The organism is Bradyrhizobium sp. CCH5-F6, from assembly GCF_001556045.1.
Taxonomy (GTDB): Bacteria; Pseudomonadota; Alphaproteobacteria; order Rhizobiales; family Xanthobacteraceae; genus Bradyrhizobium.
This window is the reverse complement of the sequence record NZ_LSIC01000059.1, coordinates 1-56145: the sequence shown is the minus strand read 5'-3', so window position 1 is coordinate 56145 and position 56145 is coordinate 1. Positions and strand designations below refer to the sequence as shown.

At 65.3% G+C, this 56145-nt stretch carries 52 protein-coding genes and 1 pseudogene (1 of these 53 only partly in view); 26 read left to right on the top strand and 27 right to left on the bottom strand.

Translation table 11 applies throughout. The features are described from left to right. The 5 genes from AX729_RS10735 to AX729_RS10715 form a co-directional block, all read left to right on the top strand. Window positions 1–163 carry the 3' portion of a response regulator transcription factor gene (locus tag AX729_RS10735; protein ID WP_061022750.1) on the top strand. Its footprint begins 482 nt before the window's first position, so 163 of the gene's 645 nt are visible here — the last part of the coding sequence; its start codon lies beyond the left edge, outside the window; its stop codon occupies window positions 161–163. Between the two features lie 541 nt (window positions 164–704). Further along, window positions 705–2123 (top strand): threonine synthase, encoded by a 1419-nt coding sequence (gene thrC, locus AX729_RS10730; RefSeq protein ID WP_061022748.1) that lies wholly within the window; start codon window positions 705–707, stop codon window positions 2121–2123. Further along, window positions 2120–3409 (top strand): M16 family metallopeptidase, encoded by a 1290-nt coding sequence (locus AX729_RS10725; protein ID WP_061022746.1) that lies wholly within the window; start codon window positions 2120–2122, stop codon window positions 3407–3409. Before thrC ends, AX729_RS10725 begins: the two co-directional genes overlap by 4 nt. A 37-nt stretch (window positions 3410–3446) precedes the next feature. After that, window positions 3447–4034 (top strand): GNAT family N-acetyltransferase, encoded by a 588-nt coding sequence (locus tag AX729_RS10720; RefSeq protein ID WP_061022744.1) that lies wholly within the window; start codon window positions 3447–3449, stop codon window positions 4032–4034. A gap of 146 nt (window positions 4035–4180) precedes the next feature. Next, entirely contained in the window at window positions 4181–4831 is a 651-nt protein-coding gene (locus AX729_RS10715) for a hypothetical protein (RefSeq protein ID WP_061022742.1), read from the top strand. A 207-nt stretch (window positions 4832–5038) separates the two neighbouring features. On the opposite strand, the gene AX729_RS10710 is transcribed toward AX729_RS10715, so the two are convergent. The 5 genes from AX729_RS10710 to AX729_RS10690 all read right to left on the bottom strand — a co-directional run bounded on the left by AX729_RS10710 (window position 5039) and on the right by AX729_RS10690 (window position 7662). Then, on the bottom strand, window positions 5039–5524 hold the full coding sequence (locus AX729_RS10710; RefSeq protein WP_061022740.1) for a F0F1 ATP synthase subunit B family protein: 486 nt from the start codon (window positions 5522–5524) through the stop codon (window positions 5039–5041). A gap of 5 nt (window positions 5525–5529) precedes the next feature. Next, on the bottom strand, window positions 5530–6090 hold the full coding sequence (locus AX729_RS10705) for a F0F1 ATP synthase subunit B family protein (RefSeq protein WP_061022737.1): 561 nt from the start codon (window positions 6088–6090) through the stop codon (window positions 5530–5532). A 60-nt stretch (window positions 6091–6150) separates the two neighbouring features. Beyond that, window positions 6151–6381: a F0F1 ATP synthase subunit C gene (locus AX729_RS10700; protein ID WP_008541273.1), complete on the bottom strand. Its 231-nt coding sequence runs from the start codon at window positions 6379–6381 to the stop codon at window positions 6151–6153. Between the two features lie 52 nt (window positions 6382–6433). Next, window positions 6434–7183 (bottom strand): F0F1 ATP synthase subunit A, encoded by a 750-nt coding sequence (locus AX729_RS10695; protein WP_061022735.1) that lies wholly within the window; start codon window positions 7181–7183, stop codon window positions 6434–6436. Window positions 7184–7287: 104 nt separating this feature from the next. Then, window positions 7288–7662 carry an AtpZ/AtpI family protein gene (locus AX729_RS10690; RefSeq protein ID WP_061022733.1) on the bottom strand — a complete coding sequence of 125 codons (375 nt, stop codon included), beginning with the start codon at window positions 7660–7662 and terminating at the stop codon, window positions 7288–7290. A gap of 75 nt (window positions 7663–7737) precedes the next feature. On the opposite strand from AX729_RS10690, the gene AX729_RS40435 reads away from it, so the two are divergent. Genes AX729_RS40435 through AX729_RS10680 form a run of 3 tightly spaced genes read left to right on the top strand, consistent with a single transcriptional unit; the run spans window position 7738 to window position 9020 of the window. Further along, window positions 7738–7980 carry a hypothetical protein gene (locus AX729_RS40435; protein WP_197433574.1) on the top strand — a complete coding sequence of 81 codons (243 nt, stop codon included), beginning with the start codon at window positions 7738–7740 and terminating at the stop codon, window positions 7978–7980. Between the two features lie 42 nt (window positions 7981–8022). Next, window positions 8023–8538 carry a hypothetical protein gene (locus AX729_RS10685; protein ID WP_061022731.1) on the top strand — a complete coding sequence of 172 codons (516 nt, stop codon included), beginning with the start codon at window positions 8023–8025 and terminating at the stop codon, window positions 8536–8538. Between the two features lie 8 nt (window positions 8539–8546). Beyond that, window positions 8547–9020 (top strand): secondary thiamine-phosphate synthase enzyme YjbQ, encoded by a 474-nt coding sequence (locus AX729_RS10680; protein ID WP_061022729.1) that lies wholly within the window; start codon window positions 8547–8549, stop codon window positions 9018–9020. Between the two features lie 64 nt (window positions 9021–9084). Here AX729_RS10680 and AX729_RS10675 read toward each other — a convergent pair whose 3' ends face one another. After that, the gene (locus tag AX729_RS10675; protein ID WP_197433573.1) at window positions 9085–10710 is read right to left on the bottom strand and encodes an MFS transporter; all 1626 of its coding nucleotides are present in this window, start codon (window positions 10708–10710) and stop codon (window positions 9085–9087) included. A 333-nt stretch (window positions 10711–11043) separates the two neighbouring features. Here AX729_RS10675 and AX729_RS10670 point away from each other — a divergent pair, with 333 nt between their 5' ends. Then, the gene (locus tag AX729_RS10670) at window positions 11044–11715 is read left to right on the top strand and encodes a response regulator transcription factor (RefSeq protein WP_061022882.1); all 672 of its coding nucleotides are present in this window, start codon (window positions 11044–11046) and stop codon (window positions 11713–11715) included. A 69-nt stretch (window positions 11716–11784) separates the two neighbouring features. Here AX729_RS10670 and AX729_RS10665 read toward each other — a convergent pair whose 3' ends face one another. Next, window positions 11785–14640 (bottom strand): ATP-binding protein, encoded by a 2856-nt coding sequence (locus tag AX729_RS10665; protein WP_061022725.1) that lies wholly within the window; start codon window positions 14638–14640, stop codon window positions 11785–11787. A gap of 198 nt (window positions 14641–14838) precedes the next feature. Between AX729_RS10665 and AX729_RS10660 the strand changes: the two genes are divergently transcribed. The 4 genes from AX729_RS10660 to AX729_RS10645 all read left to right on the top strand — a co-directional run bounded on the left by AX729_RS10660 (window position 14839) and on the right by AX729_RS10645 (window position 17797). After that, on the top strand, window positions 14839–15258 hold the full coding sequence (locus AX729_RS10660; RefSeq protein WP_061022723.1) for an organic hydroperoxide resistance protein: 420 nt from the start codon (window positions 14839–14841) through the stop codon (window positions 15256–15258). A 34-nt stretch (window positions 15259–15292) separates the two neighbouring features. Next, a complete protein-coding gene (locus tag AX729_RS10655; RefSeq protein WP_061022721.1) occupies window positions 15293–16321 on the top strand; it encodes an alpha/beta fold hydrolase in 1029 nt (342 codons plus the stop codon). A 72-nt stretch (window positions 16322–16393) separates the two neighbouring features. Further along, a complete protein-coding gene (locus tag AX729_RS10650) occupies window positions 16394–16957 on the top strand; it encodes a cytochrome P460 family protein (protein WP_156456861.1) in 564 nt (187 codons plus the stop codon). An 18-nt stretch (window positions 16958–16975) separates the two neighbouring features. Then, complete coding sequence (locus AX729_RS10645; RefSeq protein WP_061022719.1) at window positions 16976–17797, top strand: SDR family NAD(P)-dependent oxidoreductase; 822 nt, start codon at window positions 16976–16978, stop codon at window positions 17795–17797. Between the two features lie 7 nt (window positions 17798–17804). On the opposite strand, the gene AX729_RS10640 is transcribed toward AX729_RS10645, so the two are convergent. Together AX729_RS10640 and hemA are read right to left on the bottom strand one after the other, a co-directional pair. Continuing rightward, window positions 17805–21314: a PAS domain-containing hybrid sensor histidine kinase/response regulator gene (locus tag AX729_RS10640; protein ID WP_061022717.1), complete on the bottom strand. Its 3510-nt coding sequence runs from the start codon at window positions 21312–21314 to the stop codon at window positions 17805–17807. 184 nt (window positions 21315–21498) lie between these two features. Beyond that, window positions 21499–22728: a 5-aminolevulinate synthase gene (gene hemA, locus AX729_RS10635; RefSeq protein WP_061022715.1), complete on the bottom strand. Its 1230-nt coding sequence runs from the start codon at window positions 22726–22728 to the stop codon at window positions 21499–21501. A gap of 335 nt (window positions 22729–23063) precedes the next feature. Here hemA and aroQ point away from each other — a divergent pair, with 335 nt between their 5' ends. Beyond that, a complete protein-coding gene (aroQ, locus tag AX729_RS10625) occupies window positions 23064–23495 on the top strand; it encodes a type II 3-dehydroquinate dehydratase (protein ID WP_061022711.1) in 432 nt (143 codons plus the stop codon). A 43-nt stretch (window positions 23496–23538) separates the two neighbouring features. On the opposite strand, the gene AX729_RS10620 is transcribed toward aroQ, so the two are convergent. From AX729_RS10620 to AX729_RS10575, 11 genes and pseudogenes are all read right to left on the bottom strand, one after another. Continuing rightward, window positions 23539–24600, bottom strand: a complete 1062-nt coding sequence (locus AX729_RS10620; protein ID WP_061022709.1) for an MBL fold metallo-hydrolase — start codon at window positions 24598–24600, stop codon at window positions 23539–23541. Between the two features lie 216 nt (window positions 24601–24816). After that, window positions 24817–26961, bottom strand: coding sequence for a methyl-accepting chemotaxis protein (locus tag AX729_RS10615; RefSeq protein WP_061022707.1), 2145 nt, complete (start codon window positions 26959–26961; stop codon window positions 24817–24819). 159 nt (window positions 26962–27120) lie between these two features. Beyond that, window positions 27121–27846 (bottom strand): outer membrane protein, encoded by a 726-nt coding sequence (locus tag AX729_RS10610; protein ID WP_061022878.1) that lies wholly within the window; start codon window positions 27844–27846, stop codon window positions 27121–27123. A 225-nt stretch (window positions 27847–28071) separates the two neighbouring features. Next, on the bottom strand, window positions 28072–28392 hold the full coding sequence (locus tag AX729_RS10605) for a helix-turn-helix domain-containing protein (protein WP_061022705.1): 321 nt from the start codon (window positions 28390–28392) through the stop codon (window positions 28072–28074). A gap of 133 nt (window positions 28393–28525) precedes the next feature. After that, window positions 28526–29461: an AEC family transporter gene (locus AX729_RS10600; RefSeq protein WP_061022703.1), complete on the bottom strand. Its 936-nt coding sequence runs from the start codon at window positions 29459–29461 to the stop codon at window positions 28526–28528. Between the two features lie 104 nt (window positions 29462–29565). Next, a pseudogene (locus AX729_RS41645) lies at window positions 29566–29776 on the bottom strand (hypothetical protein). After that, window positions 29773–29946, bottom strand: coding sequence for a hypothetical protein (locus AX729_RS40430; RefSeq protein ID WP_197433572.1), 174 nt, complete (start codon window positions 29944–29946; stop codon window positions 29773–29775). Before AX729_RS40430 ends, AX729_RS41645 begins: the two are co-directional and overlap by 4 nt. A 156-nt stretch (window positions 29947–30102) precedes the next feature. Next, on the bottom strand, window positions 30103–31722 hold the full coding sequence (locus tag AX729_RS10590; protein WP_061022701.1) for an ABC transporter ATP-binding protein: 1620 nt from the start codon (window positions 31720–31722) through the stop codon (window positions 30103–30105). Between the two features lies 1 nt (window position 31723). Then, on the bottom strand, window positions 31724–32563 hold the full coding sequence (locus AX729_RS10585) for an ABC transporter permease (RefSeq protein WP_061022700.1): 840 nt from the start codon (window positions 32561–32563) through the stop codon (window positions 31724–31726). Continuing rightward, a complete protein-coding gene (locus AX729_RS10580) occupies window positions 32560–33531 on the bottom strand; it encodes an ABC transporter permease (protein ID WP_061022698.1) in 972 nt (323 codons plus the stop codon). The genes AX729_RS10585 and AX729_RS10580 overlap by 4 nt, the downstream gene beginning before the upstream one ends. Before the next feature lie 206 nt (window positions 33532–33737). Beyond that, the gene (locus tag AX729_RS10575; protein ID WP_061022696.1) at window positions 33738–35288 is read right to left on the bottom strand and encodes an ABC transporter substrate-binding protein; all 1551 of its coding nucleotides are present in this window, start codon (window positions 35286–35288) and stop codon (window positions 33738–33740) included. Between the two features lie 215 nt (window positions 35289–35503). Here AX729_RS10575 and AX729_RS10570 point away from each other — a divergent pair, with 215 nt between their 5' ends. The 3 genes from AX729_RS10570 to AX729_RS10560 all read left to right on the top strand — a co-directional run bounded on the left by AX729_RS10570 (window position 35504) and on the right by AX729_RS10560 (window position 37680). Continuing rightward, window positions 35504–36160: a TetR/AcrR family transcriptional regulator gene (locus tag AX729_RS10570; protein WP_061022694.1), complete on the top strand. Its 657-nt coding sequence runs from the start codon at window positions 35504–35506 to the stop codon at window positions 36158–36160. A 253-nt stretch (window positions 36161–36413) separates the two neighbouring features. Continuing rightward, window positions 36414–37076, top strand: coding sequence for a DUF3313 domain-containing protein (locus AX729_RS10565; RefSeq protein ID WP_061022692.1), 663 nt, complete (start codon window positions 36414–36416; stop codon window positions 37074–37076). A gap of 31 nt (window positions 37077–37107) precedes the next feature. Further along, on the top strand, window positions 37108–37680 hold the full coding sequence (locus AX729_RS10560) for a DUF2147 domain-containing protein (RefSeq protein WP_061022876.1): 573 nt from the start codon (window positions 37108–37110) through the stop codon (window positions 37678–37680). 3 nt (window positions 37681–37683) lie between these two features. Here the strand turns inward: AX729_RS10560 and AX729_RS10555 are convergent, their stop codons facing one another. Continuing rightward, window positions 37684–37995, bottom strand: coding sequence for a hypothetical protein (locus AX729_RS10555; protein WP_061022690.1), 312 nt, complete (start codon window positions 37993–37995; stop codon window positions 37684–37686). A 162-nt stretch (window positions 37996–38157) separates the two neighbouring features. On the opposite strand from AX729_RS10555, the gene irr reads away from it, so the two are divergent. Then, the gene (gene irr / locus AX729_RS10550) at window positions 38158–38646 is read left to right on the top strand and encodes a Fur family transcriptional regulator Irr (RefSeq protein ID WP_061022688.1); all 489 of its coding nucleotides are present in this window, start codon (window positions 38158–38160) and stop codon (window positions 38644–38646) included. Between the two features lie 17 nt (window positions 38647–38663). Here the strand turns inward: irr and AX729_RS10545 are convergent, their stop codons facing one another. Continuing rightward, window positions 38664–40211, bottom strand: coding sequence for a winged helix-turn-helix domain-containing tetratricopeptide repeat protein (locus AX729_RS10545; protein WP_061022686.1), 1548 nt, complete (start codon window positions 40209–40211; stop codon window positions 38664–38666). A 133-nt stretch (window positions 40212–40344) separates the two neighbouring features. Between AX729_RS10545 and mddA the strand changes: the two genes are divergently transcribed. Together mddA and AX729_RS10535 are read left to right on the top strand one after the other, a co-directional pair. Then, window positions 40345–41133, top strand: a complete 789-nt coding sequence (gene mddA, locus AX729_RS10540) for a methanethiol S-methyltransferase (protein ID WP_061022684.1) — start codon at window positions 40345–40347, stop codon at window positions 41131–41133. A 94-nt stretch (window positions 41134–41227) separates the two neighbouring features. Next, window positions 41228–41650 carry a GFA family protein gene (locus AX729_RS10535; RefSeq protein WP_061022683.1) on the top strand — a complete coding sequence of 141 codons (423 nt, stop codon included), beginning with the start codon at window positions 41228–41230 and terminating at the stop codon, window positions 41648–41650. A gap of 162 nt (window positions 41651–41812) precedes the next feature. Here the strand turns inward: AX729_RS10535 and AX729_RS10530 are convergent, their stop codons facing one another. After that, a complete protein-coding gene (locus AX729_RS10530) occupies window positions 41813–42037 on the bottom strand; it encodes a cysteine rich repeat-containing protein (protein WP_061022681.1) in 225 nt (74 codons plus the stop codon). Window positions 42038–42271: 234 nt separating this feature from the next. Between AX729_RS10530 and AX729_RS10525 the strand changes: the two genes are divergently transcribed. Beyond that, window positions 42272–42565 (top strand): hypothetical protein, encoded by a 294-nt coding sequence (locus tag AX729_RS10525; protein ID WP_061022874.1) that lies wholly within the window; start codon window positions 42272–42274, stop codon window positions 42563–42565. Window positions 42566–42702: 137 nt separating this feature from the next. Here the strand turns inward: AX729_RS10525 and AX729_RS10520 are convergent, their stop codons facing one another. The 3 genes from AX729_RS10520 to AX729_RS10510 all read right to left on the bottom strand — a co-directional run bounded on the left by AX729_RS10520 (window position 42703) and on the right by AX729_RS10510 (window position 48198). Then, window positions 42703–44652 (bottom strand): sensor histidine kinase, encoded by a 1950-nt coding sequence (locus AX729_RS10520; RefSeq protein ID WP_061022679.1) that lies wholly within the window; start codon window positions 44650–44652, stop codon window positions 42703–42705. Then, complete coding sequence (locus AX729_RS10515) at window positions 44649–45332, bottom strand: response regulator transcription factor (RefSeq protein WP_061022873.1); 684 nt, start codon at window positions 45330–45332, stop codon at window positions 44649–44651. Before AX729_RS10515 ends, AX729_RS10520 begins: the two co-directional genes overlap by 4 nt. 127 nt (window positions 45333–45459) lie before the next feature. Next, the gene (locus tag AX729_RS10510; RefSeq protein WP_061022677.1) at window positions 45460–48198 is read right to left on the bottom strand and encodes a T6SS phospholipase effector Tle1-like catalytic domain-containing protein; all 2739 of its coding nucleotides are present in this window, start codon (window positions 48196–48198) and stop codon (window positions 45460–45462) included. A 472-nt stretch (window positions 48199–48670) separates the two neighbouring features. On the opposite strand from AX729_RS10510, the gene AX729_RS10505 reads away from it, so the two are divergent. The 5 genes from AX729_RS10505 (at window position 48671) to AX729_RS10485 (ending at window position 55183) form a co-directional block, all read left to right on the top strand. Continuing rightward, a complete protein-coding gene (locus AX729_RS10505; protein WP_061022675.1) occupies window positions 48671–49552 on the top strand; it encodes a LysR substrate-binding domain-containing protein in 882 nt (293 codons plus the stop codon). Window positions 49553–49764: 212 nt separating this feature from the next. Beyond that, window positions 49765–50082 carry an ATPase inhibitor subunit zeta gene (locus AX729_RS10500; protein WP_061022673.1) on the top strand — a complete coding sequence of 106 codons (318 nt, stop codon included), beginning with the start codon at window positions 49765–49767 and terminating at the stop codon, window positions 50080–50082. 122 nt (window positions 50083–50204) lie between these two features. Beyond that, window positions 50205–50468 (top strand): hypothetical protein, encoded by a 264-nt coding sequence (locus AX729_RS10495; protein ID WP_061022671.1) that lies wholly within the window; start codon window positions 50205–50207, stop codon window positions 50466–50468. A gap of 280 nt (window positions 50469–50748) precedes the next feature. After that, complete coding sequence (locus AX729_RS10490) at window positions 50749–51990, top strand: efflux RND transporter periplasmic adaptor subunit (protein WP_197433571.1); 1242 nt, start codon at window positions 50749–50751, stop codon at window positions 51988–51990. Window positions 51991–51994: 4 nt separating this feature from the next. Beyond that, entirely contained in the window at window positions 51995–55183 is a 3189-nt protein-coding gene (locus AX729_RS10485) for an efflux RND transporter permease subunit (protein ID WP_082770400.1), read from the top strand. A 199-nt stretch (window positions 55184–55382) separates the two neighbouring features. Here AX729_RS10485 and AX729_RS10480 read toward each other — a convergent pair whose 3' ends face one another. Next, window positions 55383–55616, bottom strand: a complete 234-nt coding sequence (locus tag AX729_RS10480) for a hypothetical protein (RefSeq protein WP_061022667.1) — start codon at window positions 55614–55616, stop codon at window positions 55383–55385. Window positions 55617–56145: the final 529 nt, after the last annotated feature.

The window sequence follows — 56145 nt, the reverse complement described above, 5'->3', positions numbered from 1 at the left end:
TCTCCGCCTGCTTGGACGCGGCGACAAGATCGTCGAGGTCGCCGAGGCGCTCGGCATCTCCTACAAGACCGTCGCCAACACCACGTCCCTGCTCAAGCAGAAGCTTGGCGCCAAGAACCACTCCGACCTGATCCGGATCGCGGTGGAAATCGGGATGAACTGACCCAGCGACCGAACCGGCTGCTCCCAGGATACAGCGGTTCGGTCGCAGGATGGCGCCGCCGTTGGCCGGGCAATGCATGGACAACGGGCTGACACCATCCGCAATCACAATGGGCCGGGGCTGCATTCGTTCCCGATGTCAGGTCAACGTTCGGGAAAAAGCGGTATTTGCGGCTAAAGACTCGCCATACAGAATTTGCGAAGGTCCGAAGACGGTCGGGAAAAACAGGAACATTTTTCGGCGCGCGCTGTTTTGGCCCTTGACGATTTCGTGACAGGCGACGAAAGCTTGCGAGAGCAGTTTTGACGGGGGCGGACCCCGACGAGGCAAACCGGTCTGCACACAACGACAGACCTTCCAAGAGAAGGGCTGCGGCAACGCCGCAGCCCTTTTTCATTGGGCGAGAGTGAATCGGAAGCGGTTTCCCGATGCCGCAAAACACTCTATGGTGCCCCAAAGCCTCTGGCTGTTGACAAGTAATTTCGTGAAATCAAAGGCTTAAAGGGACGAGCTGCGGCTCGGCCGGCCTTTGGAGGGCAGTTTGACTCGTTATATCTCGACCCGGGGCGAGGCCCCCGAACTCGGCTTCTGCGACGTGATGCTGACGGGGCTTGCCCGCGACGGTGGCCTCTATGTGCCGGCGACCTGGCCTCAGCTCCCGACCGAGACGATCGCCGGCTTCTTCGGCCGCCCCTATTGGGAGGTCGCGGTCGACGTGATCCGCCCCTTTGCGGGCGGGGAGATCTCGGACGCCGAGCTCGGCCGCATGGCCAACGAGGCCTATGCCACCTTCCGTCATCCCGCGGTGGTGCCGCTGCGCCAGATGTCGCCGCACCAGTTCGTGCTGGAGCTGTTCCACGGTCCGACGCTCGCCTTCAAGGACGTGGCGATGCAGCTGATCTCGCGGCTGATGGACCATGTGCTCGCCAAGCGCGGCCAGCGCACCACCATCGTGGTCGCCACGTCCGGCGATACCGGCGGCGCCGCGGTCGAAGCCTTTGCGGGCCTCGAAAATGTGGACCTCATCGTGCTGTTTCCGCACGGCCGCATCTCCGAGGTGCAGCGGCGGATGATGACGTCGACGGGCGCGGCCAACGTCCATGCGCTCGCGATCGAGGGCACCTTCGACGATTGCCAGGCGCTCGTGAAGGGCATGTTCAACAACCACCGCTTCCGCGATGCGACCGCGCTGTCCGGCGTCAATTCCATCAACTGGGCGCGCATCGTCGCCCAGGTGGTCTACTATTTCACGTCGGCCGTTGCCGTCGGCGCGCCGGCGCGCGCGGTCGATTTCGTCGTGCCGACGGGCAATTTCGGCGACATCTTCGCCGGCTATGTTGCCAAGCGCATGGGGCTGCCGGTGCGGACCCTGCGCATCGCCGCCAACGTCAACGACATCCTGGCGCGCACGCTGAAGACCGGAATCTACGAGGTGCGCGAGGTGCACGCGACGGCGTCGCCGTCGATGGACATCCAGATCTCGTCCAATTTCGAGCGGTTGCTGTTCGAGGCCGGGCGACGCGATGCGGCCGGCGTTCGCCGTCTGATGGAGTCGCTGAAGCAGTCCGGACGTTTCGTGCTGCCCGATGCGACGCTCGCCGCGATCCGCGAGGAATTCGATGCCGGGCGCGCCGACGAGACCGAGACCGCGGCGGCGATCCGCGCCGCCTGGCGCGAAGCAGGCGAGCTGGTCGATCCCCATACGGCAGTGGCGCTCGCGGTCGCGGACCGCGACACCCCCGATACGAGGGTGCCGAGCATCGTGCTTTCCACCGCCCATCCGGCCAAATTCCCCGACGCTGTCGAGGCGGCCTGCGGCCAGCGGCCGCAACTGCCGGCCTGGCTGGACGGCTTGATGACCAAATCCGAACACATGAGGGTGATGAAGAACGAACAGGCCGAGGTCGAGCGGTTCGTGCTGTCGGTCAGCCGCGCCGCAAAGCAAGGAGTTGCCGGATGAGCGTCGAGATGTCCAAGCTTGCCTCCGGCCTCACCGTCGTCACCGACGAGATGCCCCATCTCGAAACCGCGGCGCTCGGCGTCTGGGCCGGCGTCGGCGGACGCGACGAAAAGCCCAACGAGCACGGCATCTCGCATCTGCTCGAGCACATGGCGTTCAAGGGCACAACGAAGCGCTCGTCGCGCGAGATCGTCGAGGAGATCGAGGCGGTCGGCGGCGACCTCAACGCCGGCACCTCGACCGAGACCACGTCCTATTACGCGCGGGTGCTGAGGGCCGACGTGCCGCTCGCGCTCGACGTGCTCGCCGACATCCTGGCCAATCCGGCCTTCGAGCCCGACGAGCTGGAGCGCGAGAAGAACGTCATCGTGCAGGAGATCGGGGCCGCGCAGGATACGCCCGACGACGTCGTGTTCGAGCATCTGAACGAAATCTGCTATCCCGACCAGCCGATGGGCCGTTCCCTGCTCGGCACGGCCAAGACGCTGCGCGCCTTCAACCGCGACATGCTGCGCGGCTATCTGTCGACGCATTATCGCGGGCCCGACATGGTGGTGGCGGCGGCCGGCGCGGTCGACCACAAGCAGGTGGTCGCCGAGGTCGAGAAGCGCTTTGCGAGCTTCGAGGGGACGCCGGGGCCGAAGCCGCAGACCGCTCAGTTCGGCAAGGGCGGCACCAAGGTGGTGCATCGCGAGCTCGAGCAGGCGCATCTGACGCTGGCGCTCGAAGGGGTGCCGCAGACCGACCTGTCCCTGTTCTCGCTCCAGGTCTTCACGAACATCCTCGGGGGCGGAATGTCGTCGCGGCTGTTCCAGGAGGTGCGCGAGAAGCGCGGCCTCTGTTACTCGATCTACACCTTCCACGCGCCCTACACGGACACCGGGTTCTTCGGCCTCTACACCGGCACCGATCCCGCCGATGCGCCGGAGATGATGGAGGTCGTGGTCGACATCATGAATGATTCGGTGGAGACGCTCACCGAGGCGGAGATCGCCAGGGCCAAGGCGCAGATGAAGGCGGGCCTCCTGATGGCGCTGGAGAGCTGCTCCTCCCGCGCCGAGCAGCTGGCCCGGCATGTCCTCGCCTACGGGCGGCCGCAGACGGCGCAGGAACTGGTGGCCCGGATCGATGCGGTCAGCATCGAATCGACCAGGGACGCGGCGCGTGCGCTGCTGTCGCGGAGCAGGCCCGCCGTTGTCGCATTGGGCAGCGGCAGGGGTCTGGACACGGCGGTATCTTTCGCGGAAGGTTTGACCCGGGCGCGCGCCAAGGCGCGGCTGCATTAGGAGCCGCCCAAGGGCGGCCGCCCCCGGAAGCATCACCATGGCTCTCTTTCGCCTGCCATCCAGTGGACCCGCCGCCCTCGCGCCGCGCGGCAACGGGCTGCTGCTGCGCGCGCCGCAAATGTCGGACTTCCTGCAATGGGCCCATCTGCGCGAAACCAGCCGCGACTATCTCACGCCCTGGGAGCCGATCTGGCCGTCCGACGATCTCACCCGGTCCGGCTTTCGCCGTCGCCTGCGCCGCTATTCCGAGGACATTGCCGCGGATCGCTCCTATCCCTTCCTGATCTTCCGTGAGCTCGACGGTGCCCTGGTCGGCGGCATCACGCTGGCCAACGTTCGGCGCGGCATCGTGCAGGCCGGCACCATCGGCTATTGGGTCGGGCAGCCTCATGCCCATCGCGGCTACATGACGGCAGCGCTGCGGGTGCTGCTGCCGACGCTGTTCGGCGAGCTCAATCTGCACCGGGTCGAGGCGGCGTGCATCCCGACCAATGCGCCGTCGATCCGGGTGCTGGAGAAGTGCGGCTTCTCACGCGAGGGGCTGGCGCGCCGATATCTCTGCATCAACGGGGTCTGGCAGGACCATCTGCTGTTCGGCCTGCTGCATGAAGATTTCCGCGGCTGAGCATTTCGCACCTCCAAAGTCTTGATGGTCCCGCCTTGTTTGAGTCCTGTTCGCTTGCCTTGGGTTCGCCGGTTTTGGCGATATAAGGGCGCGAGGCCGGCCGGTGGATCGGCCGGATGTCGTGTCGTGATGGAGTATGGGTGTCGATGGTGAAGGAGCTTCGGTCAACGCGGCATGCGTTGCGGCGAGGAACGGCGGTGGCGCTGGCGCTGTCGGTTGCGCTCGCTTCCGTCTCGCCGGTGGCGGCCCAGTCCTTGAGCGACCGCTTCAAGAGCCTGTTCGGCGGCAAGCCGGACGAGCCGGCCCAGCCAACGCCGGCACCTGCGCCCGGCCAGGCGGCCGATGACGAGGTCGATTGCCCGCAGGTCACGGTGCGCTCCGGCGCCTCCACCTATGCGGTCGGTGCCAACGGCAAGCAGGCCGTCGGTAATGACATCCGCTTTCAGGCCACGATCACCAAGATGGCACGCGAATGCGCCCGGAACGGCGGCGACATCGCCGCCCGCATCGGTATCCAGGGCCGCGTCATCGCCGGCCCCGCCGGTGCGCCTGCTACGGTCGACGTCCCGTTGCGCGTCGCGGTCGTGCAGGGGGGCGTCGGCGAGAAGGTGATCGCCTCGAAGGCCTACCGGACCACGGTCGAGATGTCGGGAAGCGGCAGCGTGCCCTTCACCTTCGTTGCCGAGGATCTGGCCTATCCCGTGCCGTCCGCCGCCGTCGCCGATTCCTACATCTTCTATGTCGGCTTCGATCCGCAGGCGCTCTCGCCCGAGCCGAAGGGACGGAAGAAGAAGTAGGTGAGGTGTTGCGGCAATCTCAGCTGTCATTGCCCGCGAAGGCGGGCAATCCAGTATTCCAGAGGCCGCGGTGCTTGAACCGAGAAGCCTCGGCGTACTGGATCACCCGCCTTCGCGGGCGATGACACCCAGTTTGCGGCTGCAGATCGACCAACAAAAAAGCCGGCGCTCATCGCGCCGGCTTTTTGATTGGTGCAGGCAGAAATCTCAGTTCAGCTTCTGCCTGACTTCGTTGATGCCCTTGGCGAGCAGTTCGTCGGCGACCTGGCCCTTGACCGACCTCGACAGGATCGCAGAGGCGGCCTGGACGGCGGCTTCCGCGGCGGCGGCGCGGACGTCGGCCAGCGCCTGGGCCTCGGCAAGCGCGATCTTGCCTTCCGCGGTCTTGGTGCGGCGGGCGACGAAGTCTTCCATCTTGGCCTTGGCCTCGGCCGCGATGCGCTCGGCTTCGGCGTTCGCGTTGGCGATGATGTCGGCAGCCTCGCGTTCAGCCGATGCACTGCGCGCCTTGTAGTCGGCGAGCACCTTGGCTGCCTCCTGCTTGAGGCGCGCTGCCTCGTCCAGCTCGGCCCGGATGCGAGCGGCCCGATGATCCAGCGCCGACATCGTCGTCTTGAACACCCCGAAATAGCCGAAGATCACCATCAGGATCACGAAGGCGACGGCGACCCAAAACTCAGGTGTGAAGAACATCTCGACTAACCCTTCAAGGACGCGTCAACGGCGGCATTGACCGACGAAGCATCCGGAACGATGCCCGTGAGCTGCTGCACGATGGTGCCGGCCGCATCGGCCGCGATGCCGCGCACGTTGCTCATGGCGGCCGTGCGGGTCGAGGCGATAGTCTTCTCGGCCTCGGCGAGCTTGGCGGCCAGTTGCTCTTCCAGCGCCTTGCGTTCGGCTTCCGCCTGCGCATTCGCCTTCTCGCGGGATTCGTTGCCGATCGCCTGTGCACGCGTGCGCGCCGACGCGAGCTCGCCTTCATAGGCCTTTAGCGCCGCCTCGGACTGATCCTTCAGCTTCTGCGCTTCGGCGAGATCGCCCTCGATCTTGTTCTGACGCGCCTCGATCGCACCGCCGACATGCGGCAGTGCGAACCGGGAGACGATCAGATACAGCGCGACGAAGGCGATCGCGAGCGACACCAGTTGCGAAGCAAAGGTGCTGCTGTCGAACGGCGGAAAGCCACCGCCGTGGTGACCGCCATCGGCCTCCGTGTGAGCGCCGGTACCCTTGGCGCCGCCATGACTTTCAGCCATGGAGTTCTCCTGTTGCTGTCAGACGCGCCGCCTCCCACCAGGAAGCGGCGCGAAACGCGTTCAGAGCGGGACGAACAGCAGCAGCAGAGCGATCAGCAGCGAGAAGATGCCGAGCGCTTCAGTCACGGCGAAGCCGAAAATCAGGTTGCCGAACTGGCCCTGAGCAGCTGCCGGGTTGCGCATGGCTGCAGACAGATAGTTGCCGAAGATGAAGGCCACGCCGATGCCGGCACCGCCCATGCCGATGCACGCGATGCCCGCGCCGAGAAATTTCGCTGCTTGCGGATCCATTTTTGACTCCTTCGAAGAAAGACAGGTGTGGGTGGAAAAGCACCCGGATCACTCAGTGTCCAGGGTGAATGGCGTCGTTGAGGTAGATACAGGTCAAGATCGCAAACACATAGGCTTGCAGGAACGCGACCAGCAGTTCGAGCGCGGTGAGCGCGACGGCAAGCGCCAGCGGCATGACCCCGCCGATCCAGCCGACCACGCCAAGAGAGGCACCGAGCATGGCGACGAAGCCGGCGAACACCTTCAGCGCGATGTGGCCGGCCAGCATGTTCGCAAACAGTCGAACGCTGTGCGAGACCGGTCGCAGGAAGAACGACAGCACCTCGATCGCCATGACCAGCGGCAGGATGTAGCCCGGAACGCCGGAGGGCACGAACACTTTCAGGAACTTCAGGCCGTTCTTGTAGAGGCCGTAGATCAGGACCGTGAAGAACACCAGCAGCGCAAGCGCCGCGGTAACGATGAGGTGGCTCGTAACCGTGAACGTGTAGGGCACGATGCCTACGAGGTTCGAGACGCAGATGAACATGAACAGTGAGAAGATCAGCGGGAAGAACCGCATGCCGTCCGAGCCGGCGGTGCTCCGGATCATGCTGGCCACGAACTCATAGGAGAGTTCGGCCACCGATTGCAGGCGCCCCGGAACGAGCTGCCTGCCGCTCGTGAGCATGAGCAGCGAAATGATCCCGACCGCCACGAACATGTAGAGAGAGGCATTGGTGAAGGCGATCGTGTGATCGCCGATACGGCCGATCGTGAAGAGCGGTTCGACGTTGAACTGGTGGATCGGGTCGATTTTCATCCGCGCGCCATCTCTCGTCTGCCGGACAAGCCGACCAGTCAAGGTCGGTCGGCCGGCCGTGCCGGCGAGGCCGGTACGATCATTCATCTCCTGGCGAATCGGCCTTACGAACCACCGCGCCTGTTTCGACCCGCGCCCGCCGTTCTCACCACGTTCACCACGCCGGCGACGAAGCCCAGCAACAGGAACACGATAAACCCGAAAGGCGACGTCGACAGCAAGCGGTCGAAACCCCAGCCAATCCCCGCTCCGACAGCGACGCCGGCGATCAACTCCGAAGATAACCGGAAACCAAGCGCCATCGCCGAGGCTCTGGCCGCTCCGTCCCCTTCGTCACCTGCGGGTTGCTCGGTCCTGTTCCGACGGTCGCGAAATTCCGACAACCGCTGATCAAGACTTCCGAGCCGCTCGGAAAGCGCGGCTTCCTCGGGCGATCTCTCGCGACCTCCATCCTCGCCGTGTCCCGTGCCCTGTGTCATGCAACGAAGACCCGAAACGCTGCGGCTGAATGGAAATTGCGCCCGTCACCCTCAAAAGCCGCGCGGACCATACTGATGGCCCATAATCAAGTCAAGCCAAGTCACGATTGCGTCGATTTCGTATATCTATCTGATTTAATTGATATTATTGGCGCGTGCGACGGCGCTGCGCACAGCGTGACGCCGCACCGCAGCAGGTCGGCTCACGATCGGCGGATGCAGCTGTGCTTTCGCGGAGCTGCCTGGATCAAAGAAGCCATCGCGTTCGTTGATTTCGCAGGCGGGTTTTTGGCGGCGGATCGCCCGATCGGGGTGTAGAATTGCACGGAAGCCGCTAGCAGCGCCGCGGCGGAGAGGGCGATGAGACCAGCAACGTCATCCACAACATCATGGCTTGCCGCAGCTGCCGCGGTGATGATCGTCAGCGGTGGCCTCGTGGCTGCGCAATCCGCGCCCGACGGCGAAAATGGCCGCTACAGCATGACGCCCATCCCCGAGGGCGTGCTGCGGCTCGACACGCGCACCGGCACGGTATCGACCTGCAACAAGAACGGCGCCGGCTGGGCCTGCTACGCGGTGCCCGACGAGCGGACCGCCCTCGACGCCGAGATCGGCAGGCTCCAGGCCGAGGTCGAGAGGCTGAAGGGACAGCTTGCGGCGGGGCCGACGGTGTCGGGCAAGACCGACGAGGCGCTGCCGAAATCGGACCCGTTGAAGAAAGCGGAGCCCAAGGTCGCCGAAGGCGAGCGCAAGATCGAGATCCCGCTGCCGAGCGACCAGGACGTCGACCGCGTGATGTCGTTCCTGGAAAGGGCCTGGCGGCGGCTGATCGACATGGCCAACCGCGTCCAGAAGGACGTGTCGGGGAAGATCTGAGAGCTCGAATGAGGCCTGAGAAACCACTGACGCGTTCAGCGCCATCGACCGTGCAGGTCCAGGCCATCAGTACCGCCGTGTTGACGGTGCCGACGCCCGGGCGAGACTTCATCGATCTCACCGCGGAAGCGGCGAAGTTCATCAAGGACGTGCACGCGTGCGACGGCGCGTTGACGCTGTTCGTTCGACACACCTCGGCCTCGCTGACGATCCAGGAGAATGCCGATCCTTCCGTGCTCGTCGACCTCGCCACGGCGCTGTGCCGGCTCGCGCCGGAGAACGGCGGGTGGACGCACGACACCGAGGGGCCCGACGACATGCCCGCGCACATCAAGACCATGCTGACGCAGGCTTCGCTTCATGTGCCTGTCCTGAACGGGAAACTTGCGCTCGGCACCTGGCAGGCGATCTATCTGATCGAGCATCGCAGCCGCCCGCACCGGCGCGAGGTGGTGCTGCAATTCGTCGGCAGCAATCAGTAAGCGCACAAAACAAAACCGGCCGCGGAGTCCGCGGCCGGTTCGTGTGGTCGATCGATGCTTTCGATCAGTTTGCCTTGATGTCCACGTCCTTGGTCTCGGGCAGGAAGAAGAAACCGATCACGACGGTGATGGACGCGAAGATGATCGGGTACCAGAGGCCGGCATAGATGTCGCCGGTCGAGGCCACGATGGCGAAGGCGGTCGCGGGCAAGAGACCGCCGAACCAGCCGTTGCCGATGTGGTAGGGCAGCGACATCGAGGTGTAGCGGATGCGGGTCGGGAACAGTTCGACCAGCATCGCGGCGATCGGGCCGTACACCATGGTGACGAACAGCACCAGGATGAACAGCAGACCGATGATTGCTGCCACCTGCGGACGGAAGATGTCGAACGGATGCGCCATCTTCACGATGCCGGCATCGCCCGCCTTGGGATAGCCAGCCGCCTGCACCGCAGCGAGAACCGCCGGGTTGCTGTCCTTGGCGTTGGTGTAGGGCACCTCCTTGCCGTTGATCACGACCTTTACGCCTGACCCGGCGGCGCCGTAGCTCGTCGAGTACTTGACGGACGACTGCGACAGGAAGGCGCGCGCGGTGTCGCAAGGTGCGCTGAACACGCGGGTGCCGACCGGGTTGAACAGGTCGCCGCAGCCCGCGGGATCGGCCACCACCTCGACCTTGGTCTGCTCGATCGCCTTCTCCAGCGCCGGGTTGGCGTTGCTGGTGATCATCTTGAAGATCGGGAAGAAGGTCAGCGCCGCGATCAGGCAGCCACCGAGGATGATCGGCTTGCGGCCGATCTTGTCGGAGAGTGCGCCGAACACGATGAAGAAACCGGTGCCGATCAGCAGCGACCAGGCGATCAGGAGGTTGGCGGTATAGCCGTCGACCTTCAGGATCGATTGCAGGAAGAACAGCGCGTAGAACTGACCGGTGTACCAGACCACGCCCTGGCCCATCACGCCGCCGAGCAGGGCCAGCAGCACGAGCTTGCCGTTCTGCCAGTTGCCGAAGGCTTCCGTCAGCGGCGCCTTCGAACCCTTCCCTTCGTCCTTCATCTTCTGGAAGATCGGCGATTCGTTCAGGCGAAGCCGGATCCAGACCGAGATGCCGAGCAGCAGCACCGAGACCAGGAACGGAATGCGCCAGCCCCAGGCCGCGAAGTCCGCTTCGCCGAGCGCGGATCGGGTGAACAGGATCACCAGCAGCGACAGGAACAGGCCGAGCGTCGCCGTGGTCTGGATGAAGGAAGTGTAGTAGCCGCGCTTGCCGTTCGGCGCATGCTCCGCGACGTAGGTCGCAGCACCGCCGTATTCGCCGCCGAGGGCCAGACCCTGGGCAAGACGCAGGATGATCAGGATGATCGGCGCCGCGATGCCGATGGTCGCCGCGTTGGGCAGCAGACCGACGATGAAGGTCGACAGACCCATGATCAGGATGGTGACGAGGAATGTATATTTGCGGCCGACGATGTCGCCGACGCGGCCGAACACGATCGCGCCAAACGGACGGACCAGGAAGCCGGCGGCGAACGCCAGCAGCGCGAAGATGTCGCGGGTTGCCGGCGGATAGGCCGAGAAGAACTGGGCGCCGATGATGCCGGCGAGCGACCCGTAGAGATAGAAGTCGTACCACTCGAAGACGGTACCGAGCGAGGAGGCGAGAATGACGAACCGTTCGTCCTTCGTCATCCCTCCCGCGCCTGCTTGAGACACAGCCATTGTCGACATGTTGAGTCGCTCCCCGATATAAATTGCGTTTCCTCACGCCCCGGCTGTCCGGACATGCCGGATCAACCTGGGTCTTGCCGACAAGGTAACATCGGCGTGAAACCTGCCCCAATACGACTTTCGGCCTTGCGCACTGGCGCTGCGGTATCGGGTACCGGCGCGCAAACCCCGAGGATCGGGGATTAACCCCTTTGCAGCAAAGAGATAATGTGCACTTGCATGCCACCGCCGGTCGATGAAGAATTGACGCACTCCGGAATCTGCCGGCCCGGCGCGAACGACAGCAAGAGAACGATGAGCGCTCCCTCGACCCATCTCGTCATCGCCGATGACCATCCCCTGTTCCGCGATGCGCTGCGACAGGCGGTGGCGGGCGTTCTGCCGTCGGCCAGGATCGACGAGGCCGGATCCTTCGAGGACCTGACCGGGCTGCTGGAACAGACCTCCGAGGTCGACCTGGTCCTGCTCGACCTCTCGATGCCCGGGATCTCCGGCTTCTCCGGCCTGATCTATCTGCGGGCGCAATATCCGGCGATTCCGGTCGTGATCGTCTCGGCGTCCGACGACAGCGCCACGATCCGCCGCTCGCTCGATTTCGGTGCCTCCGGCTTCATCCCGAAGCGTTTCGGCGTCGAGACGTTGCGTGACGCCATCCTCAAGGTGATGGAAGGCGACGTCTGGGTTCCCGCCGACACCGACCTGTCCGCGGCCGCCGACCCCGACATGACGCGCCTGCGCGACCGCCTGGTGACGCTCACGCCGCAGCAGGTCCGGGTCCTGATGATGCTGTCCGAAGGGCTACTCAACAAGCAGATCGCCTATGAGCTCGGCGTCTCCGAGGCCACCATCAAGGCGCACGTCTCGGCCATCCTGCAAAAGCTCGGCGTCGAGAGCCGCACCCAGGCCGTGATCGCCGCCGCCAAGATCGCCGGCGGCCAGTGGACGCAGGGCACGCCGACGGGATGAGAGCTGGCTCCGGCCGGCGCATCCTTCGAGGCTCCCGTTGCGATGCTTCCGCATCGCGCCACTCGCGCCTCAGGATGACGGAGCTGATAGCATCCGCAGCAGTTCGTTGCCGATCCTGATATCCTCCGTGTCGGAACCTTCTGCGAAGCCCTTCAGAACCGATTGAAGCAATTCATTTGCTTCGTCACGCCGGCCGCGTTCGGCGATGAACCCGGCGAGGTCGACCGCCGCCCGCAGCTCCCAGGCCTTTGCGCCGTTGCGACGGCTCAAATCCAGCGACTTCGTGAGGTGAGCTTCTGCCTGCTCGGCCTTGGGCTCCGGCAACGCCAACAGGACTCTGCCCTTCATCCGCAGCAGCTCGGGCATGTAGAGATGATCGCCGCCTTGTTCGACGAGGCGGATCGCATCGTCGATCAGGCGCGCGCTCTGTTCGATCTGCCCGAGCGCCAACAGGCCCTCGACCAGCGCGATGTTGAACGTCGTGGTGAGCAGCTCATAGCCCGCATCGTGGAGCTCGCGCAGGCAGGCCCTGATCGTCTCGACGCCGCCGGCGGCATCGCCGCGCCGGATCGCCAGCTCGCCTTTGACGCCGCGGCCGACCGCGAGATAGGGCCCCATCGAGCGCGAATTGGCATGCGCGATGAAGCGGTCGATGTTCTCGTCCGCGCCGTCGAGGTCGCCGTTCCAGAGCTCGATCGACACCGCCCAGATCAGCGCAATGCAAAGCGTGATCGGGTGATCCATCTGCGCGGCCTCGGCGACCGTCTGTCGCGCCAGTTGCAGCGCTTCCGAGGGCCGGCCTTGCAGCCAGAGCTCACGAGCCAATGTGATGCCGGCCCGGTTGCGATGATCGAAGCCGTAGACCGTGCTGATCCGTTCCGTGCCCGGTCCCTGCCAGGCGACCTCCAGCATCTCAAGCGCGTCGCGATGCTCGCCGGCCAGATGCAGCGAGACGCCAAGGAGGGAATGGGCGAGGGCGATCGAGGCAGGGTCCCCCAGCGACCTCGCCACCGCAAGGCTCTCTCGCGCATAGCCGAGCGCGGCGTCGAACTCTCCCATCCGCTCGTGAAAGATATGCATCCGGCCTAGCAGCTGGAGCTGGTTGCCCCCATCGCCGCGCGCTTCGGCGATCGCAAGGCTCCGGCTCAAGGCGCCGCGCGCCGCCTCGCTGCCGCCGCGTGTGAACATCAAGGTCAGCCCGAGGGCGGCCTGGATGTGCATTTCTTCGGTGCTGCCGCGCGAGGAGGGATCCATTGCCAGCAGCGCCCGTTCCGACCAGCGCCGGCATTCGATCAGCAAGGACATCGCCAGGAAGATCGGCGCCGCGGCCGCCGCGAGCGCAATGCCGATGCCACGATCGCCGTCCGCGCCGAAGCACCAGTCGAGCGCGGCGCGCACGTTGTGAAGCGCGGAGAAGTGAACCGCGCGTTCGTCGGCGCTCGGCACGGTTGCCCATGTCGTGCCGGCCTGCTCCAGCCATCGCCGGTAGTAAGTCGCATGACGGGCGGCGAGCGCCGCGTCGTCAGGTTCGATCTCGAGCAGATAAGCGCGTGTGGTGTCGAGCAGACGGTAGCGCATCATGGCGCCGACGGGACGCGGCGCGACCATCGATTTGGCAACGAGACTGTCGACGGCGTCGAACAAATGAGCCTGGTCGACGTGCTCGTCCGGCACGACCTCGATCGCTGCGTCGAGGGTGAGATGGCCGGCGAACACCGCAAGTCTGCGCAGCACCAGGCGTTCGCGATCCGACAGCAGTCCGTAACTCCAGTCGAGCGTGGCCTGCAATGTCTTCTGCCGCGGCGGCGCGGTGCGTTGGCCCTGCCAGAGCAGATTGAGACGCTCGTCGAGCAGAGCGGCCGTCTGCTCCAGGCCGTAGGCTTCGACCCGGCCGGCGGCGAGCTCGATTGCCAGCGCCATGCCGTCGAGCTTGCGGCAGATGCCCGCGACGATCGTGGCGTTGGCGTCATCGAGCGTGATCTGCGCGCCGCTGGCCGCGGCACGTTCGAGGAACAATTGCAGCGCAGGATAGGTCCCTGCTGCGGCGGCCGTCAGCGCGGCGCCGTCGGGCGGAACGCCGAGCGGAGCCAATCGATAGACCTGCTCACCCTCGACGCGCAGGGCTTCACGGCTGGTGGCGAGGATATGGACGTGCGGGGCCGCGTGGAAGATGTCTGCGGCCAGCGGCGCGGCGGCCGCGATGACGTGCTCGCAATTGTCGAGGATCAGCAGCATCCGCTTGTCACGGAGATGCGCCAGCAGCGCGGGCAGGGGATCGTCGGTCTCGGCCGGCAGACCGAGCATCAGCAGGATCGAGGTGATCACGAGATCGGGATCGCTCAGCGCGGCAAGGTCGACGAAATGCGCGGCATCGGAGAATGTTTCGAGCAGCTCGTGAGCGATCGCCACGGCGACCGCGGTCTTGCCGACGCCGCCGGGCCCTGCAATCGTGACAAAGCGCGAGGTGAGGAGCTTGTCGGAGACGGCGGCGATCGCATCGTCACGCCCGACCATCCTCTGCAGCCGGTTCGGCAGCTTCACGGGCGCCAATTCCGGTCGCGGCGCGGGGCGCTGGGTCAGCGCGACATTCGTTTGCGAAATCGGCGCCACGAAGCAATAACCGCGGCCGGACAGCGTCGTGATGTAGCGGGCGCCGTCCTTGCCGTCGCCGAGCGCCTTGCGGAGCGCTGCGACATGAAAGCGCAGATTGGCCTCTTCGACCGTGAGGCCGGGCCACACCAGCGCCATCAGGTCCCATTTGCTGACGACCTGGTTCGGCCGCGACATCAGCGCCATCAGCGTGTCGAACGCCTTGGCGCCGAGCGGCACCGCGACGCCGTCGCGTGTCACGAGCCTTTCACGCGGCGCCACGGAGAATGGTCCGAACGATAGAGTTCCCGTTGCGGTGCCGGCCGGCTCGGTCATGGCGAAATCTTGGTCCCTTCGAGAGGCCCGGATAGCCAGATCATCGTGACCCGGCAAGGCCGTCCGTGCATCGGCATCAGACCGCGGATGCAGGCCTTGTGAGGAGCGTAAGGCGAGACCTCACAACTTCTCACAAGTCCAAACGGGCGCCTTGCCGCAGCCGCTGCTAGTCAGTGGCGTGACGGCAAGGAGACCATGATGACGCAGGCGGCAAAGATACTCTACACGGCAAGGACCCACACCAGTGGCGGACGGCACGACGGCATCGCGCGCAGCTCCGACGGTCGCCTCGACGTCAAGCTGTCGCCGCCTGGCGCTGCGGGCACCGGCACCAATCCCGAGCAATTGTTCGCCGCCGGCTGGTCGGCCTGCTTCGAAGGCGCGATGGAGATCGCGGCACGCAAGCGCAAGATCGAGCTACCCAGGAAGAGCGCGATCGATGCGGAGATTGATCTCGTGCTCGACGACGGCGCCTATTCGCTTCGGGCACGCCTCAATGTCAGCCTGCCTGGCCTCGACCCCGAGATCGCGCGCGGCATCGTCGACGATGCGCATCAGACCTGTCCGTATTCCAAGGCGGTTCGCGGCAATATCGACGTCACGGTCGCGCTGATCTGACGAACATCACCAATCATCACAAGGCAGCAACATCATGAAGCCAATCATTGACCAGCAGCGCCGCAACTTCTTTGGCATCGCGGCGGGAACCGTCGCCGTCGGTCTCGGCGTGATCGACCTCGCGCGCGCCGAGACCGGCGCGCGGCAGGCCGCATCGAACGCATCCTTCGGCGCGATCAAGCAGATCGATGCCGGCGTCCTCAATGTCGGCTATGCCGAGGCGGGGCCGTCGAACGGTTCGGTGGCGATCCTGCTGCACGGCTGGCCCTACGACATCCACGCCTTCGTCGACGTCGCGCCGATCCTGGCAAAGGCCGGCTATCGCGTCATCATCCCCTATCTGCGCGGCTACGGCTCGACGCATTTCCTCTCCAGCGAGACGCCGCGCAACGGCGAGCCCGCCGCCATGGCCGCCGACATCATCGCGCTGATGGACAAGCTTGACATCAAGAAGGCCGTCGTCGCCGGCTTCGACTGGGGCGCACGCACCGCCGACATCATCGCCGCGCTGTGGCCGGAGCGCTGCCGCGCGCTGGTGTCGGTCAGCGGCTATCTAATCTCGAGCCAGGCCGCCGGCAATGCGCCGCTGCCGCCATCGACCGAATTGCAATGGTGGTACCAGTTCTATTTCGCGACCGAGCGCGGCCGGGCCGGATACGAGAAGTACACGCGCGATTTCGCAAGACTGATCTGGAAGCTTGCCTCGCCGCAGTGGAAGTTCGACGACGCCACCTTCGCCCGCAGCGCCGCGGCGCTGGACAACAAGGACCATGTCGCGATCACGATCCACAATTATCGCTGGCGGCTCGGGCTCGCCCAGGGCGAGGCGAAATACGAGCAGCTCGAAAAGAAGCTGGCAGCAGCGCCCGTCATCGATGTGCCGACTATCACGATGGAGGGCGACGCCAACGGCGCGCCGCATCCCGACCCCAGCGCCTATGCGAAGAAGTTTTCAGGCCGTTACGAGTTCCGCCTGATCACCGGCGGCATCGGCCACAATCTGCCGCAGGAAGCGCCGCAAGCCTTTGCCAAGGCTGTCATCGACGCCGACGGCGGCGCCTGAGGATGTTGTCCGCCTTCGGTCCAGCCCGGCTGGACCGGAGGATATCCGTCGCTCCGAGCCTGTTGAGAGATCATGACCCCGCCCGAGCCCGAAAAGAAAACCTTCGCATTCTCCACAATAATCGTTCTTGCCGTGGTTCTCGTCGTCATTCTGCTGACCTGCGTGCCGTATCTCGCCACGATCGTCTCGGCGCAGACGCAGGCTGAAAGCACGGCCGCCCACGCCTCGCCGATCTTCGGCGTCACGATCCCCGCCGGCTACAAGCAGTGGGAACTGATCGCGCCGGCCGAGGAGGCTGCGCCGCTCGACGAACTGCGCGCGGTCGTCGGCAACCAGACTGCCATCGATGCCTACCAGGCCGGCAAGCTGCCGTTCCCAGACGGGACCGTGTTGGTCAAGCGCGCTTGGAAGCGGAAGCAATCACCTGAATTTGCATCCGCGACGATCCCCGGTGCTGCTACGACGGTCCAGGTGATGGTCAAGGATTCCAAGAAATATGCCTCCACTGGAGGCTGGGGCTTTGGCCGCTTCATCAACGGCAAGCCGGTTGACGAGGCCCAGCACCGCACCTGCTGGGGCTGTCACGAAGCCCGTGCCAAGAGCCACGATTACGTGTTCACGCGGCTCGCGCCTTAAGTCCTTTCGGAGACTGGCATGAAGACCTGGTTCATCAGCGGCAGTTCGCGCGGGTTGGGGCGCGCCATCACGGAAGCCGCACTCGTTGCGGGCGACCGGGTGGTGGCCACGGCTCGCAAGCTCGACCCGCTCGAACCGCTGTGCGAACGTTTCGGGGAAAGACTGCGGCTGGCAACGCTTGATGTGACCGACGAAGCGGCAGCGCAAGCGGCGATCGACCTCGCGGTGGAAGCCTACGGCGGTCTCGACGTCGTCGTGAACAATGCCGGCTATGGCGATCTCGGCTCGGTCGAGGATACCAGCCTCGCCTCGTTCCGGCAGCAGATCGAGGCCAATCTGATCGGCACCATCATCGTCACCAAGGCGGCGATCCCGGTGCTGCGCAAGCAGCGCCGTGGGCACATCATACAGGTCTCGTCGGTCGGCGGCCGCGTCGGCGCGCCGGCCCGCGCGCCCTATTCGGCGGCGAAATGGGGTATCGAAGGCTTTTCGGAATCGCTGGCGCGCGAGATGGCGCTGATCGGCGTGCATGTGACCATCGTCGAGCCCGGCGGCTTCCGGACCGGCTTTGCCCAGACCTCGCATGAGACCGACGAAGGACGTCCGGAGTACGACGCGGTGGTCGGTGCCGCCGTCAGGATGCAGCGCGACTACGATGGCCGTCAGCCCGGTGATCCCGCCAAGGCGGCCGACGTGGTATTGCAGCTCGCGAACATGGATCACCCGCCCCTGCGCATCGGGCTCGGCAGCGATGCCGTCAACGCTATCGCCGCGACGGACCGGCAGCGTCTCGACGAGCTGGAGAAATGGCGCGCGCTCAGCGTATCGACCGACTACTGACGGCGTCCTATTCCGCGGCGACCATCTGTTGCGTGCGCCATTGACCGAGCAGGGCGCGGAGCGAGGCCGGTTTCACGGGCTTGTTCAGCACGGCGACCTTCTCCTCGCGTGCGGCGACCTGCACGGCGGGGCTGCGGTCGGCGGTGATCAGGATCGCGGGGATGCCGTCGCCGAAGCGGCGGCGGATCTCGCGGATGGCGGCGATGCCGTTGCCGCGGTCGAGATGATAGTCGACCAGCAGGCCGGTGACGCGCCGTCCGGCCGTTTCGATCGCGGCGATCGCGCCTTCGGGATCGGCGACCGCGATCACCTCGGCGTCCCAGGCCTTCAACAGCGTGCGCATGCCGTCGAGAATCGCCGCGTCGTTCTCGATGCAGACGATCAGCGCGCCCGAGATCGGCGTGCGCGCCAGCGGTGTCGCGCTGGTCACCGCCGCGGTGTGGGTGATCGCCTTCGCCGTCGGCACCGTCACGGAGAATACCGAGCCGCCGCTGGCATTGGCGTCGATGGCGATGCCATGGTTGAGCACGCGTGCCAGCCTCTCGACGATCGAGAGGCCGAGCCCCAGGCCGCGCGCGATCCGCGCCCCCTGCTCCAGGCGGTGGAATTCCTTGAAGATCTCACTGCGCTTGACCGCAGGGATGCCGACGCCGGTGTCGTACACGCAGATCTTGAGCGAGGCGCCGCGGCGGCGGCAGCCGACCAGCACGCGGCCGCGCGGGGTGTATTTGATCGCGTTCGAGATCAGGTTCTGGAGCAGCCGCCGTAGCAGCAGGCGGTCCGACTCGACCGGGAGCGAGCAGGGCACGAAGATGAGCTCCAGGCCCTTGGCGCGCGCGATCGGCGCGAACTCGATCTCCAGCGAGCGCATCAGATCGGCCATCTTGAAGCTCGAGATCGAGGTCGTCATCGCGCCGGCATCCAGCCTGGAGATGTCGAGCAGGGCACCGAGGATCTCCTCGATCGCCTGTAGCGATTCGTCGATGTTCTCGACCAGCCGGGTCTCTTCGCCGTTGTGCTGTCGCTCGACGAGGCTCGTGACATAGAGCCGCGCCGCGTTCAGCGGCTGGAGGATGTCGTGGCTGGCCGCGGCGAGGAAGCGCGTCTTGGAGATGCTGGCGTCTTCCGCCGCGCTCTTGGCCAGTGCCAGCTCGGAGTTCAGCCGCGTCAGCTCCTCGGTGCGGTCGCGCACGCGCTTTTCCAGCGTCGCATTGGCGCGCTCCAGCGCTTCCGCGGCTTCGAAGCTGGGCGTGACATCGGTGAAGGTGATGACGAAGCCGCCACCAGGCATGCGGTTGGTGAGCACCTCGATCACCATGTGGCGCTCCGGCAGGCGTTCGAGATAGGGCTCGCTGTCGGTGGTGTAGGCGGCAAGGCGCCGCTCCAGCAGGGCCTCGCTCTCGAGCGGATGGTCCGGATCGCCCACGCCGATGAATTCCAGGATCTCCCGCAAGGGCGTGCCGAACTGGATCAGATGCGGGGGAACGTTGAGGAGATCGCCGAACTGCCGGTTGGAGCAGATCAGCTGCAGGTCGGCATCGAACACGGCGATGCCCTGCCGCACGTGATTGAGCGCGGTCTGGAGGATCTCGCGGTTGAAGTGCAGCGCCGCGTGGGAATCGTCGAGCAGCTTGAGCGCGGCCTTGGCGGAGACCGTGCGCTTGCGCAGCAGCAGCGACATCACGAGGCGGGAGGAGGCCGCTCCGATCGAGGAGGCAATCAGGTGCTCGGCGTGTTGCAGCAGCTCGAAATCAGCCGGTGCTCCGGGCTCCAGCCGCAGGTTCCGCTGCGCGGAGAATGCCTCGAAGGAATGCCGCGCGCGGTCGGGTCCGAGATATTGCGCCACCGTGGTCTGGATGTCCTGCACGGTGACGGTGGTGCGCCAGCGGCGGAAGCTCGGGGAGATCGGTGCGAGCGTGTTGGGCACGAACAGATCGGCCTGCAACAGCTCGATCGAAGACGGCCGGCGCGCCAGCGACAGCAGCACATAGGTCAGGATGTTGAGCGACAGCGACCAGATGACGCCGTGCATCAGGGGAGGCAGGTCGGCGCCGAACAACGCCTGCGGCCGCAGCGCCTCGATGCCGAGCGGGCCGTGCTGGAGCAGCAGGATGCCGCCCGTCGAGGAATCCATGAAGCTCGGAATGAACAGCGTGTAGAGCCACACCGCGAAGCCGACCAGCATGCCGCCGATGGCGCCGCGTGCGGTCGCGCGCCGCCACAGCAGGCCGCCGAAGAAGCTCGGTGCAAGCTGGGCGATGGCGGCAAAGGAGAGCAGGCCGATGGCCGCGAGCTGGGTATTGCCGAGCGCGCGGTAGTAGAAATAGGCCAACACCATGATGGCGAAGATCGCGAGCCGGCGCGAGCGCAGCAGGAAGTCGCTGAAATCGGCGCCGCCGGCGCGCCCATGCGGTCGCCGTTGCAGCACCAGCGGCACCACGAGGTCGTTCGAGACCATGATGGAGAGCGCGACGCATTCGACGATCACCATCGCCGTCGCCGCCGACAATCCGCCGACGAAGACGACGACGCTGAGCAGGTCCGCGCCGCCCTCCATCGGCAGGGCCAGCACGTACATGTCGGGATCGGCAGCGCCGAACGGGAAGGTCACGAGGCCGGCGATCGCGATCGGGATCACGAACAGGTTGATGGCGACGAGGTAGAGCGGGAACAGCCATCGCGCGCGTCCGACCTCGGCATCGGAGGAATTCTCCACCACGCTGACGTGAAACTGGCGCGGCAGCAGCATGATCGCGCACAGCGACAGCAGCGTCATGGTCAGGAAGTTGCCGATCGACGGGGAATAGTTGATGGCGCGCACCGCCTCCGGCGTCTTCATCGCGCGCTCGATCAACTCCTGCGGCGAGAACATCCAGAAAGTGACGAAGATGCCGGCGGCGAGAAAGGCGACCAGCTTGATGATGGACTCGGTCGCGACCGCCAGCATCAGGCCGTGCTGGTGCTCGGTGGCGTCGGTCTGCCGCGTGCCGAACAGCACTGCGAAGGCCGCCATCGCCAGCGTCACCATCAGCGCCACGTCGCCGAGGATCGGGATGTGGGAGAAGGCCTGGTCTTCGCTCAGGATCGTCCCCAGCGAAGAGGCGACCGCCTTGAGCTGGAGCGCGATATAGGGCACCGAGCCGATGATCGCGATCAGCGCCACGGTCGCCGCCACAGCCTGGCTCTTGCCGTAGCGGGCTCCGATGAAGTCGGCGATCGAGGTGATGTTGTGGGCTTTGGCCAGCTGGATCACGCGGCGCAGCACGCCGGCGCCGAGTCCGATCATCAGGATCGGGCCGACATAGATCGCCAGGAAGTCGGTCGAGGTGCGGGTGGCGAAGCCGACCGAGCCGAAGAAGGTCCAGGAGGTGCAGTAGATCGCCAGCGACATCGGATAGATCAGTCCGGAGGCGCGGCCGCGCCCGGCCGGCGAGCGGCGGTCGCCGTGGCTCGCCACCAGGAACAGGAAGCCGATATAGCCGAAAGCGGCGGCGATCACGCCCCAGTCGTGCAGCATGGTGAGCGCACTTCTCCCTGGGCGCTCACGCGCCCGGTCTCATTTTCCTTGTAAATCTAGCGCGTTGGACGGGCGCAGGCGACAGCGAAATGCCGCGCCGGAGGGGAACCGGGGTTGACGTCAAGGCCGCAGGTGCGGAGTCGATATTTACTTTCCCGCAAAGGGGGAGGGGGCGGAGTAAGCCCTACTCCGCCGCCATCGACTTCTCGCGCAACCGCAGGCCCAGGCGTTCCCACACCTGGAGCAGCGCCTCGGCGAGCTGATCGATCAGGCCATCGTCGTGATAGGGCGAGGGCGTGATGCGCAGACGTTCGGTGCCCTTGGCGACGGTCGGATAGTTGATCGGCTGGATGTAGATACCGTGCTCTTCGAGCAGGAGGTCGGAGGCCCGCTTGCACTTCTCGGGATCGCCGACGAACAGCGGCACGATGTGGGTGTCGCTCGACATCACCGGCAGGCCGGCCGCATTGAGGATCGCCTTGACGCGGGCGGCGCGATCCTGGTGGCGCTCGCGCTCCCAGCTCGAGGTCTTCAGGTGCTTGATCGCGGCGGTCGCGGCCGAGCAGACCGCCGGCGGCAGCGCGGTGGTGAAGATGAAGCCCGGCGCGTAAGAGCGCACGGCGTCGATGATCTGGCCATTGGCGGCGATGTAGCCGCCGAGGCAGCCGAACGCCTTGGCCAGCGTGCCTTCCAGAATGTCGATGCGATGCATGACGCCGTCACGCTCGGCGATGCCGCCGCCGCGCGGGCCGTACATGCCGACGGCGTGGACCTCGTCGACATAGGTCATCGCGCCGTACTTCTCGGCGAGATCGCAGATCCTGGCGAGCGGCGCGACGTCGCCGTCCATGGAATAGAGGCTCTCGCAGACGATCAGCTTCGGCCGATTGGGGCCGGCCGCTTTCAACAGCTCCTCCAGATGCGCAACGTCGTTGTGGCGGAACACGACGCGCTCGCAGCCGGACTGGCGGATGCCCTCGATCATCGAATTATGGTTGAGCTCGTCCGACAGGATCAGGCAGTTCGGAATGAGCTTTGCGATGGTCGGGATGCCGGTCTGGTTCGAGACATAGCCCGAGGTGAAGAGAAGCGCGGCTTCCTTGCCGTGGAGATCGGCGAGCTCGGCTTCGAGCTGGACCAGAGGATGGTGCGTGCCGGCGATGTTGCGGGTGCCGCCGGCGCCGGTGCCGACGCGCGTGGCGGTCTCCACCATGGCGCCGACCACCTTCGGGTGCTGGCCCATGCCGAGATAGTCGTTGGAGCACCAGATCACGACGTCGCGCTTGCCCTTGGGCGAGTGCCAGACCGCGTGCGGGAACCGGCCGGCCGTGCGTTCGAGGTCGGCGAAGACGCGATAGCGCCGCTCGGTGTGGAGGCGATCGAGGGCGGAATCGAAGAACTGGGCGTAATCCATCGGCGAAACCTAAGACGGAACTGACCAAGAGGGCCGCATCTTCTTAGAGCTTTTCCAGCTCCAATGTCTATGCGCTATCCCACATTTGGCCGTGAGGAGCATTTGGGCAAAATGCCCTATCGTGCGATTTGAAATTTGATCCCGATCAAGTTTGCGCAACATATGATGCTGCTTTGCAGCATGCGCGGGGTGCGGATTCTGGCCAGCCTCGGTCTTCCTTGGCGGCCCGGCAGGCGCTTCCTTGACGCTGCTGCTGGCCCGATCAATCCGATTCGCAGCGCATGCGCCATTTGCCCGGAGAGCATGCTCAACCAGGTCTTCGAAAGGACCCTTCCATGAAGCGCGTGATGATCCTCAACGGTCCCAACCTCAACATGCTCGGCATCCGCGAGCCGCACATCTACGGCACGACGACGCTCGCGGAGATCAACGCGAGCTGCGAGGACGCCGCCGCCGGGCTCGGCCTCAAGCTCGCCTTCCACCAGTCCAACCATGAAGGCGTGCTCGTCGATCTGATCCAGTCGGCGCGGCAGGACGCCGATGCCATCGTCATCAACCCGGCCGGCCTCTCCTTCACCTCGGTGTCGATCATGGACGCGATCAAGACGTTCGAGGGCCCGGTGCTGGAGGTGCATATCTCCAACATCCACGCCCGCGACGAATATCATCGCCACTCCAAGATCTCGTTCGTGGCGATGGGCGTAATCTGCGGCCTGGGCCCGTTCGGCTACATCGCGGCGCTGCATGCGATCGCGAACATGAAGTGAGGATCAACTGCCTCTCCGCCGAGCGGGAGAGGCGAAGACAAGCTCACGTCGTCCGAAACTGCAGCACGCCGTCCCTGGTCTCCGCCGTCAGCCGGCCCTCGACGATCATGTAGTTAACGTGGGCGACGAGTTCGCCAGCGGCAAAGCCCATCTGGTGCTCGTCCAGCACGTGCTTGTTGAACACGACGGGCACCAATGCGCGCGAGGTCTGCGGCATCTCGCGGCAGGCTTCCGCGATCAGGCGGCAGCGCTCCTCGTGATGGTCGGCGAGCTGCTTGATGCGGGTCTTCAATCCATAGAACGGCACGCCATGGCCGGGCAGCACCAGCAGATCATAGGGCAGGGTGGTGGTGAGGCTTGCGAGCGAAGCCAGGTATTCGCCGAGCGAGTTCTGGTCGGGCTCGACGGCCCAGACGCTGACATTGGGCGAGATCTTGCTCAGAACCTGGTCGGCGGAGAGGAACAACTTGTCGTCGGCGCAATACAGCATGACCTGGTCGAGCGCGTGGCCGCCGCCGGTGATCACCTTGAAGCGGCGCGTGCCGATCACGACCTCGTCGCCGTGCGAGATGCGGCGGTAGGACGGCGGCAGCACCGAGACGCGCTTGAGATAATCCTGGCCGCGCCCGAGCAGCTTCTCGGTCAGCGTCTCGTCCATGCCGTGGCGGCGGAAGAACAGCCGCTGCGCCTCGCGCCGTTCCTCGGTGCCGCGGTTCTGGTGATAGACCGATTGCAGATATTCGACCTGCGACATCACCAGCGGACAGTTGAAGCGCTCGACGATCCACCCGGCGAGGCCGACGTGATCGGGATGCGAGTGGGTGACGATCAGGCGCGTGATGTTGACGCCCTTCAGCGGTCCGTCGAACAGCTTTGTCCAGGCCTCGATCGTCTCCTCGTTGCCGAAGCCCGTGTCGACCATGGCATAGCCGTCGCCGTCGGCGAGCAGGTAGATGTTGACGTGGTTGAGGCGGAACGGCAGCTTCAGCCGCGCCCACAACACGCCGGGCCTGATCTCCACGATCTCTTCCGGGCCGGGGTGCTGTTCCCAGGGATAGCGAAGGGCCTCGGCCGAGGACTGTGCGGTGTCGGTTTTCGAGCTCATGTTTATGGGCTTAAACCCAGTGCGAGCGGGGCGCCAGCCGAAAAAAGATGCCTGGCGGCAACCGCATGGCCGTCATACCGGTGCGGTTTTCCGCCTCCCGGTTGAAGGTCGCAAAAAAGCGCGGTCATTCCGGGACGCGCGTGAACGAGCCCGGAAATCCCGAGATTGTGGTGCGTGATCCCGGGTTCGCCTCTGCGAGGCGCCCCGGAATGACGATCAAGCCGCCCGCATGTCGTTGAGGAACGCGTCGATTTCCCCGCGCAGCATGTCGGCCTCGCGCCGGAGCGCATCCGAGGCGCTCAGCACTTCGCCGGCCGCGGCGCCAGCTTCTGCTGACGCGGTGGAGACGCCGACGATGTTGCTCGAGACTTCGCTGGTGCCGCCGGCGGCATGCTGGATGTTGCGGGCGATTTCGCGCGTGGCGGCGCCCTGTTCCTCGACCGCGGCCGCGATCGTCGTGGTGACGTCGTTGATCTCGCCGATGATCCGGCCGATGCCCTGGATGGCGCCGACCGCGGAGGTCGTGACCTCTTGCATGCTGGCGATCTGGGTGCGGATCTCGTCTGTCGCCTTGGCGGTCTGGCTCGCCAGGCTCTTCACTTCGGAGGCAACCACCGCGAAGCCACGGCCGGCCTCGCCTGCGCGCGCCGCCTCGATGGTGGCGTTGAGCGCGAGCAGGTTGGTCTGCGAAGCGATGGTCTGGATCAGGTCGACGACGACGCTGATGCGGCTCGCGCCGTCGGCGAGGCTCTGCACCGTGGCGTCGGTGGCGCCGGCCTCGTCGACCGCCTTCTTGGCGATCTCGGCCGAGGTCACGACCTGGCGGCTGATCTCCTGGATCGAGGAGGAGAGCTGCTCGGTCCCGGCCGACACGGTCTGCACGTTGACCGAGGTTTCTTCCGCCGCGGAAGCCACCGCGTTCACCAGCGCGTTGGACTGGTCGGCGGTGTTCGACATGCTCTGCGCGGTCGATTGCATCGAGTTGGCCGACTGCGCGAGATTGTCGAGCGCGGATCGCACCGTGCTTTCGAATTCGGCGATCTTCGCTTCCATGCGCGCGGCACGCTCGGCCTTGGCGATACGGTCCTTGTCCTGCTCGCTCGTCAGGGCGCGGGTCTCGATCATGCTCTCCCGGAACACCTGCAGCGTGTTCGCCATCACCGAGATTTCGTCGTTGTGGTTCTTCGAGCGGTAGATCTCGGTTTCGAGGTCGCCGTTCGCGAGCAGTTGCATCGACTGATGCAGGGCGCCGATCCGACGCAGGATGTTGCGGCCGACATAGAGCCAGACGAACAGCGCCGAACCGACCAGCATCAACGCGCCCAGCGCCAGCATGACCGACGTCGCCAGCGAAATCTCCTGCCGCGCCTGGTAGGTCGAGGCGTTGGTCTCCTTCTGCACACCGTCGACGAGCTGCTGCACGCTGATGCCGAGGCCGACATTGAGCTTGCGGGTCTCGTCGAGGATGGTCTGGCCATAGTCGATGGAGTCGAGCTCCTTTTCGCGCAGATTGAACACGCCGGTCTTGCCGGTGCCGAGCGCGAGCAGCTTCTCCGCCGTCTCGCGCAGCATCTTGTTGCCCTGGTTGTCCGGCAACAGATCGAGGTTGGACCGCAGGCGTCCCTGTGCCGTCTTGAAATCCTTCTGGATGTCGTCGAGCTTGTCGCTCGTGTTCGCCGACAGCGCCGCGCTCATGTTCGCGGCGGCGAGATTGCCGCTGGCGACGACATTGCCGAGCTGACCGACGGTCTGCGCGGCTTCGGTTGCATCTGCGGCGGACAGGTCGGCCGAACCGAGAATGGCGTTGACGCGCGTCTGCGCGTCCAGCATCGCCGGGCTCGCCGCGCCGACGAACGCGCCCTGGGCGTTGCGAAGCGCATCGTACTGCTTGTCGTGAAGGGCTGCGATATCGAGTCGTTCGCGGGCCGCCTTCGCCAGGCTCTGAGCCGCCTCGTTGATGCTCTTCATCGTGTCGCTGAGCCCGGAGACGACGCTCTTGTCGCCGCCGAGCTCGATGATCTCGGTGAGTTTCTGCTGCGTCTGCTCCTGCAATTCCCTGAGCTTCTTGGTGCGCTCAGTCAGCGCTTCTTCGCTTTGCGCGGCAAGCAGGGCTGGCCCCTGCGCCGCGAGGCTCGCGCTCAGTGCCGACAATTGCAGGCTGGCGGAAAGGCGCGGAATGTCCCGCCCGCTCAGTTCAGTGATGCGTCCGCCGAGAGTCTGCAGCGCCAGGCCGGCGCCTGCCGCGATCACGAGACCCATGCCCGCGATCACCGCGAAGGCCGCGAACAGGCTGCCGCGCACGCCCCATTTCGGCATTCTGAAACGAGGACGGAAGCGGCCAAAGCCCAGACGGATCGCCATCGAAATTCCCCCAATGTTCTTTCTTGCTTGCGACGGCAGTATCGGCAGCACCGGTTAAAATAATTGCAATCACCAATTGATTGCGCGCGTTCCGCAGAGCGAAAAGAAAGGGCCGGCAACGAGGCCGGCCCTTCATCGCGATAAGGACTTGATAACCGATCAGTAGCGCGCGACGGCCGGGCTTGCCCAGTTGAAGCGGTAGTTGACGCCCGCCTTGAAGGTATGGTCGTCGGTGGTGAAGCTGCCGGTACCCGCCAGCGGACCGCCGGTGAAGCTCGCGTCGCCGAAATTGTAGTATTGGTACTCGGCCTTCGCCGACCAGTTCGGGGCGAACATGTATTCCAGGCCGGCTCCGACCGTGTAGCCGTTGCGGTGATCGCCAGTGATGACGAAGGCGGTCGGAACGCCGCCCACGGTTACCTTCTCGTTGTTGTCCGAATAGGCGTAGCCGCCCTTCACGTAGACCAGGCCCGGGCCCCAGGTGTAGCCGACACGGCCGGTGATCGAGCCGAGGCCGCGCTGGTCGTTGGTATAGGCGACGCCGCCCGGGAAAACCGCGCCGACGCTGCCCGAGAGCCAGGAGTACTGGCCTTCGACGCCGACCACGAAGTTCGGGGTGAACTGCCAGTCGGCACCGACCTGCACGCCGCCGAGGAAGCGGCCGTTGCCGTTGTTGCCGGTGGAGAGGCCGTTGAAATTGTTGTCGCTGGAGAACGCACCGCCCACATGGGCGCCGAGATAGAAGCCCGTCCAATTGTAGATCGGCGCGGCGTAGGCCGGCGCCGGCGTCTTGTAGTAGTTGCGGTTGCCGAGATCGGCGCCGACGGCCGGCGCAGCCGCGCCCACCACGAGCAGCGCCACGGTTGCAAACAGAATCTTCTTCATCGTCTTGAACTCCAACACGCAAGGTCCCCGGCAGGCGCGCTTTCCGCGCCGTCGTTGGTTTTGCAGATAGCTCGCTTTTGATGAAAATGCTGTCACATGCATGGCACAACGACAGCGAACCTAACTTGTTGGGACGTAAATGATTTTCGTGCTTAATGACGGCTTAAGAAATGGTGAAGGAAGGCTTAACTTCGCGCGTCTCAGGTAACTCCTGCGCGCCTCCTGTTAACCAAGACGCCGCCGCGCTTCATCGCGCATCTGCGCGCGAAAGGTCGCGCGCTTTGCCGGCCGGTCTTCCTCGCGCACGTCGTGACGATCGAAGATGTCGAACTTCTCCAGGATCGGATAGCGCTCGCTCGCCATCGCGAGCACGCGCAGGATCTTGGTCGCCTCCGGCGTCGGACCGCTGACCTCCCAGCGCCGGATGGTGTCGGCGCCACCCTTCTCCGGCAATCCGCACAGCTTCGCCATGTCGGCCGCCGTGAGCTTGCGCTCGAGGGCGTCGGAGAGGTCGTTGCGAAGCTGCTTCAGTTCGGCGCCGGTCATGCTGCTCGCGTCCAGGGAAGTCACTGACGACAAAGCACTAGCGCTGATTCGGGGCCATCCGAAGACGGCGGGCACGCGGTCCGTCACATTCGCGCGCGCACGAAATTATGAATGGAGCGGACGCCGGTGCAAGTCAGCGCGTGGCCTTCGCAAGGCCGGAAAGGACGTAGAGCGCCACCAGCAACGTCGCGACCGACAGCATCGTCGTGATCGAGACCGTGGCGGCAACCAGCTTCTCCTCGACCTTGTGCTCGTGCGCGAGGACATACACGGTCTTCGCCGTCGGCACGGCCGCGCAGACCACCGCCGCGACCGTGGAGAGAGGGTCGAGGGCCAAGGCCACACAGAGCCCGTAGACGATCAGCGGCATGACCACCAGTTTCACTGCCGCCAGCGCAAACGACGCCTTCATGTTTGATCGCAGGCCCTCGACGGACAACCCCAGCCCGATGGCAAACAGCGCGCAGGGCGTGAGCGCGGCGGCGATGATGTTCAGATAGGCCGCGACCGGCGCCGGGATCGGCAGGCCCGTCATCGCCCACACGAGCCCAATGAGGGTCGACAGCACCATCGGATTGAGCAGGATTTGCTTCGCCAGCCCCGCCGAATGCGCAGGCTCTCGCGCGTTCTTTTCCAGCAGGATGACCGTGATCGGAAACATCACGGCGGCCACGAACACCGTCGCCACGGCTGCAGGCAGAACGGCGGGCTGGCCGTAGATCGCATGCAGGATCGGCAGCGCGACGAACCCGGTGTTGGTCATCGCCGCCGCCATCCCATGGATCGTGCTGCTGGCGAGATCGTGCTTGCCACCCGCGCGGACGGCCACGAAGACCATCGCGAAGCAGATCAGCGAGCCGCCGCCGAATGCGAGCAGGAAGCGCCATTCCAGCAGGTTGCGCGCCGGCTCCTGCGCGATCGTGACGACCAGCAGCGCCGGCATCGCGACATTGTAGGCAAAGTGAACCAGGCTATCGGCAAGCGCGCGGGAGAGATAGCCGAGCTCGCCCGCGAGCCAGCCGGTGACGATGATCGCGAAGACGGGAAGAACGAGGCTGGCGACCTCCATCCGGCTCCCCCTGTGCCAGGCAGCTGGAGGTCATCCTAACTTGGCAATGCATGCTCGTCACGGTGTTCAACCGGATCACGCCGCCCGATCAGGCGCCCTTGGCCTCAGTAGCCCCTGCCGGCCTGTTGCCCGATCACGCAACGCCATCCCGCCAAGCGCTCGGCCGGATGCTGGTTCGTCCATTCGGCGCGCTGGGGCGCGCCCATCAGGCACGACTGCATCGACACGTCAGCGAAGTCCGACGTGGTGACGATCTGCTCGCGACCATTTCCCGGAAGTGGAGAGGCTGCAGAGCTCGGCAATGATCTTGATCACGCCAGGCTTCCAACGTCGCCACCAGCCGCGCGTCCGGTGGCCGCCTGGTCCTGCTGCTCGCCGGTCGGATCAGTCGGCGGAAAAATGCTGTCGTAGATCGCCCGCGCCTCCTGGATGAGGCGAACGCGCTCGCGTTCGGATTTCGAGACGAACTGAATAACCTTGCCCATATCGGCTCCAATCAATCGGCAGATCCATCATCGGATGATGGAAATCATTCCATTTGGATGTGGGATCACGGCTTCGGTTTTGCTGCTGCGTCGTCGGTCACGAGGAATAAAAAGCCCGTGACCGTTCCGGACCGGAATACCGGCCCTAAATGCCTCTCACGCCGCCGGCGCGCGCTCCTTGCGCCCCGGCACCGCCGCGAGCAGCTCGCGCGTGTAGGGGTGCTCGGGCGCGGCGAACAGCTGCGCGGTCGGCTTCAGCTCGACGATGGCGCCGCGTTGCATCACCGCGATGCGGTCGCAGATTTGCGCGGCGACACGCAAGTCATGGGTGATGAACAGCATCGAGAGGCCGAGGCGCGCCTTGAGGTCTTCGAGCAGCCTCAACACCTGCGCCTGGACCGAGACGTCCAGCGCGGAGACGGCTTCGTCTGCGACGATGATCTCCGGCTCGAGCGCGAGCGCGCGGGCAATGCCGATGCGTTGGCGCTGGCCGCCGGAGAATTCGTGCGGATAGCGTTCGAGAGCGCCGGCGTCGAGGCCCACCATCTTGAGGAGATCGCGGGCGCGGTCGAATGCAACTTTCGAGTCGATGCCGGCCGCGATCGGGCCGTCTGCGATGATGTGGCCGATCTTGCGCCGCGGATTGAGCGAGGCGAACGGATCCTGGAAGATCATCTGGATACGATGACGCTCGGCGCGCAGCGCCTTCCCGGACAGTGAGGTGAGATCGGTCTCGCCGATCCGCACGGTGCCCCGGTCGGCCTCGATCAGCCGCATCACGAGGCGCGCCACCGACGATTTGCCGGAGCCGGATTCGCCGACGAGGCCGAGCGTCTCGCCCTTGAGGATGTCGAAATTGACCGCGCGCGCCGCATCGACGCGCCGATCCTCGCGAAACCAGCCGCCCGAGGTGACATAAGTCTTGTCCAGCCCGATCACCTCGACGGCCCTGGCCCGATCGTCGAGAGGAGCGCGCGCCGGCGGATCCATCGACGGCACGGCGGCGAGCAGCGCCTTGGTGTAGTCGTGCTGCGGCGCGCTGAAGACCGTCGCGGCGGGACCTTCCTCCACGACCTTGCCGTGCCTGAGCACCACGACCTGGTCGGCGATGTCGGCGACGACGCCGAAATCATGGGTGATGAACATCACCGCCATGTTGCGGTTGCGCTGGAGGTTGCGGATCAGCTTCAGGATCTGCGCCTGCGTTGTGACGTCGAGCGCGGTCGTCGGCTCGTCCGCGACCAGCACGGCCGGCTCGAGCGCGAGGGCCATCGCGATCATGGCGCGCTGGCGCTGGCCGCCGGAGAGCTGGTGCGGATAAGCGCGCACGATGCGCTCGGGGTCGGGCAGGCCGACCTCGCGTGCCAATGCCAGCGCTCTCGCCCGCCGCTCCTTCGGCGTCAGCAGGCCGTGCGCCTCGAACATCTCCGCCATCTGGTCGCCGATCCGCATCAACGGATTGAGCGCCGTCATCGGCTCCTGAAAGATCATCGCGAGCCGGCGGCCGCGCAGATCGCGCCAGCCGTCGTCGTCGAGCTTGAGCAGGTCGCGGCCCTCGAACATGATCTCGCCGGCCGTGACGTCGACCGTATCGGGCAGGAGGCCCATCAGCGCGTGCGCGCACATCGATTTGCCGGAACCGGATTCGCCGACCACGCAGACGATCTTGCCGGCCCGCAGGTCCAGCGAGATGCCGTCGACCGCGTACGGCCGCTCGGCGCTCTTGGGCAGCGCGATCCGCAGGTTCTTGATGGAGACGGTGGCGGGGGCGGTCATGTCAGCGTCCCTCGCGCGACAGGCGCGGATTGAGCGCGTCGTTGAGGCCTTCGCCGATCAGATTGAGGCCGAGCACCGAGATCAGGATGGCGACGCCGGGAAACACGGTGATCCACCACGCCTGGCGGATCACGGTGCGGCCGGCGCCGACCATGTAGCCCCAGGAAATCAGGTTGGGATCGCCGAGGCCGAGGAACGAGAGCGAGGATTCCAGGAGGATCGCGGTGGCCACCATCAGCGAGGCCAGCACGATCACGGGCGACAGCGCGTTGGGCAGGATCTCGCGCAGGATGATCCAGCTGTTGCTCTGGCCGGTGACCACGGCGGCCTGGACGTATTCGCGCGTGCGCAGCGACAGCACCTCGCCGCGGACGAGGCGCGCCACCGGCGGCCAGCTCACCACCGCGATCGAGGCCACGATCGAATAGATCGAGGGTTGCAGGATCGCGACCAGCACGATCGCGAGCGCGAAGCTCGGAATGGTCTGGAAGAATTCGGTGAAGCGCATCAGGGCGTCGTCGACCTTGCCGCCGAAATAGCCGGCCATGGCGCCGATCGGCACGCCGACGATCAGTGCGGCCAGCGTGGAGACGAGGCCGACCAGCAGCGACACCCGTGCGCCGAAGATCATTCCGGCGAACACGTCGCGGCCGAGCGCGTCGGTGCCGAGCGGCACGGTCGAGAGCGTGAACGGCGGCAGGAACGGCCGCTGCACCATGCGCCAGGGCGAATTCGGGAACAGCATCGGTCCGAACACCGCGACGGAGATCGCGAGCAGGAGGATGACGAGCCCGATGACGCCGCTCGGGCTTTTCAGCATCGATTTCCAGAACTGTTTCATGAGGCGAATTCGATGCGCGGATCGACCAGCCGGTAGACGAGGTCGGTGATGAGGTTGAAGATGAGGACCATGGCGGAGCAGATCACGAACACGCCGAGCAGCAGATTGTAGTCCCGTTGCAGCAGCGCGTCGTACATCAGGCGCCCGATGCCGGGCCAAGCGAACACGGTCTCGGTGATGACGGCGCCGCCGATCAGCGTGCCGGAATGCACGCCGGCGAGCGTCACGACGGGCAGCAGCGCGTTGCGCAGCACGTGGCGGCGCTGGATCACGGCGTCGGAGAGACCCTTCGCGCGCGCGGTCTTGACGAAGTCGAGCCGTTTCACCTCCAGCATCGAGGCGCGCGTCATGCGGGTGTAAGTCGCCATGAAGAACAGGCCGAGCGTCATCGCCGGCATGATCAGGTGCTTTGCGACGTCGATCGCATGGGCTAGGCCGGTGAGATTGGCGCCGACCGTCTCGTAACCGAAGCTCGGCAACCAATCCATGGTGACCGAGAACAGCAGGATGCCCATCAGCGCCACCCAGAAGATCGGCATGGCGTAGAAGATCAGCGCGAACACGGTGATGGCGGTGTCGAGGAAGGTGCCGGCGAAGCGTGCGGCGAAGGTGCCGAACAGGACGCCGAGCGCGAGCGAGATCGCGAAGGCGGTCAGCGTCAACAGCAGCGTCGCCGGCAGCCGCTCGCCGATCAGCTTTGCGACCGGCGCCTGCTGGCGGAAGGAGAAGCCGAGGTCGAGCGTCACGACGCCCTTGACGTAGATGAGGAGTTGCTCGGGCAGCGGCTTGTCGAGGCCGAACTTCTCCCTGAGCTGCTTGACGAAGACCTGATCGCTGGCCCCAGCCTCGCCCGCCATCACGACCGCGGGGTCGCCGGGCGCGAGCCGGATCAGGAAAAAATTGAGAACGACGATCGCGAGCAGGACGATCACGCCCTTCACGACACGCTGAGCGACAAAGGAGAGCATCTAGAGGTTCTTATAGGGTAACGTGACCCTTGGCCACGGGAGCAGTGCGCTCCCTCGCCCCGCTTGCGGGGAGAGGGTTGGGGTGAGAGGGACTCTCCGCAAGGGCGGTGAGAATTGGACTCGTGGAGACTCCCCCTCACCCGAATATGCGCTTTGCGCATATTCGACCTCTCCCCGCAAGCGGGGGGAGGTGAAGAACCAGCTCGTCACTTGTCGAGCCATGCATCCTTGAAGCCGTCATTGACCCCGATGCCCGTGGTGATCAGGTTCTTGACCTTGCACCGCGTGATCGTCGGGAACTGCAGCTCCAGCATCCAGGCCACCGGCACGTCTTCTACCAGGATCTTCTGCGCCTTCTCGTAGATCTCCTTGCGCTTCGAGTCCGGGGTCGCGACGGCGCCTTCGGCGAACAGCTTGTCGATCTCCGGGTTGGAATAACCCTCGACGTTGTTGAAGACCTGGCCCTTGGCGATGTTGCTGGAGATGTAGTTGCGGCCGACCCCGAGCGCGGGATCGCCGTACTGGTAGAGATAGGTGAAGGCGATGTCGTAGTCCCAGTCGCCGATCTTCTGGTTGCCGCCGGCGACGTCGGTGGCGATGGTCTCGATGGTCATGCCGACGTCCTGGAGGTTCTGCTTCACAGCCTCACCCCAGCGCTGCCAGGTCTCGCCATAGGCGAGCGGCAGCAGGCGGATCTTCTCGCCCTTGTAGCCCGCTTCCTTCAGCAGCGCCTTGGCCTTGGCCGGGTCGTACGGATATTTCTTCACGTCGTCGGTGTAATATTTGATGGTCGAGGCGGACGGGCCGGTTGCGACCTTGCCGAGCCCGTTCCAGATCACGTCCTTGGCGAAGTCACGGTCGATCGCATACATGATCGCCTGCCGCACCCTCTTGTCCGCGAGCGGCCCCTGGCGGTTGTTCAGCCACAGCCAGGCCAGCGGCGAGAAGAACTCCCAACCCGCGCCGGTGACGCAGGTGTCCTTCAGCTTCGACAGCCGCGGCACGTCGAAATTCTCGACCGAGCCGCCGGGCAGCACGTCGACCTTGCCGGTCTCAAAGGCCACCGCGCGCGCGGCCGCGTCGGGGATGATTTGCCAGTAGATCTCGTCGAGATAGGGCTTCCCCTTCTCGTAGTAGTTCGGGTTCTTGACCAGGCGGATGAACGAGCCCTTCTGCCATTCCTTGAACATGAAGGGGCCGGTGCCCACGGGCGCGTTGTTGTAGGGATTGGTCTTCCAGTCGGTGCCTTCATAGAGATGCTTCGGCACCATCGGCATCGAGCCGACCTCGAAGATGCCGAGGAACGGGCCGAATGGCTGCTTCAGCGTGAAGACCACCGTATGGTCGTCCGGCGCCTCGACCTTGTCGACCTGTGCCAGATTGGTGCGGGCACGAGCATGCGTCTGCTTCAGCATCTCGATCGAGAACAGAACGTCGGCGGCAGTGAAGGGCTTGCCGTCATGCCAGGTCACGCCCTTCCGGAGCTTGAAGGTATAGGTCTTGGCGTCCTCGCTGACGCTCCAGCTCTCGGCGAGCTCCGGCTGCGGCTCGAGCTTGGGGCTGTAGCGCAGCAGCCCTTCGAAGATGTTGCCCGACACCATCTGGGTCGGACCGTTCTGGACCTGCGCGAGCATCAGGCCGGGCGGCTCGGGCTGGATCACGGCATTGATCGTGCCCCCCGTCTTCGGCGCTTGCGCCAGCGCCGAGGCCGTGAAGCCGCAAGCCAGGAGAAGACCAAGCAACACTCGTTTTGACATGTCGTATCTTTCTCAAGCGAGACCGACCGTAAACGCTTCGCGACGTCCTCGCGCGCAAAGCGACGGCCGGCCCATCCCAGTCCCCATCCGGTATCGAGGCTCACACAGTCTCGTTCGGCGCGGCAAGATGAAAGTCTCGACAGTGTTCGCACAAAAAATGTACAGCGCGTCCTGTTTTCACTTGATTCGTTCTCGTGCCACGGAGACAAGTCCCCATGGACAATGCCACCCGCTCCGAACGGTCCCGCAATGCTGCGCTCGAAGCCGCCATCGCCATCATCGCGCGCGACGGGCCCGGCCGGCTGACGCTCGATGCGATCGCGCGCGAGAGCGGCCTCAGCAAGGGCGGGGTGATGCATCAGTTCCGCACCAAGGAGGCGGTGCTGAAGGCGCTGCTCGAGCGACAGATGGCGCATTTCGAGGAGTTCTCGACGCGCTACATGGCCAAGGTGAGTGCGTCCTCGGCAAGCCCCAATCTGGCGACGCAGCTCGCCACGATCAGGGAAGCGGCGACCTCGCCGAATTCTGCCGCGCTGGCCCTGGTTGCGGCCATGGTCGAGAATCCCCGCCTGATGGCGCTGCCGCGCGAGCGGGAGATGGAGAGGATGGCGGCGATCAGGGAAGAAGCCGCAGATCCGGATCTCGCGATGATACGCTGGGCCGGAGCGATGGGACTGCTGCTGAGCTCGCTGTTCGGCCTGTCGCCGCTCAGCAAGGACGAGCACCAGCGATTATTCGCGCGTCTGCTCGACGACGCGCAATGGAGCGGCCTCGAACAGCCGGCTGCGTCGCGCACCGCCACTCCCGCCGCCCCTGCCAAATCGGGGACGGCATCGGCCGCAAAGGCAGCAACCCGTCGCAAGCGCGCCTGATTTATCGTTAACGAATTCCGCTAGATCGCTGCCCAAAACCGCGCCTGCGGCCAAATGTGTCAGGGCGAACTTTTGATACTTTACAAACCAACCAGTCGGTTTTATAAATGTAGCCGCTGAGACGGCCCAAGGCATCCGAAAGGCCCCGGAACGATGCCTTGGGTTGGCAATGGTGAGCGCCGCAGCCGCGACTGGTCCCAAAGCGCGGCTGCGGTCGTCCTTGCCTCCCAAGAAGCCGCTAGAGGAGTGTGGAATGGATCGCTCGATCGCCCTGCGCGGTCTGGGAACGCTGATGCTTTGCAAGGCCATGGCCGGCTGCGCCTCGGTGGCGCCCGTGCCCTATTCGGAGTTGGCGTCGTCGGCCTATATGGCGCCGGACACCTCGGACGCCTCCGGCCGCGTGCCCTACCGCTATTCGACGCCGGTCGACTGGCGTGCATACAACAAGGTGATCCTCGAACCCGTCGCGATCTATCGCGGCCGGGATCACCAGTTCGGCGACATGTCCGACAAGGACAAGGCGACGCTTGCCGCCTACATGCAGACCCGCTTCGCCGAGCGGCTGCGCAGCCGCTTCGCGCTGGCGCGCGAGCGCGGACCGAACACGCTGCGGATCAGGCTGACTCTCACCGGCGCCGTCGCCAACACGCCGGTGCTCGGCACGCTTTCCCGCTTCGACATGGCCGGCGCGGTCTACAACGGCGTGCAGGCTGCGCGCGATGGCGAGGGCATGATGACCGGCTCGGTCATCTACAGCGTCGAGATCTTCGATGCCACGAACTCGCGGCTGCTCTCCGCTTACGTCACCAAGCAATACCCGGGCGCCTACGACATCAAGGCCAGCGTCGGCGCACTCGCGGCTGCGACGGCCGGCCTCGACAAGGGCGCAGATGCGCTGATGGCGCAACTGAACTGAAGCCGCAACCCCGCAACGAAAGGTGTCGCTGATGAACTTCCTGCTTCGTTTCCTGCTGCGCATCGCAGTCACCATCGTGATGATGGACTTCGCCAGCCCGACCGGCGCCGCTCCCGCTCCCACCGATCCCAGCGGCACATGGCTCGTCGAGGATGGACGCGCCCGCATCCGGCTCGAGCGCTGTGGGCCGTCGCGTGACCGCATCTGCGGCTTCATCGTCTGGATGAAGGATCCCGCGGACAAGCGGGGCCAGCCCTATCGCGACAGCCAGAATCCGGATCCCGACAAGCGCGCCCGCGCACTGCTCGGCCATCAGCTCATCATGGGGCTCCAGGCGACACCCGAGGGCCGGTTTGCGGGCGACATCTACAATGCCGAGGACGGCAAGTTCTATTCGGTCTCGCTGTGGCGCGAATCCGCCGACCGCCTCAAGCTCAAGGGCTGCCTGATCAAGCTGCTCTGCCAGACCCAGACCTGGCAGCAGACCCTCGACGTTCTGCCGGGCCAGCTCGTCGGCCTGACCGGCGATCTCAACGGTCCGCGCGCCGACAAGGAATGGGCCGCGGTGCCGGCACCGAAGCCGATGCAGGCGAAGGCGAAGTAGCCTTCAGGCGGTCCGCAGCGCCCGTCGCAGCTCGTCGAGCGCGTCGGCGAGTTGCTCGCGGTGCGCGATGTCATCCTTGGGCAGCGCAGCGACGCTGCCGGCGAGCTCCCGCAGGATGCCGGCGAGCAGGCCGAAATTGATGTGCAGATGCACCGATTTGCGTTCGTCGGCCGCGCCGGGATGTTGCAGCACCAGCGCAACGCCGCTGCCGTCGAGCCGCGCCTCGAACCGGGACGAATGCTCGAAGGTGCCGACATAGAACTTGTCGGGATATTCGAGCGCGATTTCTGCCTTGTCGGGAACCGGCCTGGACATGTGAACCTCATCGATATCCGAACCCTTCTGGCTCGGAATGAGCCATCCCGCCTTGCGATAGGTCAGAGGCGGATCCGCTCCCGATTTTGATCCGGATCAAAGCCGAGCCACCGCCTTTGCGATCGAATGGCAAGGCTGCTCCCTCGGGCCGTGAGACGATCGATGGACATTCGGGCCACGACTATTCCTGCGGATGACGATGGCGGACCTGATCCCGCCAGTCTCGAACGTTCGTCGGAGGCGGGCGTGCAGCGCTGCCTGCAATTGCTGAGCAATGCCGGCCTGCGTCCGACGCGCCAGCGCCTGGCGCTCGGACAATTGCTGTTTCTGGGCGACCATCGTCACGTCACCGCGGAGGGCCTCTACGAGGAGGCCATGGCGGCGAACGCGTATCTGTCGCTCGCGACCGTCTACAACACGCTGAACCAGTTCACCGAAGCCGGCCTGCTGCGCCGGATCGCGGCCGACGGCATCAAGTCTTTCTTCGACACCGACACATCCGTGCATCCGCACTTCTATCTCGAAGGCGAGGATATGCTGGTCGACGTCGCCGACGGCCTGGCCTTCACCAAGGTGCCCGAGGCGCTTCCCGGCCACGAGATTGCGCGGCTCGACGTCATCGTCCATTTGCGCCGCAAGCCCGTGGCGTAAGCCCCGCCCGGCGAGGCCTACTGCAGCCCGGCCCGGCGGAATCCCTCCAGATATTGTTCGCGATCCCCGTCATTGGCCCACGGCAGCCGCGTCGCGATCCAGTGGAGCGAAATGTTCGGCTGGGTGCGGCGGAGCTCTCCCAGGGCCATCTCCGCAAGCGCGCTGTCGCCGGTCATGCCGGCCGAAACCGCGAGCACGCGATAGGCGCCGGTGAGGTCGCCGCGGTGGCGGATCGCCTCGCGCGCCAGCGCGATGGCCTCGTCATAGCGCCGTTCGGTGAAGCGCGCATAGGCGGCGATGCCGTGATAGATCGCCAGTGACGGATCGCGCGGCGACAGCCGGATCGCCCTTTGCGCGGCCGCTAACGAATCCTGGGAACGTCCGGCATAGGACAGTGCCAGGGCGTAATAGCCCTGCGCCAGCGAGAAGTTCGGATTGAGCGCGAGCGCCTGCTCGAACTCGGACAGCGCGTCCGCAAGCCGGCGTGTCGAGAAGCAGACGCTGCCGAGCGCGGCATGCGCCCAGGCGTCCTCATGGTCGCAGCGGACCGCGGCGAGCGCGGCGGCTTCCGCGGCCGGGGCGACCGCGGCGAGCTCGGCCCAGCCGAGATGCACGCCGAACATGTCGTTCACGGCCAGCACCGACAGCGCCTGCCCGTAATTCGGATCGATCTCGATCGCGCGCTCGAGCAGCGCCCGCGCGGTCTCGTGATCCCTCCGGGTCACGCGCCAGTAATGCGACAGCGCACGCATCAGGAGATCCCACGCGTCCAGGTTCGCGGGCGGCTTGCGGTGGGCGCGAAAGCTCTCCGCCGCATGAAGTTGCGGCTCGATGGCCGCGACGATCGCGTTGGTGATCTCGTCCTGCACGGCGAAGACGTCGACGAGCTCGCGGTCGTAGCGTTCGGCCCAGAGATGATTTCCTGATACGGCGTCGTTGAGCTGCGCGGTGATCCGCACCCGGTTGTCCGCCTTGCGCACGCTGCCTTCGACGACGTAGCGGACGCCGAGCTCCTCGGCGATCTGCCTGATGTCGACCGCGCGCCCCTTGTAGGTGAAGGAGGAATTGCGGGCGATCACCATGAACCAGCGCTGTTTCGACAGCGCGGTGAGGATGTCCTCGCTGATCCCGTCGCCGAAATAGTCCTGCGCGGGATCACCGCTCATATTTTCGAAGGCGAGCACCGCGATCGCCGGGCGGTCCGCCACGCGCGGGGGAGCGGGCCTGGCCTCCGCCCGCGCGGGGGATGCGGCCGCTTCTTCCCGGACCTCGCCGACGAAACGAAAGCCCTTGCGCGGAATGGTCTTGATCAGCCGCTGGGCCGCGCCGTCGTCGCCGATCGCCTTGCGCGCGGCGTTGATCCGGCTGTTCAGGGCGGAATCCGAGACAATGCGGTCGCCCCAGATCTGGCTGATCAGGTCACCCTTGCTGACCACACGCGCGCGTTGCTCGACCAGATAAAGCAAGAGATCGAACACTTGCGGCTGCAACGGAACGGCTGCCCCGTCGCAGGTGAGCTCCCGCAGGTGACCGTCGAGCACGTTGTTTTCAAAGAGAAATCGCACGTTTTCGTCGTCTCAAGCAAAAATCAAAGTCGTCTCAGGCGAAAATCAACCCTCCGCGAAAGTCGCGGGACGTCCGATCCGTCATGGTGCGAAGACCAAACAGTGTCGATACCTCGGCACAACGGAGCATTTCATGACCCAAATTGATCAACAGGTTCATTCCATCGGCCCGGAGGTGACGGGCTCACGCATTTTCAAGTTCATCTCCTTTCTGTACGGAATTGCGGCATATCTCGTGTTCTTCGTCACCATTCTCTACGCCATCGGCTTCGTCATGGGGGTGATGGTGCCCAAGACCATCGACACCGGAAGCGAAACGTCGGCGGTCGAGGCCGTCATCATCAATCTCCTCCTGATGACGCTGTTCGCCCTTCAACACAGCGTGATGGCTCGCAAGCAGTTCAAGGCCTGGTGGACGCAGTTCGTCCCCAAGCCGGTCGAGCGAAGCACCTACGTGCTGTTCGCCAGCCTGTCATTGCTCCTCCTGTTCTGGCAATGGCGTCCGCTGCCGTCCGTCATATGGAACGTCGAGGATCCGGATCTCGCCGTGACGCTGGTCACGCTGTCCTTCGCCGGCTGGGTGCTGGTGTTCACCTCGACCTTCATGATCAACCATTTCGAACTTTTCGGATTGCATCAGGTGACCGACCATCTCGTCGGCAAGGAAGCGGCGTCGCCGCGCTTCAAGACGCCGCTGCTCTACAAGTTCGTCCGCCACCCGATCTATCTCGGCTTCATCATCGCGTTCTGGGCGGCGCCGACCATGACCGCGGGCCATCTGCTGTTCGCGGCCGTGACCACGCTCTACATCTTCGTCGGCATAGCGCTGGAGGAGAAGGATCTCGTCGATCTCTTCGGCGACGAGTACCGGCAGTACAGGCAACGGGTCTCCATGCTCATTCCCTGGCGCCGGTCGGCATAGTCTCGGCCTCGCCCCGCGCGTCCGCCGAAAGGAGGACGCGCGGGGCGCCGAAGCACGATGACACGATCCTTCGAGAAAGAACGGAGACGTCCAAATGAAACATGTCGGAAACTGCTTCTGCGGCGCGGTCACGGTCGAGGTCACGGGCGCGCCGGAGGCGATGGGCTATTGCCATTGCCGCTCCTGCCGATCCTGGTCGGGCGGTCCGGTCAACGCCTTCAGCCTGTGGAAGCCCGAAGCCGTGCGCATCACCGAGGGTGCCCGGAATGTCGAGACCTTCGTCAAGACGCCGCTCAGCCAGCGCAAATATTGCAGGAAGTGCGGCGGCCATCTCATGACCAACCATCCGCCGCTCGGTCTGGTCGACGTCTTCACCGCCATCATCCCGTCGCTCGCGTTCACGCCCGGCGTCCACGTCAACTATGCCGAGACCGTGCTGCCGATGCGCGACGGCCTGCCCAAGCTGAAGGATTTTCCGGCCGAGTTCGGCGGTAGCGGCGAGATGATGCAGGAGTAGCGGCGGAGGGCGAGGTAATCCTCACCGCAAATCCGATAAGGGCTCGTGGGGGCGGCTACCCATCCGCGAGCCAGCGCCGAAGCTCTGCTTCGGGCCTGCTCTCGCGAGGGCGGCAGACCGCCGCCCCTCGCTGGCGTTCTCCCGAGGGAGAAGGATGAAGGACTAGCCTCCGCGGGATTCAACGACCTTGCGGCAGGAATCCGAGAGCTTGGACTTGTTCTCGCGGAGGCAGGCATTCATCTGCGGCGGCTTGCCGACATGTTCGGCGCAGAATTTGCTGGCGTCGCCGCGGCAGGCCATTTGCTCCTGGACCGATGGACCGGATTGTGCAGCAGCGGGCAGCGCGGCAGCAGTGAGCAGCAGCGCGGCAAGAACCGAAATCTTCATAAAGCACCTCTTTGGAATTGTCGTGGGGCCCGACCGGGATCACGCGGCCGGACCATCTCGCGAAGCCCCGGCGCGGGTCCATGCCATGTTCATGGCACCGGGCAGCTCTCCCGGCCGCGGTACCCCCATCTTCATGGCATGTATCCGCGCGCCGTCTTTTGCCATTCACACTGCACCTCGGCTGCGAGAGCCGGTGATTGCACCGGGACGCCGAACGGGAAGCAGGAGAGCAAGATGTCGAAGAAAGCGGGAGCGCTGAGCGCCGGGCTGACGATCATGGCCCTGGCGGGCGCGGCGATGGTTTCGCTGGGCACGAGCCCGGCGCAGGCGGTGGTCTATTGCAAGACCGTCGGCGTGCCCAAGGGCTGCGTGGTGCGGCCGACCGCGGCGGCTGTGGTCGTGGCGCCCGGAGCGCCGGTCGCCGCGGCGGCAGTCGCAACGCCCGGCGTCGGCGCGCCCGGGGTCGGCGTGCGCGCGGGAACGCCGATGAACCGCGGCGGCCCGGTCAATCGCGTCGGCAGGCGCTGATATTTCCGTTCGATTGAATTGATTGCATCGCTTCGGGCCAACGGGGCCTGCGGACGAACACCCCCCGTCCTCCGCAGGCAAATCACCCGGCCCGTCCCCTCTCTCCGTGCGCCCCACACGTTCGGGGAGGGGGCCTTTCAGCCCGCCGCCATGTCGCTGTCGGGAAAACGCTGCGGCAATTGCAGCCGCACGCGCGTGCCGGAGGCATCCGAGCTCAGGTCGAGCACCGCGCCGCAGCGCGCGGCACGGCTTCGCATGTTGCGCAGGCCGCGCGCGCTCTGGCCCGCGCCCGCAGCCTCGCAATTGCCGGCCAGCGCGAAGCCGCGGCCGTCATCCGTGACGCTGATCACGCCGTAAGGCCCCGGGCTTCCCTCAAGAGTCTCGATGGTGACCGCGATGTGGCGGGCTTGTGCGTGCTTGACGGCGTTGGTCACGGCCTCGTCGAGGATGCGCACGATCTGGATGACGTGCCATGGCCTCAGCTCGGGATGCACCGGCAGACCCTGCGGCGTCGCCACGCGCCAGTCGAGCGCGATGTCGTGCGGCCGCAATTGGGCCGTGGCGCGCTCGCGCCAGGAGCCGAGCGCGAGCATCAGGTCGCCGCCGATGTCGTCCATGGAATCGATGACGAGGCGCAGATCCTTCAGCGCCGCGCGGGCGGCATCCGTGATGGTCGCGCCCGCACTGCCGCGCTCGGACAATGCGACGATGCTCACGAGCTGGCCGCCGAGGCCGTCATGCAGGTCCCGCATCAGGCGCGTGCGCTCGTTGGCGAGCGCCGCGGCGCGGGCGCGCTCCTCCTCGCGGGCAAAGCTCGCCTTCAGCCGTTCCTCGGCTTCGCGCACGCGCGTCACGAGCTGGCCGGCAAAGCTGTCGACCTGGTTCAGCGCGCGCGCAAAACGCCAGGTCAGCCCGGCGCCGATCGCGACCAGCATCGCCGAATAGGACAGGCGCGAGACGAAGATGCGTTCGTTGGTCACGATCTCCAACACCGTCAGCATGTCGTGGATCCAGCATACCAGCACGATCGTCACCGCGCAGCCGATCGTGAAGCTGGCGGCGTCCTGCCGGCGCACCACCGCGGTTGCCGCGACGCAGGCCATCAGGACCAGGCAGATCCCGACGGTGGGAATGCCGAGCACCAGGAAGAGGATGCGCGGCAGCGGCGGCCCCCCGATCAGCCCGATCGCGAACACGAGGATGCCCGGGAGGAACAGCAGCGTGCCGTAGCGCGGCCAGCGCCAGCCGAAGAACAGCACGCCGAACACGACGACCAGCGCACTCTCGATCGGGGCGGACGCCAGCAGCACCGAGGCGAGCCGGGATGCGGTGGTCGGCGGCACCGGCGGGGGCGCGAACGCCTGCACCACGCCGAGAACCATCGCTGCGGCCAGCACGCCATAGACCGGTTCGCGGCGCCGCATCAGCCACATGATCGCGAGGATGACGGCCAGGATCGCCTGCCAGGCGGAGAACACCACCGGCAGCGTGACGAACAGCAGCGTGCGTGTCTCATAGGCCGGGCGCAAGGCGACGTCCGGACCGACATAGACGGTGTCGAGGAAGCCTTTCAACGGCCCCCAGACGAACAGCCGAACCGTGATCTCGTTTCCGCCCTCGCGCAGCAGCGAAGCGGGGATGAGCGCGATCTGCGGCGTGTTGCGGTCGGGCCGGTTGGCATTGGCGTCGCGCCGGGAGTCGAGCACGACGACGCCATTGACGGCGACCTCCACCGCATTGCTGAAGCGCGGCAGGAACGCCGACCAGCCCGAGGCCGCATCGTCGCTCCGGAATGTGAAGGCGCCGGTGTAGACCGGCGGGTCGGCCAGCGAGTAGCGCGACGAGGTGAAATGCGGCAGCGTCACGGCGCGCGTCGCGCCGTCTTCCCGCAGCGTGAATCCGCTGAGCGCAAAATCCTCGGGGTCGCTCGGCTGGAGCAGCCGCAAGCCGAGAATGGTGGCGATCACGATCAGCGCCTGGAACAACAGATAGGGCACGAGGCGCGAGGCCAGCAGCCGGCGCCGGGCGGGTATGGCCGGTGCCCTCGCAGGTGCCTTCGCAGGTGCCTTGGCCGCCACCTCGCTCACAGCTTGATCAGGCCCTGCTGCACCGCCTCGAACACCGCTTCGCTGCGCGTGTGCACTTCGAGCTTGCGATAGATGTTCTTGATGTGGCCGGGCACGGTCTGCCTGGACAGGCCGAGATGGCCCGCGATCTCGGCGTAGCTGAAGCCTTTTGCGATGCCCCAGAGGATGTCGATCTCGCGCGGGGTCAGCTTCGCCGTGTTGAGCGCGGGCCCGGGCGGCTGCTCCGCCGAATTCTGTGCGGCACCCTGTGTTCTGCGCACGATGAAACGGGCGATCGAGGCCGAGATCGGCGAATGTCCCGCGACAAGGTCGCGCACGGTGGTGGCGATGTCGGTTGGGAACGCATCCTTGAGCAGATAGCCGGTGGCGCCGACCGTGATTGCGGAAATCACGCTCTCCTCGTCGCCGAGCGCGGAGATCACCATGATTTCGGTGTCCGGAAAGCGCTGCCGGGTCTCGCGGATCAGTTCGACGCCGTGGCCGTCGGGCAGCCGCAGATCGGTCAGCAGCACGCGCGGTGCGCCGGCGCTCAGGGCCTGCCGCGCCTCCGCGAGCGTACCGGCACTGCGCACCTCGTAACCGGCCTTGACCAGCGCATCCTGGAGCCGCCAGCAGGTCGGCGCGTCGTCCTCGACGAGGAGGATGGTGATGGTTTCACCCGTCTCGCCCTGTTCGGTCATGCTCATCGTCCCGCACCGCGTGTCCCCCGCGCCGCGAGGCAAGTCTACCTGCAGCGCCGATGCCGTGACACCCATAATCATGGGGGCGGGCCGTCTTCCGGAGCGCGGCGGATCGCGCCGGTCCCGGCTAATTGTTCGTTGGCGAGGACGCCGGCTTGTCCGGTGCCGGCAGCCGCTGCATCGTGATCCGCGCCGTGCCGCCATTGTTCTTGTAGTACTGATCGTTCGGGCCGAAATAGGCGGCGATGCGCGATGGCAAGATCCTTCCGAGGATGTGAGGGAAGATCTGCACGGCATCATTGACGTAGAAGAACACTTCGCCGGAGTCCGGCGCCACGAAGTCGGCGACGATTCCGCTCGTCAGCCTCTGCATATCCCACGCCTTGCGCGCCGTTTCGCTCTGTGGAAGCGCGTCGAACGTGCCCATCTTCGCCACCTCGCCCTGGAGGATTTTCAGCTTCTCCGTATCGGCAGGATCGGGCAGCCCCGCCATGTCCTCCAGCTTGACGGGATATTTCGATCGTCTGGTATCTTCCTCGACGGGTGTCGTCGGATTCATACGCCGCGGTAGTTCGTCTCCGGGGATGACGTTCACCGCCTGCAGCGGCAGATCGTTCATCCCCTTCGTGCCGATGCGGACGATGGGCTGAAACCAGTCCGCGCCGAGCAGGCGGCGGGTGGGCCAGGCGAGGTAGTGTTGCCATCCGAAGGTCTTGAAGCCGTTCGCGCCGGTCATGATCGTGCGATCGAACCATGGTTCCTCGATCTGGATCCAGACTCGGTATTTGCGGTTCTTTTCGACCGCGAGGCCGCTCCATCGGCAGAAGTCGCTGGTGTGGAACGTCCCTGCGGCATCGAGAGCCTCCTCGAGGACCGGTCGTCCCTTCGCCGGCTTCCCGGCGTCGTCCGTTTCAGGCGGCGCGCACACCCTTCCAAGCGCGACGCGCCCGGTGAACAAGCTGTTGAAGACGATGAGGATCGCCGAGCCGAAGATGACGAGCAGAAAGGCCGCCGGCATCAGCCGCCTGGCGAAGAATGTGCGTACCGGTCCTGCATTCAGCCGCATCCAGCGGGCGAACCTGAGCAGGAGACCCGGCGGTCCGGCATGAACTCGGCGCCCCGAATGGGCGTGGCTGCTCCATGCCAGTCGCGCACGTTCCTGGATCGCATCGCGCAGCTCGCTGTTCTTTTGCCAGACCCATAGCGTGAACCCGACGATGATCGTCGTCATGAACGGATAATAGAGCGAGATATCGAGCCAGGGCGCCGCATAGGATGGCAGCACATTCCTGAGGAGGTTGGCGACCGGCGCGATCACCGCGCCGAGGTACCAATCGAGGTCCGTGATGACGGCCAGGAAGCGCGAGCCCTCCAGGACCGTGTCTTTCGACGTTCCGACCAGGGCGCGGGCGATCATGGGCCAGAGCGCGATGACGGCAACCATGAACAGGAGCGCGAAATAGGCCACACGCCGCCACCACACGGTGTCGCGCGTACGCCGCGCCATCTCGGCGTCGGGTGTCTTCATCGCCGCGAATGCTTCCGCCTCGCGCTCCCGCTGCGGGCCCGTGGCCTTGGCGAGATAGGCGTTCTTCATGGCTGCGCGCGCTCCATGTTCGGTGAGCGGCTTGATGTCCCCGTTCGGCAACATCACCTTCGCGCTGGCGGGAAGCATGATGGGCGCATAATTGTCGCAGCCGTGCAGCATGCGTTCGACGACGGCGAAGTGCACGATTGGCGGGCCGCCGTTTTCGGCGCCTTCGTAGATCGGGCGGGGACCGTAGCGATACAGCACCGCCGCACCGCTGCGCGAATCATGCATCGGGCCGATCGCCGACTGGTACTGGCGGAAATGCTCTATCCTGCCGCCCTGGAAACGAAGCCGGCCGCCGAGCTGTTCGGTCATCCAGACCAGTGGCACGAAGGACAACGTGGACTCCGGATAACCGCCACCGATGTCGGAATGGACGCCGGTGAACCACACCTCCTTGACGACCTGTCCTTCCGCGAGATCGCTCTGGTCGATCCGTAGCGGATGGAAGGTCGTGCGTTCGTCGTCCAGCGCCAGCGCGTGGCAGATGTGTTTCGCCTTGGGCGAGGGCCGGTGATTGCGGAACGAGATCGGCCAGATCGCCCAGTCGATGGCGACGCGCAGTTCCTCGATTGGGACGCCGAAGGCCTCGACCGTGTCGAACAGCCCGAGGAATTCGATGTCGATGTCCGTGCGGCCGTTCATTGCCGCGCGGACATCGGCGTAGGGACGGTGCCGCAAGATCAGATGATAGAAATAGAGCAGGACATCGCGGATGAAGCGCGCGACCCATATCGTCGGCAGGCTCTTCTTCGATGGTACGGTGTTGCGGCGGTACTCCCGCCAGGCGGCCATCGCGTTGCGCTGCATTTCCGCATGCGACACCGCAACCTCGTCGATGACGGCCGGCACCAGGCCCTGACTCGCGATCAGCCCCGCCAGCGTGCGCGCGGTGAAGGCGCCGCGGCTGAAGCCGAAGATGTAGATCTCGTCGCCGGGACGCCAATTCCAGCACAGGAAACGATAGAGCTTGCGGACGTTGGAAGGCACGCCGATGCCGGTGGCCCCGTCGAGGGCGGCGAGCGGTGCCCAGCCGGCGGTGCCGACGCCCTTGATGTAGTATGCGATCTGGTCGGGCTGGGTATGGTCGAGCGCCTCATAGAGGCGCCAGACACTGGATTCCCTGGCGTTGAACGCATTGCCCGTGCCATCGGCGAACAGCACCAGCTTGCGCTTTGACGGGGCCGCGCTCGCGCTTCCGTCGGCATTGCTGTCGCCGGGTGCACGTTCCGGCCTGGGAGAACCGGCGTCCCGCCCGGCATCGTGATGCGTCATGGGCCCCTCCGGCATTTCAGCCGGGAAAGCGGCAGGCCCGAACCGGGCAGCACTTCCCGGATTCTATCAGTGGTTGCGTCGTGAAAGTGCGGGTGCATTCTGCACACAGTCCCGTTGAGGTAGCAAGCGGGATCCTGCCGATCTCATCCGGGCGGCGTGCTGACGCCAACAGGGCTCACGAAAGATCGACGCGCGGCGGCGAATAGCGCCGCGCCAGAATCGCCCGCGCCGAACTCATCGAGCGAGCTTCTCGACCTCGGCTGCCCCACGAGCGCAGGGCGTCGCATCGGCATTGTTCGCGAGCTGAGCGCACGCCTCGTCCTTGGTTAGGCTTGGGCCCGAACCGCCGCGAGGCGTTCGACTTCGCCACGCCAATACCTATATCCTGCGGCAACCGATGTGCTGCAGCGGACCAGCCCGGTTCGGTTCATTGCTATTCGCTCGGACAGATGTTTGACAGGAAGCGGGCATCGTGAATACGCCACCCTTTGATTTCGACTTGTTGCGCACCTTCGTGGCGGTGGTCGACAACAACGGCTTCACGAGAGCCGGGGAGCGTATTGGCCGGACCCAGTCGACGGTCAGCCTGCAAATCAAGAAGCTCGAGGACAACCTGAAAAGACCGCTGTTTGAGCGCAGCGGACGCGATGTTCTGCTGACCGCGGATGGTGAGGTTCTGTTGGCCTATGCCCGGCAGCTCCTGCATATCGCGGATGAAGCCCGAGCCCGCTTCATGGAACCTGATATTGAAGGCACCATCCGTCTCGGCACCACGGAGGATTTCGCGACCGTCTACCTGCCGGACATTCTGGCGCGCTTTGCGAGGGCCCATCCGCGCGTCACGCTCGACGTGAACTGCAATTTCAGTTTCAGCCTTCTCGAGGGATTTTCCAAAGGGGAGTACGATCTCGTTCTGATCAAGCGCGAGCCGCAGGCCCCCTTGGGGGGAGTGCCGGTCTGGCGCGATGTTCTCGTCTGGGTTTGCTCGCCTCAGTTTGTCTTCGAAACCGGAAGTCCGATTCCGCTGGCGTTGGCTCCGGCCCCCGATGTCTACCGCAAGAGAGCATTGGCAAGTCTGCAGGCGCAGGGACGCGACTGGCGTATCGTCTACACGAGTGTCAGCAGTGAGGGCTTGCAGGCCGCCGTTCGTGCCGGCTTGGGTATCACAATACTGTCAAAGGACATGGTGCCGCCTGGCCTGAAGATTGTCGGCGCCGAGCAACAGCTCCCGCAACTTCCCGATTCCGAGATAGCCCTTTACCGCTCTCCGGGCAAATTGTCGCGTGCGGCAGAAATGCTGGCCGAGCATATCACTCACTCGCTTGAATACCGGCGGCCGCAATCGCCGGAGTGACACCCCTGCGGGCACGTGAACGCAGGAGCGGCGCTGCGGCCGCCTTCCGGGCCCGCCATTCGAAGTCCAGCAGGCCGGCGAAATCGGCGGCTCGGTCACCGCGCCGACGCGGCCGACCCATCAAGCTCTCAAATCGACTGCATTGAGCATTCCAATTGGCGTTTGACCGGCCGCGCCCATATCGAGGTTGGAGATCAACTGGAGCGAAGACGGTGGCCAAGGATCCGGCTCTCATGAAACTGGATTTGAACGTGAACAACGGCTTGGAACGGATCGACGACGACACGCGAGACGGCGAGATCGCGCGCAGAAACGTGCTGTTCGGGTTATGGGCCGGCCGGCATGCCGGACTGAAAGATGAGGCGCTCGAGGCTTACGCTCTCGCGGTGCATCTGGCCGACCACCAAAGCCCGGGCCATGACGACGTGGTTGCGAAAGTTGCCGCCGACCTCGTTTCCTGCGGGAAGCCGATGAGCGAACGGCAATTGCGCAACCGTCTGCGCGAGATGGCGATGCGAGCCAGTCTTTAGCTGCCTTGCGGGCCGATGCCGGACGACGTCGGCCTGCGAGCGGCTGGCTGCTACGGGCCTTTCGACATCGGCTGCAGCCGTTTCCGATCGTTCGACCCGACTTGTCCGAATGGAGAAGCACCATGAAGTCGCTGGCTGTAATATCTCTGGCGTTGGCTGCTGCGACCTGCGCCAACATCACGGCGTCGTTCGCGCGCTGGCCCGATTATCCCGGGTTCTGGGTCGTGGGCAATCATGCGACCAAGCAATGCGAGATCGTGACCGTCAATCCGATCATCGATCGAGCCGTGATCTGGTTCGGCGCCGGCCCTTACAAATCGCTCGACGACGCCAAGCTCGCTCGTTCCAATATCCGTGCGTGTCCGAAGGAAGAATCCGGCGATTGAACGCGAGCCGTACTCCCGATTGCCACTGCTACCACTTCAGCTGTGCGAATTGCGGACCGGGAAGCTCGACCCTTGAGCGCGAGGGGTGCCCCGTCAGCGGCTCATCCAACGACGCCGCCGGCAACCGCTCTCAGCATCAGGAGCTTCAATGCACCTCATTTGAAATCCCAATGAGGGGATTCGGCTGTTGCGAAGGTGCATGGAGGGATCCCATCTCAGCTGCGTACGCGCGGTACGTCCTCACTCCGCGTCACACGTTGATTCAGCTCCGAAGGAAGTCATGAACTGGTTCGTCGAACGATTCCGCAGTCGCATCGCGTTTGTCCTCGCTCGGTCGAGGCGATCGCCTGAAGCAGCGGGTGCGTCAGATCACAGCAGCCATATGGCGATATCCAGGAAAAGGCATTCGCTCCTGCGCCCGGCGCTCGCTGTCCTGGTGCTCGCGCTGAACGTGCTGCCTCATGCCCAGTCGGTGGCGGCGGAGGGTGATGTGCCGATCTCCATGGACGAACGGGAGATCAGGTTCGCCGGGATCACCACTGTTCATCCGGACAAGGAGCAGCCGGAGATCGAGTTGTCCTTTCCGGGCACCGTCGTCATTCCGCCACAGCAGATGCGCATCGTCGCTGCGCCGGCGAACGGCCTGGTCGAATCCATGCTCGTGGCCGCGGACGAGCCCGTCAATGCCGGCGAGCCCGTTGCGCAGCTGCGCTCGATGGAAATCGTGGAGGCTCAGCGGCAATTTCTGGCCGCTCTCGCTGATGAAGCTTTGGCTGCCGACCGGTTGCGACGAATGCAGCAGCTGTTCGAGGGACGCGCCGCTCCTGAACGCGAACTGCGGACCGCGGAGACCTCCGCGATCAACGCCAAAGCGCATCTTGACGAGCGGCGCCAGATACTGGCGCTGATGGAGCTTTCGGCTGCCGACATCGAGGCTCTGCAGAACACGCGAAAGATCTTTCCGGTGGTCACCGTTCATGCGCCGGTGAGCGGGATCATCGTGAAGCGGCATGTTTCGCCGGGTGAACGCGTCGATGCCGCAGCTCCGCTCTACACCATCGCAAGCCTCAATCCTCTGTGGATCAATATTCAAGTGCCGGCGTCACGCCTGTCGGCGCTCAAGACGGGCGCCTCCGTCGTGCTCCCGGCCTATGGCGCACGCGGCCGTCTTATCCGGCTCGGGCGCACCGTCGATTCGCAGACGCAATCAGCGATCGCCGTTGCGGAGATCGACACCAACGGCGGGACAGTGCGTCCCGGCCTGGCGACCACCGTCACTGTCCGTCTGGATCAAGGTCAGGGTACACAATGGTCGGTCCCGGCTGCAGCCGTCGTCAGGTATCGGGATCGTAGCTGGGTTTTCGTCCGCACCAGGGAGGGCTTCGTGACCCGGCCGGTGCAGGTCCTTGCCGAGTCGCCGGCGCGCACCTCAATCCGAGCCGATCTGAGCGCGGACGACCTGATCGCAGATCGGGGAGTGATTGCGCTGTTGTCCGAACTCGCCGCGGCGGACAAGGGCTGACCCCATGTTGGCAGGACTCATCAACGGCGCGCTGAAGCAGCGCATCCTGGTTGTGCTTGGCGCGCTGGCGCTGGCCGTCTGGGGCGCCAGTGCTTACCGACAGCTGTCAATCGACGCGTTTCCCGACGTGGCGCCGACCCAGGTTCTGGTCTCGATGAGAGCACCGGGCCTGACGCCCGAGGAGCTCGAGAGCCGGATCACGCAGCCGATCGAACTCGCCGTGCGCGGAATTCCCAATCTGGTCAAGATGCGATCCACGACCCGGTACTCGGTTGCGCTGCTGACGTTCGAGTTCGCGGATGGAACCGACATCTTCTGGGCGCGTGCGCAAGTCAACGAGCGGCTGTCGGATGTGCGCGACCAGTTGCCCGCCGGTGCGGATGGCGGACTGGCGCCGATAGTGACGCCGCTGGCGGAAATGGTGATGTTCACGATCGAGTCCGAGGGGATGACGCCGCAGGAGAAGCGCTACCTGGTGGACTGGACCATCCGTCCCGCCTTGCGCGGCCTGCCTGGTGTCGCGGACATCAATGTGCTCGGCGGCTTCGTGCGGACCTTCGAGGTCGTGCCGTCGGCCGCAGCGATGGCCGCGCGTGGAATCACGACGGAACTGTTGGAGAACGCCGTCCGGTCCAACAACCGAAATGACGGCGCCGGGCGGATCCGAAACGGCGAGGAGGCGTTGCTCGTTCGGACGGAAGGCCGCATTCGGACGCTCGATGATATTCGCAATATCATCATCTCGACGCGCGCATCCTCGGTCGTCAGGGTCGGCGATGTGGCAGACGTTCGGTTCGGCTCGCTTCCCCGCAATGGCGTGGTGACCGCGAACGGCGATCAGGAGACCGTCTGGGGAATGGTTCTGGGCCTGCGCGGCGCCAATGCCCGGACCGTGGTGGACGGCGTCAAGGCGAAATTCGAGGAGCTCAAGCCGTTGCTCCCGGACGGGGCCCGCATCGAAATTTTCTATGACCGCAGCGAACTGATCGGCCAGGCGGTCTGGACGGTCCAGAAGGTGCTGCTGGAGGCGATTGCGCTCGTCGTGATCCTGCTGCTCGTATTTCTGGGTAATCTTCGTTCGGCACTGGTGGTTTCCGTCATTCTGCCGCTCGCCGTGCTGATCACCTTCGGCATCATGCGGCTGTTCGGCTGGTCCGCCAACATCATGTCGCTCGGCGGCCTCGCCATCGCCATCGGCCTTCTGGTGGACTGCGCCGTGGTGGTCGTCGAGAACGTCGAACATCGCCTTGCGCACGCGAAGAATCCCGACCTGAGGACGCGGCTCAAGCTGACGTTCGAGGCCACGCGGGAAGTCGCCTTGCCGCTGATTTCGGGCGTCGCCATCATCGTCATGGTCTTCACGCCGCTGTTGTCGCTGCAGGGACTTGAAGGGCGGCTGTTCAGCCCGGTGGCCTTGACCATTGCGTTCGCGCTTGGCGCGGCCTTGCTGCTGTCGCTGACGGTGGTCCCGACCCTGGCGACCTACCTGTTGCGTTCGGGCTCCGCAAAGGAGCCCTGGCTCGTTCGCAAGCTCCATGCATTTTATGATCCTGCGCTCGCCTATGTCATGCGCCGTCCGCTCGTCCTCGTGATCGGGCTTGCGCTGGGCATCGTGTCCGTCTTGGCCGTCTTTCCCCGGATCGGCGCCACCTTCATGCCCGTCATGGACGAGGGCACGCCGGTCGTGACCATCAGGAAGTTTCCCACGGTTTCCGTCGAAGAGGCCGCGCAGACCGATTTGCGAATTCAGCGGGCGCTGATGGCGGAAATCCCGGTGATCAAGGGCATCATGGCGCGGGCAGGCGCCGATGAGCTCGGTATCGATCCGGTCGGTTTGAACGAGACCGACATGTTCATGTCACTGCGACCGAAGTCCGAGTGGCCGAGCGCCGACACGCAGTGGTTCCTGGGCGAACTCAGGCGCGTGCTCGACTCGATCCCGGGCATTGCCTACGCGTTCACCCAGCCGATCGACATGCGCGTTCAGGAGATGATCATAGGCGCCCGGGGCGACGTGGTGGTGAAGGTGTTGGGAGACGATATAGGCACGCTCAACCGGCTCTCGCGCGACATCGCCGGAGTCATCCAGCAGATACCCGGCGCGGTCGACGTTTTCGCCCTTCGCAATGCCGGCATGCGCTATCTCACCGTCGCGGTGGACCGCGCCAAGGCCGGACGGTTTGGCTTGAACGCTGAACAGGTCCAGGAGGCGCTTCGCGTGTGGGTCGATGGGCGGGACCTCGGCATTGTCCTGGAGGGGCAGGTTCGCACGCCGCTGGTGGTTCGCGGTGAGGAACGGCAAAGGGCCTCGGCCTCGGATCTCGCGCGCGTGCCTATCGTGCTGCCGGGAGGCGGAACCGTGGAGCTGTCGCAGATCGCCGACGTTCGCGTCGAGGATGGTCCCATCCAGGTGATCCGGGAGGATGGGCAGCGCTTCGCGACCGTCCTGAGCAACGTGCGCGGACGCGACCTCGTCGGCTTCGTGGATGAAGCGAAGGCTGCCGTTGCCGGCAAGCTCGAGATTCCGCGCGGCTACACCTTGGTTTGGGGCGGCCAGTTCGAAAATCAGCAGCGTGCCTCGGCCCGGCTCGCGCTTGTAGTCCCGATTGCGCTCGCGATGATTTTCCTGCTGCTCTACCTCACGTTCAATTCGGTGCGCCAGGCGGTTCTGGTGTTCTGCAACGTGCCGTTTGCCACCATCGGCGGCGTGGTCGCTCTGTGGGCTTCGGGCGAATTCCTGTCCGTTCCTGCATCGGTCGGCTTCATCGCTCTGATTGGCATCGCCGTCCTCAACGGCGTCGTCCTGATTTCCTACATCAATGAAGTCGTAGCCCGGCGCGAACTGCCGTTCAGGGACTCGGTCATGGAAGGCGCCAGGCGCCGTCTCAGGCCGGTGATGCTCACGGCCTCGATTGCGGCGCTTGGCCTCGTGCCGTTCCTGTTTGCGACCGGGCCGGGTGCGGAGATCCAGCGGCCGCTCGCCATTGTCGTCATCGGCGGTCTCGTCACGGCGACCGCGCTCACGCTTCTCCTGCTGCCCGTGCTGTATGAGCGGTTCGGCCTGCCCGCGAGCGAACGCGCCCTTCTCGCGGATGTGCCGAGGCCGGAGCTGACTGTGCCTGAACATGCACCCTCGCCGGAGGCGGCCCGCCCGACATCGGCGCCGCGGGCTGTCAGCGAGGTTGCACCGTAAAGCGCTTGTGACACGCCCACCACGGCAATCACCCCTTGGGCTCTGCGAAAGCCATGCGAGTGGCCGTGCGCATCCCCGGAAGCCGATTCTTGCGTTGTCCGTGATGACTGCAAGGTGGCACAAGCCGGTCAAGCTCGAGCAGGTGACTTCCGCTTTGCCCCGCGGAGCCGGCGTCTATGAGTACACATCCTGGTCCGGTTCACGAAACCTCACCGCGCGGCGGCGGATAGCGGCGCGCCAGCGCCGACAGCGACAGAGGCCGTTCGTCCTCCGGCAATTCCAGATAGGCCAGCACGAGCGGCCGCTTCCAATCGCCCACACCGAACTCCATCGCCGTCCATTTCTGCGGCTCGGGCCCTTCGAGCCCGCGGACCCAGACGAAATAGCGGGGCAGGTCGTCCGCATCGTGATCTGTCGTGTGTCTCCGGGCCATCGAAGTTGTCCGCTACGTCACATCGGTTGCCGCAGGATATAGGTATTGGCGCGGCGAAGTCGAACGCCTTGCGGCGGTTCGGGCCCGAGCTTAATGAAGGACGAGGCGTGCGCTCAGCTCGCGAACTATGCCCATGCGACGCCTTGCGCTCGCGGGCAACCGAGGTCAAGAAGCTCGTTCCACAGATTCTGCTTGACCGAAATTCGGAAATATCGTAGATCCGTGTCATCCTGGCCCAAGGATTAAGGGGCGTTTCGCGATCGTCACGATACGCGGGCCGGGTGGCGGTGGGCGCGGAGTGCATCGGCGCGCTGGGCGATCGTAGGGCGGGCTTGGCCCGTGAGCGGTTGCGCGGCGCGCACACGACCGGTGCGTTTCCAGCGTACGGCAAAAGCGTGTGGTCCTGACGCCCGGGGTCTGTGCGTCAAGGCTTGCGGCGATGTGGCGGCCCGACCGGGTCCGCGCATCGGTCATCCGCAAGGCGACGGGGGCAATAGTGCATCGCTCCCCGGGGAGAGCGCGCCATAAG

Excerpts from the sequence above, each read along its gene's own strand:
- AX729_RS10710 (WP_061022740.1), bottom strand. The coding sequence starts at position 5,524 with ATGTTCTTCACACCTGAGTTTTGGGTCGCCGTCGCCTTCGTGATCCTG.
- AX729_RS10720 (WP_061022744.1), top strand. The coding sequence starts at position 3,447 with ATGGCTCTCTTTCGCCTGCCATCCAGTGGACCCGCCGCCCTCGCGCCG.
- AX729_RS10655 (WP_061022721.1), top strand. The coding sequence starts at position 15,293 with ATGAAGCCAATCATTGACCAGCAGCGCCGCAACTTCTTTGGCATCGCG.
- AX729_RS10585 (WP_061022700.1), bottom strand. The coding sequence starts at position 32,563 with ATGAAACAGTTCTGGAAATCGATGCTGAAAAGCCCGAGCGGCGTCATC.
- AX729_RS10700 (WP_008541273.1), bottom strand. The coding sequence starts at position 6,381 with ATGGATCCGCAAGCAGCGAAATTTCTCGGCGCGGGCATCGCGTGCATC.
- AX729_RS40435 (WP_197433574.1), top strand. The coding sequence starts at position 7,738 with ATGGCCCATAATCAAGTCAAGCCAAGTCACGATTGCGTCGATTTCGTA.
- AX729_RS10690 (WP_061022733.1), bottom strand. The coding sequence starts at position 7,662 with ATGACACAGGGCACGGGACACGGCGAGGATGGAGGTCGCGAGAGATCG.
- AX729_RS10650 (WP_156456861.1), top strand. The coding sequence starts at position 16,394 with ATGACCCCGCCCGAGCCCGAAAAGAAAACCTTCGCATTCTCCACAATA.
- AX729_RS10725 (WP_061022746.1), top strand. The coding sequence starts at position 2,120 with ATGAGCGTCGAGATGTCCAAGCTTGCCTCCGGCCTCACCGTCGTCACC.
- AX729_RS10685 (WP_061022731.1), top strand. The coding sequence starts at position 8,023 with ATGAGACCAGCAACGTCATCCACAACATCATGGCTTGCCGCAGCTGCC.
- AX729_RS10530 (WP_061022681.1), bottom strand. The coding sequence starts at position 42,037 with ATGAAGATTTCGGTTCTTGCCGCGCTGCTGCTCACTGCTGCCGCGCTG.
- AX729_RS10490 (WP_197433571.1), top strand. The coding sequence starts at position 50,749 with ATGAACTGGTTCGTCGAACGATTCCGCAGTCGCATCGCGTTTGTCCTC.
- AX729_RS10525 (WP_061022874.1), top strand. The coding sequence starts at position 42,272 with ATGTCGAAGAAAGCGGGAGCGCTGAGCGCCGGGCTGACGATCATGGCC.
- AX729_RS10605 (WP_061022705.1), bottom strand. The coding sequence starts at position 28,392 with ATGACCGGCGCCGAACTGAAGCAGCTTCGCAACGACCTCTCCGACGCC.
- AX729_RS10495 (WP_061022671.1), top strand. The coding sequence starts at position 50,205 with ATGAAGTCGCTGGCTGTAATATCTCTGGCGTTGGCTGCTGCGACCTGC.
- aroQ (WP_061022711.1), top strand. The coding sequence starts at position 23,064 with ATGAAGCGCGTGATGATCCTCAACGGTCCCAACCTCAACATGCTCGGC.
- AX729_RS10485 (WP_082770400.1), top strand. The coding sequence starts at position 51,995 with ATGTTGGCAGGACTCATCAACGGCGCGCTGAAGCAGCGCATCCTGGTT.
- AX729_RS10680 (WP_061022729.1), top strand. The coding sequence starts at position 8,547 with ATGAGGCCTGAGAAACCACTGACGCGTTCAGCGCCATCGACCGTGCAG.
- AX729_RS10645 (WP_061022719.1), top strand. The coding sequence starts at position 16,976 with ATGAAGACCTGGTTCATCAGCGGCAGTTCGCGCGGGTTGGGGCGCGCC.
- AX729_RS10665 (WP_061022725.1), bottom strand. The coding sequence starts at position 14,640 with ATGACCGAGCCGGCCGGCACCGCAACGGGAACTCTATCGTTCGGACCA.
- AX729_RS10535 (WP_061022683.1), top strand. The coding sequence starts at position 41,228 with ATGAAACATGTCGGAAACTGCTTCTGCGGCGCGGTCACGGTCGAGGTC.
- AX729_RS10620 (WP_061022709.1), bottom strand. The coding sequence starts at position 24,600 with ATGAGCTCGAAAACCGACACCGCACAGTCCTCGGCCGAGGCCCTTCGC.
- AX729_RS10615 (WP_061022707.1), bottom strand. The coding sequence starts at position 26,961 with ATGGCGATCCGTCTGGGCTTTGGCCGCTTCCGTCCTCGTTTCAGAATG.
- AX729_RS10610 (WP_061022878.1), bottom strand. The coding sequence starts at position 27,846 with ATGAAGAAGATTCTGTTTGCAACCGTGGCGCTGCTCGTGGTGGGCGCG.
- AX729_RS10715 (WP_061022742.1), top strand. The coding sequence starts at position 4,181 with ATGGTGAAGGAGCTTCGGTCAACGCGGCATGCGTTGCGGCGAGGAACG.
- AX729_RS10480 (WP_061022667.1), bottom strand. The coding sequence starts at position 55,616 with ATGGCCCGGAGACACACGACAGATCACGATGCGGACGACCTGCCCCGC.
- AX729_RS10705 (WP_061022737.1), bottom strand. The coding sequence starts at position 6,090 with ATGGCTGAAAGTCATGGCGGCGCCAAGGGTACCGGCGCTCACACGGAG.
- AX729_RS10575 (WP_061022696.1), bottom strand. The coding sequence starts at position 35,288 with ATGTCAAAACGAGTGTTGCTTGGTCTTCTCCTGGCTTGCGGCTTCACG.
- AX729_RS10510 (WP_061022677.1), bottom strand. The coding sequence starts at position 48,198 with ATGACGCATCACGATGCCGGGCGGGACGCCGGTTCTCCCAGGCCGGAA.
- AX729_RS10640 (WP_061022717.1), bottom strand. The coding sequence starts at position 21,314 with ATGCTGCACGACTGGGGCGTGATCGCCGCCGCTTTCGGCTATATCGGC.
- AX729_RS10660 (WP_061022723.1), top strand. The coding sequence starts at position 14,839 with ATGACGCAGGCGGCAAAGATACTCTACACGGCAAGGACCCACACCAGT.
- AX729_RS10695 (WP_061022735.1), bottom strand. The coding sequence starts at position 7,183 with ATGAAAATCGACCCGATCCACCAGTTCAACGTCGAACCGCTCTTCACG.
- AX729_RS10675 (WP_197433573.1), bottom strand. The coding sequence starts at position 10,710 with ATGACGAAGGACGAACGGTTCGTCATTCTCGCCTCCTCGCTCGGTACC.
- AX729_RS10670 (WP_061022882.1), top strand. The coding sequence starts at position 11,044 with ATGAGCGCTCCCTCGACCCATCTCGTCATCGCCGATGACCATCCCCTG.
- AX729_RS10590 (WP_061022701.1), bottom strand. The coding sequence starts at position 31,722 with ATGACCGCCCCCGCCACCGTCTCCATCAAGAACCTGCGGATCGCGCTG.
- AX729_RS10560 (WP_061022876.1), top strand. The coding sequence starts at position 37,108 with ATGAACTTCCTGCTTCGTTTCCTGCTGCGCATCGCAGTCACCATCGTG.
- hemA (WP_061022715.1), bottom strand. The coding sequence starts at position 22,728 with ATGGATTACGCCCAGTTCTTCGATTCCGCCCTCGATCGCCTCCACACC.
- AX729_RS10600 (WP_061022703.1), bottom strand. The coding sequence starts at position 29,461 with ATGGAGGTCGCCAGCCTCGTTCTTCCCGTCTTCGCGATCATCGTCACC.
- AX729_RS10580 (WP_061022698.1), bottom strand. The coding sequence starts at position 33,531 with ATGCTCTCCTTTGTCGCTCAGCGTGTCGTGAAGGGCGTGATCGTCCTG.
- irr (WP_061022688.1), top strand. The coding sequence starts at position 38,158 with ATGGACATTCGGGCCACGACTATTCCTGCGGATGACGATGGCGGACCT.
- AX729_RS10515 (WP_061022873.1), bottom strand. The coding sequence starts at position 45,332 with ATGACCGAACAGGGCGAGACGGGTGAAACCATCACCATCCTCCTCGTC.
- AX729_RS40430 (WP_197433572.1), bottom strand. The coding sequence starts at position 29,946 with ATGGGCAAGGTTATTCAGTTCGTCTCGAAATCCGAACGCGAGCGCGTT.
- AX729_RS10565 (WP_061022692.1), top strand. The coding sequence starts at position 36,414 with ATGGATCGCTCGATCGCCCTGCGCGGTCTGGGAACGCTGATGCTTTGC.
- AX729_RS10555 (WP_061022690.1), bottom strand. The coding sequence starts at position 37,995 with ATGTCCAGGCCGGTTCCCGACAAGGCAGAAATCGCGCTCGAATATCCC.
- mddA (WP_061022684.1), top strand. The coding sequence starts at position 40,345 with ATGACCCAAATTGATCAACAGGTTCATTCCATCGGCCCGGAGGTGACG.
- AX729_RS10570 (WP_061022694.1), top strand. The coding sequence starts at position 35,504 with ATGGACAATGCCACCCGCTCCGAACGGTCCCGCAATGCTGCGCTCGAA.